Source organism: Microbacterium sp. SLBN-146 (genome assembly GCF_006715145.1).
Taxonomy (GTDB): Bacteria; Actinomycetota; Actinomycetes; order Actinomycetales; family Microbacteriaceae; genus Microbacterium.
Genome location: NZ_VFMR01000001.1, coordinates 2236652 through 2290524 on the forward strand (window position 1 = coordinate 2236652; position 53873 = coordinate 2290524).

The following is a 53873-nucleotide window of genomic DNA, read 5'->3' on the forward strand; positions in this document are numbered from 1 at the left end:
CGACTGGAAGGAAGAGACATGAACAAGACACGGCTCGCGGTCGCCATCCCGGCGGTCGCCCTCATCACGGCGCTCGCCGGCTGCGCAGGCGGCGGCACGTCCGGCGAGTCCGAAGGCGGGCTCACGAAGCTCACCGTCGGCATCTCGCCGTTCCAAGACACGTATCTCCCGATCATCGGACAGGAAGAGGGCTGGTTCGAAGAAGCGGGTCTCGACGTCGAACTTCGCTCGCTCGCATGGAACGCCGCGATGCCGACGCTGATCTCGGGTGACGTCGACATCGTCGTGAACAACACGACGGGCGTCGTCTCGGTCGCCAACGCCGACCCCGAGGTCGTCTACGCGTACGGCTGGAACCCCTTCACGGAAGGCTCCGCCCTCATGGTGCGGCCCGACGGCGACATCGCGACGATCGACGAGCTCGAGGCCACGGCATCCGACCGTGACGAAGCCCGCACAGAGGTCATCGAGTCGCTGGCAGGCAAGACGATCGTGACGACCCTGTCGACCGACATGGGCAAGCAGATCAACGACGCCCTCGCCTCCGTCGGGATGAGCGAAGACGACGTGACGTTCGTCGACATGGATCCGGATGCCGGTCTCGCGGCCTTCCTCACGGGCACCGGCGACGCCTACCTCGGCGGCGTGCCGCAGCGCGCCAAAGCTCTCGAGGAGGGCATGGTCATCGGGCTCTCCGGCCCCGACCTGGCCGCGCCGCCCATCAACGGCGCCGTCACGACCCGCACCTTCGTCGACGAGAACGAAGAGGCGCTCCTGTCGTTCATCGACGTCATGCATCGCATCATCCGCTACTGCGACGCCGAGACCGAAGCCTGCGGCCAGACGATCACCGATCGCCTGAACGAGGAGACGGCGGCGGGACTCACGGTCGACGGCTTCATGGACTACTGGCAGAACATCGAACTCTACGCGCCCAACGCACAGGCTGCGAGCGACATGATCCTCGCCGATGACGGCGTCGCCTACTGGAAGACCACGTGGGACAGCGACAACGCCTACCTCTTCGGCTCGGGAGACATCCCCGCCGAAGTGCCTGCCGACGAGCACTTCCTCATGCAGCAGGTGTGGGACGCGTATGTCGCCGAGTACGGCGCCGACCAGACCGGCTATTGAACCACGGCCGGCTGCTGAACCACAGACCGGCTCCCGAACCACAGGAAGGAGAGTGTGATGGGCGTCAAGATCCACCACATCGTCACAGGCGAGCTGGAGAGCTCGCTCCCCGTCTCGCTGCTCAACTCGGGTGCGCACCCCGACGTTCCTCACGAGGACCGGTTGCCGTTCGGCTTCCGCGACGACATCGTGCGGCGCGACGGATCCGTCCACGAGGGGGTGATGGTGCCGGTGCCCGTGTGGCTCATCGAAGGGGCGGGCAAGATCATCCTCATCGACACGGGACTCGGAGACATCGATGAGGTCTCGGAGATGCAGAGCCGGTACGGCGTCGACTTCGTCGCGTCGCGGTCTGACGATCAGGACCTCGTCGCGGGCCTCGCTCGCCACGGCGTGAAGCCGGAAGACGTCGACATCGTCGTGCTCACGCACCTGCACTTCGACCACGTGGGGAACAACGAACTCTTCCCCCACGCGACGTTCATCGTGCAGGCGGACGAACTGCCGCAGGCGACCCATCCACCTCACTTCTGCATGTTCTATTACCCGGAGTACTCCTACAAGGTCGAGGCGGTCCGCGACCGCCTCCAAGTGATCGACGGAGACCTGCAGATCGACCCGGCCGTGCGACTCGTGAAGATCGGGGGCCACACCCCCGGCTGCATGGTCGTCATGGTCACGACCGACGTCGGCACCGTCTGCCTGACGAGCGACGTCATGTACAACTACAAGAATCTCGAGCTCAACTGGCCCATGGGCTCGTTCTGGGACCTGCCCGACCTCATGGCGGGATACGACCGCCTGCATCGCGAGGCGGACATCATCATCCCGGAACACGACTGGCAGTTCCTCGAGGAACACCCCAGCGGCACGATCGGCTGAAAGGCACCACATGAAGAAGGCACTCCTGCTCGGCGAGTCGTGGACGACCCACATGATCCACCAGAAGGGATTCGACAGCTTCACCACGACGGAGTACGTCGAGGGTGGACGAGAGTTCGGTGAGGCGCTCGCCGGCGACGGTTGGTCCGTCACGCACATTCCCGCGCACGCCATCGAGACGCAGTTCCCGCAGAGCGATGATGAACTCGCCGCGTTCGACCTCGTCGTCATCAGCGACGTGGGAGCGAACACGTTCCTCCTGAGTCGCGCCGTGTTCACTCGCAGCGCCTCCGAGCCGAACAAGCTCGCACGGATCCGCGCCTACGTCGAGAACGGGGGAGGTCTGCTGATGGTCGGCGGATACCTCTCGTTCTCGGGCATCGACGCGAAAGCGGCGTATGCGCGCAGCGAGATCGGCGACATCCTTCCGGTCGACGTGCTCGAGGTCGACGACCGGTCCGAGCATCCGGAGGGGACCACCATCTCGGTCCTCGCGCCGGATCACGAGGCTCTCGGGGGAGTGGGCTCGGAATGGCCCGCTCTCCTGGGATACAACCGCACCCGCCCGCGCGCGGATGCGGAACTGCTGGCCGAAGTGAACGGCGATCCGCTCGTCGCCGTTCGCCAGGTCGGTGCGGGGCGTACGGGCGTCTTCACGTCCGACATGTCGCCCCACTGGGCTCCACCCCCGTTCATGGAGTGGGCGGGATACGCGCCGCTCTGGCGCGCACTGGCATCCTGGGTCGCCGGTGAATGATGGAGAACGCGCCGTGGCCGGGAGCCCGAATCCCGGCCACGGCCGTGCCCCCAGGGTCGCGGTCGTCGGGTCGCTCAATCTCGATCTGATCGCGCGCGTCGCCCGCGAGCCGAAGCCGGGGGAGACGGTACTCGCCGAGGCGTTCGGAGAAGACCCGGGCGGCAAGGGCCTCAATCAGGCGGTCGCTGCGGCGCGCATCGCATCGACCGCGCTCATTGGTGCCGTCGGACGAGATGATGCCGGGCGCACGCTCCTCGACTTCGCGCGCCGGCACGACGTCGATGTCGATTCCGTCGTGGCATCCGATCAGGCGACGGGGCGCGCGCTCATCACTCTTCTTCCCGACGGCGAGAACACGATCGTCGTCGCCGCGCTCGCCAACGCGGGCGTCACCGCGGCCGACGTGCGCGCGAAGCTCGACGAGACATCGCCGACTGTCGTGCTGGTGCAGTTCGAGATCCCCGCGGATGCCGTCGCGGCAGCTGCGGACTGGGTGGCATCCGCCGATGCGCGGCTCGTCGTCAACCCGAGTCCGATGCGCGACATCGAGCCCGCCGTCCTCGCGGCCGCCGATCCGCTCATCGTCAATGTCGGCGAAGCGAGCGAGATCGCCGGAACGGATGCAGCGCCCACCGGTCTCGCGCAGATACTGGCATCGCGATGCCGCTCGGTCGTCGTGACCGCGGGGGCTGACGGTGCGGTCGTAGGGGTCCGCGAGCAGATCGTCGAGATTCCCGCGCCGGTCGTCGACGAGGTGGCGGACAGCTCGGGCGCGGGTGACGCGTTCGCCGGGACGCTCGGGGCTCGCCTCGCGCTCGGCGATGAGCTCGTACAGGCGGCTCGCGCTGCCGTCGAGGAGGCATCGCGGATCGTCAGCACTCCGCGCGCACGGCGCTGACGCCCTCGGAAGGAGTCAGATCGCGACGAGGTTCACATCGCGGATCTCGCCGCCGTCGACGACGCGGTTGGTCGATTCCCGGGCAAACTCAGAGCCGCTCTCAACGATAATCTGTGCGGATGGTAGCGAATGAGACGCACGCGACTACGTGGACGGTGCTCATCGTCGAACTGCTCGTTGCCGCGCTGATCAGCCCGTTCATTACGAACAGCGTAAGCGCCGCAGTGACTGAGTATGACCTGCCCTGGTGGTGGCATCTCGTCGTCGGCGCTTCGATTCTGGTTCTTCTTCTCGTGATCACCACGTTTGTGCGCCGGACATGGCGAAGGGCCGTTTGGGGCTGGTTTCCTCGCTTGCTCCGCAAGATCCCGTGGTCTCACATCCCCGTGCCGGTGCTCACGACTCGACGCGGACTTCGAGCCAAGATCGAGGGTGCGATCTCGCGCACAAACCCAGCCAGTTCCACCGACCGCAGCCGTCTCGGCCCGGCTCCGCAGAACCCTACGGAGCGCGACGATGTCGGCTCGGCAGTATCGAAACCGGGCCGCACCGCCCCGCCGTCGATCGCGATTGAACTGACCAATGAGCAGAGGATCGCGGCCACGCGCGCAGAGGTCGCACTCCTCGATGCTCATCTCGCGGAACTGGACTACCGCGCACTTGATACTCCCTGGCGGCGCGAGGAGGGACAATACTGGCACGCCGTCAAGCGACTCGAGCAATTCAGAGGCGAGGTTGACTTTCTTCGACGACAGGGGATTGCGCTCAATGCGCGCATGGCAGAGCCTGGCTTTGACGAGGATGAAGAAGCTCAGGAAGAGGTCGCAGGTGCCAGTGTCAACTTCAACGATCGCTATGTGACGGCCGCCGAGCGAGTCGCAGATGCAGAGGAGGAGCTGGCCAAGATCGAAGATCGTGAGGCGCAGGCCTACGTCGCTCCGCTCGCGTCCGAGCGTGCAGAGGTCTCGGAAGCTCGCGATCGTGCCATACAGCTCCTTGATCGCCTGGAACGGGTGAAAGCGACCTGAGCCGTCGAGTCGCGATGAGCTTCTCGTGCCCCGCCCTCGGAAGGAGTCAGATCGCGACGAGGTTCACATCGCGGATCTCGTCGCCATCGACGACGGCCGTCATGAAGGTGCAGTGCGGCTGCCGTCGGCGATCGGTCGGCGATCCGGGGTTGAGAAGCCGCAGTCCTCGGGGAGTCGTCGTGTCCCACGGGATGTGGCTGTGCCCGAAGACGAGAACGTCGACGTCGGTGAATTCGACATCCATCCGCCGTTCGCGCGTCTTGGCATCCCCGGTCTCGTGGATGACCGCGAGGTCGAGACCCTCGATGTGCCGCCGCGCGATCTCGGGAAGTCGCGCCCGCAGGTCGGATCCGTCGTTGTTCCCCCAGACTCCGAGCACGTCACCGTGCTCCAGGAGCAGATCGAGCACGTCGGCCTCGACCCAGTCGCCCGCGTGGACGATGAGATCCGCGTCATCCGCGGCCTTCAGCACGGCATCGGGCAGCACCTTCGCGCGCTTCGGCAGATGCGTGTCGGCGAGGAGCAGCATCCGCGTCGTCATCCTTCGACCGTATCCGGGCGTTCGCTCGACAGGGCCGGCAGCTTGCGCTCGCGCATCGCGAGGAAGAGCGGGAAGGTGAACGCGAAGGCGGTCACGAGCGACAGCACGATGTAGAGCCACGCGCGCTTCATTCCGAGCCGCCGTGCCTCGACGATGATGAAGACGGCCCCGGCGATCGCGACGATCAGGAGGTCCACGCTGAGCGACGACACGACAGGTCCGCTGCCGACGAGATCGCCGAAGAAGTTCCGCCCTGCGACGACCGTCCACGCGTTGAACACGAATGTGCCGACGAGCCCGACGATCGCCAGGACGAGGTAGGTGATCGCGCGGGCGTTCCAGCCGGTCTGCTTCGCATCCATCGTCATAGTTCGGATGCTACCCCTGGGTCGCGATTTCGTTCGTTTGTCGTGAATGGTGGGGTGGTATGCCGCGAAGTCGCCGTTTGTGACAGGTGAGGTGGCTGGCCGGTGCGCGTGGCGGTTCCGTTCACTTGTCTTGAATGGTGGGGTGGGATGCGGCGGGGGCGCCTTTTGCGACAAGTGAGCCGCCAGGGGTGTGCGGGGGGCGACTCTGCTCCGTCGCCGGGGTCGCGGGCTCGTTCATTCGTCGTGAATGGTGGGGTGGGATGCCGCGGTGTCGCCGTTTGTGACAGGTGAAGTTGGGGTGTGGATAGTTTCGGGTGGGTGTCGGTGGGGGTCACTAACCTTGGAACATGCATTCGAAGCGGCTGGTGGTCTTCACCGACGGTGACGCGGCGATCCTCGCCGACGTTGTTGCCGAGGTGCAGAAGACGCAGGCGGTCATCGCCGCCGCGCAGGCCGCGCAAATCCGGGCGCTCGCCCGGGCCGGGGACCTCGCTCGCACCCAGGCGGTACGCAGCCGCCGGAACGTGCGTGATCACGACATGGCGTTACGGGGCATCGCCGCTGAAGTCGCCGGGGTGATGAGACTCGCCGACCGGTCGGTGCAACGGCAGATCGGGGATGCGCTGAACCTCGTCGAAGAGTACCCGCAGACAGTGGACGCATGGGAGGCCGGGGAGATCACCCGCGGGCACGTGCGAGCGATCGTCGACGCGGGAGCACCGTTGCCGCCGGAGGCACGTGCCGGGTTCGAACACGAGGCGCTGCGGCGATGCGAGGGACAGACCCCCGGCCGGGTGCAGGGCGAGCTGCGGTTGCTGGCTGAACGGCTGCACCCTCGCACGCTGGCCGAGCGGCACGTCGAGGCGTGCGAGACGCGTTCGGTGCGTGTGATCCCGGTCGGGGATGGGATGTCCGACCTGTGCGCGACGGTCCCGTCACTGTTGGCGGATGCGATCTACGACCGGCTCACCCAACAAGCGCGGAGCATTGTGGATGTGCGGGGACAGGCTGCCGCCGACGCGCGCGCTGCGAATCAGGCGCCCGGTGGCGGCGGAACGGACGGTGGGGAGGACTCCGAAGCAGTGTCGCGGCTTGAGGTGATCGGATCGGACACGCGCACGATGGACCAGTTGCGGGCGGATCTGCTCACCGACATGCTCCTCACCACCCAACCCGGCGCCGACCCCACCCGCACCGACGACGGACCCGGAGCCCTCGGCGCCATCCGTGCGAAAGTGCAGGTCGTCGTGCCGGTCCTCACCCTCCTCGGCCGTGATGACGCGCCGGCGGATCTCGTCGGGCACGCCCCCATCGACCCCGCCACCGCCCGGCAACTCGCCGGGTCCACCCGGTCCCCCCTGGAGCGGATCCTCACCCACCCCGTCACGGGGGCGGTGCTGCACGTCGACACGTACCAGCGGACCGCGGCGATCGACCGGTACCTCCGCGCCCGGGATCAGCACTGCCGGTTCCCCGGATGCCGACTCCCCGCCATCCGCTGCGAAGTGGACCACACCATCGACGCCGCCCACGGAGGGCCCACACGGGTCGAGAACCTCGCGCACCTGTGTCAACGACACCACAGCATGAAACAGTTCACCGCCTGGAAAGTCACACAACTCCCCGGCGGGGTACTCCAGTGGACCTCCCCCCTCGGACACCACACCCTCGACCACCCACCCTCACTCGGGGTGCACTTCCGACCCACCGACGACCCAGCCACCGACGACCCACCCACCGGCGACCCGGTCGACACCGGCGACCCATCCGGCACCGACGATCCGCCACCGGACACGTCACCCCCTATCCGCGCACCGTTCTGACACTCCGCCCTCCGGAAGTGCCTCTTCGAGGTGTCGCCGTGTCAGCGGGCACGGCCTCAACACTGAAGAACTCGACATCGCCGCTCCAGGTCTCCCTCGCGAAGTCGCACACCTGCTGCCGACCAAAGCTCCACGAATCGAATCGAAAAGCTCACGAGTCGAATCGGAGGGTGTCGCCGCGACACGCGAGGTGGATCAGCGTCCCGGCGTTCGCGCAACCCCCCGGGCGCCGCGGACGGCCGTGCATAGTGTCGAGCCATGGCTGACATGTACACGATTCAAGACCCCACGACTCAGTACCCGCGCCCCCCGTTCCCCCCGCAGCAGCAGAAGGGGCCTGGAGACATCCACAAGATGGATCCCGCCCCCGACCACGGCGAGACCACGTACGTCGGCAAGGGCCGTCTCCCCGGCCGCAAGGCGCTCGTCACCGGTGCAGACTCCGGCATCGGACGCGCTGTCGCGATCGCGTACGCCCGGGAGGGCGCCGATGTCGCGCTGAGCTACCTCCCCGAGGAGCAGGAGCAGGCTGAAGAGGTCGCTGAACTCATCCGCGCCGAAGGGCGCACGGCGGTGCTTCTGCCCGGCGACCTGCAGCAGGAGGAGAACAACAACAAGATCGTCGCCGACGCCGTCTCCGAGATGGGTGGTCTCGACATCCTCGTGATCAACGCGGGAACGATGCCGACCGTCGACAGCATCGACGACTTCGAGACCAAGACGCTCGATCACGTGCTCGAGGCGAACATCTACCCGCTGTTCTGGCTGACGAAGGCGGCATCCCCGCACCTGAAGCCGGGTGCCGCGATCATCACGACGTCGAGCGTGCAGGGCTTCCAGCCATCGCCGTCGCTCGCGGAGTACGCCGTCTCGAAGGCGGGGATCGCCAACTGGACGCGCGCCATGTCGCAGCAGCTCATCGAGCGCGGCATCCGCGTCAATGGAGTCGCCCCCGGTCCTATCTGGACGCCGCTCCAGCCCGCGTTCGTCCCGAACGAGAAGATCGAGGAGTTCGGCTCGCAGACCCCGATGGGTCGCGCAGGGCAGCCCGTCGAGCTGGCTCCCGCGTTCGTCTTCCTCGCGTCGCAGGAATCGAGCTACATCGTCGGTGAGACGATCGCCGTCACCGGTGGCATGCCGGTGCACTGAGCACCTGGAAAGGGGCGAGCCCCGGCTGCGCAGTTCAGCGGCCGGGGCTCGTTCACCTGGTCGGTCGATGCCGACGGGGAGCGTGCAGGCGGAAAAGCCCACGAGGGGCTGCCCGCGCGCGTCGCTGGATCCGACGCGCTCTCCCTCATCAGGTGGATGCCACTATCTTCCGCCCACCGTGTCGCATCGCCGCGGGGGTTGACAAACGCGCGACGTTCCCTCTCAGGCGCGACCCTGCACGATGAGATGCCAGTACACCCAGGGCAGGATGTGCCGGTCGAACACATACGAGATCCGGCTTTCGCGATAGAGCGATGCAAAGCCGGGGATCGACGGCGCGAGGCGCCCGTGGCCGTCGAACTCTGCGAAGACGACGGTGCGGCGGCTGACCGTGATGGGGCATACCGTGTATCCGTCGTAGTGCCGTCTCGGTTCCTGGCCGTCGAGGACAGCGCGGAGGTTCCGGGCGAGTGCCTTCGCCTGCATCCGGATCGCGCCGCCCGAACGGAGCGTGTCGACGGATGCCGCATCGCCGAGCGCCCAGACGCCGTCGAACGTCCGCGAACGAAGCGTCCGCGGGTCGACGTCGACGAACCCGTCGTCGTCAGCGAGGCCGGAGTCCGCGATCCACGCGGGTGGAGCCTGCGGGGGAGCGGCGTGCAGCAGGTCGTACTCGATCGTCTCGGAACGATCCCCGCGGCCGATCGTGATGCTCCCGTCACGCACCTCCCTCACATCGCTGCTGAAGTGCGTCTCGATCCCGTACTCGTCGAGCTTGCGCTGGAGCTCATCGCTGATGGCCGGGACGCTGAAGGCGCTCGGCTCCGGTGAAACGAAGACGACACGGATGCCGTCGAGTCGGCCTTGCGACCGCCACCAGTCGCACGCGAGATACATCGGCTTCTGCGCGACCCCCGCTGCCGACGCAGGCTCCGGCTGCTGTACGAACACGACCGTTCCGCCTCGTACGTCGCGCAACGCCGGCGATGCCTTCTGCGCGAGCTCGAAGGTGTAGCTGGACACACCGGAAGGTCGATTCATCGCCGCGTCGAGACCGGGAACGCCGTCGTATCGCGTCTCGAGTCCTGCCGTGATGATGAGGTGCTCGTACGTGACGACGTCGCCGGACGACAGCGTCACCGCGTGCGCGTGCGGATCGACGTGCGTCGCCCGATCCCGAATCCACCGCACGCCCTTCGGCGTGACATCGCCCTGCGGCCGCACCGCTTCAGACGCGCGGGCGATACCGCCGGCGATGTGCGATTGGAGCGGTGCGAAGACGTGCTGGTCGCGAGGCTCGATCACCGCGACGTCGGAGATGCCTCCGCGGCGCAGTCGGCCGGCGATCGACAGGCCGCCGTTGCCGCCGCCGATGACGAGGATGCGGTGTCGAGTCGTCGCGGTGTTGTCCATGATCTCCACTGCACACCACGTCGCCGGGATCTTCCCGGGGGTTGACAGCAGCGGGAGCGCGTGACGCGTGTCTGTCAAGGGTGGGCGCCGCGACGGCAGCAGTCCGTAGCGTTGACCGCCCACGGCCCTCTCGGCGGCCGGTACACGGACGAAGGGCATGACATGGATCTCGGGATCGCGGGGCGTAGCGCCCTCATCACGGGCGGCGACTCCGGCATCGGATGGCACACCGCTCAACTCCTGCTCGAAGAGGGCGCGACGGTCGTCATCACCGATCGTGACCCCGATGCGCTCGCCGACGCCGCGGCTCGGCTCGACGCGCCCGACGGCACGCTGTTCTCGTTCGCCGCCGACATCACGAGCCTCGACGACGTCGCCCGGCTGCACGATCAGGTGCAGGAGGCCGTCGGCGACATCGACATCCTCGTGCAGTCGGCGGGCATCACCGGAGCGCAGGGTCTGTTTCACGAGATCTCCGACGACGGTTGGACGCAGACGATCGAAACCGACCTGCTCGGGCCCGTGCGGCTCGTCCGTCAGTTCCTCCCGTCGCTGCGAAAGGGCGGGTGGGGGCGACTCGTGTTCCTAGCATCCGAAGATGCCGTGCAGCCCTACGACGACGAGCTCCCGTACTGCGCCGCGAAGGCCGGCATCTTGGCTCTCGCGAAGGGACTCTCACGCTCGTACGCGTCGGAGGGTCTGCTCGTCAATGCGGTGTCGCCTGCCTTCATCCACACGCCCATGACCGACGCGATGATGACGAAGCGGGCGGACGAGCGCGGAACCGACGTGGACGAGGCGATCTCGTCCTTCCTCGACGAGGAGCGGCCGTACATGGAACTCGGGCGACGCGGCGAACCCGAAGAGGTCGCCGCCGTCATCGCGTTCCTCTGCTCGGATCGTGCGTCGTTCGTGAACGGCTCCAACTACCGGGTCGACTCCGGTTCGGTCGCCACGATATGACGCGTGACGATCACGTGCGGCGGAGCGGTCCGCCCATCCCTGGTGAGGACCTGCGTTCGTATGCGCCGATCGGCGACGGGCGGACGGTGGCACTCATCGGGCTGCGAGGACAGGTCGATTGGCTCCCCATCCCCAACCTCGGCTCGCTCCCGGTGTTCGCGCGCCTCCTCGACGACGACACCGGCGGATGCATCGAACTCGAGCCCGTCGGAGAGTACGAGGTCTCTCGGCGCTACGTCTCCGGTACGAATGTCCTCCGCACGACCTTCACGACCGAGAACGGCAGGGCGACCGTGACAGACGCCCTCGTGACGGGTGTCGCCGGTCGACTTCCGTGGGCCGAGCTCGCCCGCCGCATCGACGGGGTGACGGGCGAGGTTGCCTTCACGTGGCGCGTGCGTCCCGGCACGGCGCTCGGCACGGCATCCCCGTGGGTTCAGGAGAGTCGCGAGGGGCCGATCATCCGTTCCGGGGCGACCTCCATCGCCGTGGTGGGAAGCGATCACGGACCACGGTCGACGAAGCGGGAGAGCGAACCGCAGATCACCGGCCGGTTCACCGCGACAGAAGGTTCACGACACCTCCTCGTCGTCGTTGCGACGCACGACGAGCCGATCCATCTCCCGGATCCCGCGATCGTCGATGAGGGAATCGACCGGACGATCGCCAACTGGCGCACGTGGTCGAGGGAATTCTCGTGGGAGGGCAGATGGGGACCGCACGTGCAGCGGAGCGCGCTGGCGTTGAAGCTCCTCATCTTCAGCCCGACCGGGGCGATCGCCGCCGCCGCGACGTCGTCGCTGCCGGAGAACCCGCGGGGCGGCAAGAACTGGGACTACCGGTTCGCGTGGGTGCGTGACCTCGCGTACACCGCGCACGCCCTCGTGCAATTCGGCCTGAGGGAGGAGACGCACGCGGCGATCTCGTGGCTTCTTCGCACCATCCGCCGCAACGGCCCGGATCTGCACATCTTCTATGGACTCGACGGTGACGTTCCGAACGAGGTCCGCGAGTACGACGTCGCTGGATGGCGGGGGATCGGACCGGTTGTCACGGGCAACCCCGCGCAGGGGCAGCTCCAACTCGGCGTGTTCGGCGACCTCTTCGCGATCTGCCGCCTGTATGTCGACGCGGGCAACGTGCTCGACGTGGCGACAGGGCGCATGCTCGCCGAGATCGCCGATCGCACGTGCGATCTCTGGCGCAACCGGGACGCCGGTATGTGGGAGCTGCCGGAGTTGCAGCACTACACCTCGTCGAAGATGGGATGCTGGCAGGCCCTCGGCGACGCCGTCCACCTCGCCGAGGCTGGTCAGGTCGCCGGCAGCGCCGACCGGTGGAGGGCGGAGCAGGAGAACATCCGCGCCTGGGTCGAAGAGAACTGCTGGTCGGAGGATCGCCAGGCGTACGTCATGCACCCCGACACGGAGGACCTCGATGCCTCCGTGCTGCTGCACGCCCCCAGCGGGTTCGATCGGGGCGAGCGCATGTCGCTGACGATCGACGCGCTCGCGGCGGAACTCGGCTCCGGGCCCCACCTCTACCGGTATTCGGGGATGCAGCACGAGGAGTTCGCCTTCGTCGCGTGCGGTTTCTGGCATGCGACGGCTCTCGCGTGCGTCGGCCGCGGCCACGAGGCCATTGCGGCGATGGACGAACTCGTCGCCGCGGGAAACGACGTGTCGATCTACTCGGAGATGATCGACTCCGAGACGGGTGCCTTCTGGGGGAATCTTCCCCAGGCGCTCAGTCATCTGGCGCTTATCACCGCAGCCATGACCATTGACGAACTGACCTGATACACCATTCCCGCGGCATCCGGAATAGTTCGTGGGACGCAGAGATTTCTGCCACTCTGGGCTCACAGCTTTTCCACAGAAGGGGAATTACATGACTCAGGACGCACCCGCCGGGATGGACTATCCGGGCAAGACTCTCGGAATCGTCGGACTCATCGTCGCGATCTTTTTCAACCTGATCGGATTGATCATCTCGGCGATCGCCCTCAATCAGTCCAAGAAGGCGGGATACAAGAACACGCCGGCGCTCGTCGGCGTCATCATCGGCGCCGTGCTGTTCGCCATCGGCATCATCCTTTCCATCGTCTGGGGCGCGGCGATCTTCGCCGCGATCAGCTCCGGCAGTATGAGCTGATCCCGGCGGATCATTTCCGGCTCCCCGGGTCGACCATCCGATTCGGGAAGTTCGTCGAGATGCGCACACCGTGACAAGTCAGGGCCGCGAGTCAGAGTTCCGAACGCACCGAACTCCGACTCGCGGCCCTGACCTGTCCGTCAGAGCGCCGGGCTACGAAGCGGCGTAGGGTCGCTCCGCCCCCTCGCGGGTGTTGTAGAGGCTCCAGTAGTGCTGGGCGATGGCGTCGGGCTGCGTCTCCGGTCCGCCGACGCCGATCCATGCGAAGATCGGCACGTGGGCGACGTAGACGCCGGTCCCCGCAGTGGCCTGGTGCAGCTTGAGAGCGTACGTGCGCAGCGCACCGGAGCCGATGGCTGTCGTCGTGAACTCCGGAGACCCAGCCATCGGGTCCATCGACGACCCGCCGGTGGTGTAGATGATGGTGCCCGAGCCGCGCTCCAGCATGCGGGGGAGGACCTGCTCGCTCGCGGCGATGCCACCGTAGAGGTAGTAGTCGACCTGCGGCTGGATGCTGGAGCGGTCAGCCTGCAGTGCGGTGGGGTTGCTCAGGCCGGGGACGGGGTTGTGCGGAGCGGGCGAGTACTCGAGGACGTCGACGTCTCCGAAGCGTTCCTTGATGCGGTCGAACGCGGCGGCGATGGAGGCAGGATCCATGACGTCAGCGGCAAAGCCCGCGGCCTCGATCCCGGCATCGGAGAGTTCGGACGCGAGGGCGTCGAGCTTTTCCTGCGTGCGGGAGACGAGCGCAACGGTGAAGCCGTTGCTTCCGAAGGCTTTGGCGATGGCAAGTCCGAGTCCTGGGCCGGCTCCGACGATGGCGATTGTGGGCATTTCTGGTTCCTTTCGATCTGATACATACTTCTCGTGCGGCAGCAGGCTTCATGGTCTGCAGAACCGTGGTTCACGGATACGGAGGGCGACGAGATGGCAGCACCGAGGACGGTCGTCGGGCCATGCCGCGCATGGCCGAAGGAGAGCGCGTTCATCCGCGAGGTTCTCGACCGGATCGGCGACAAATGGACCGTCCTCGTCATCAGCACCCTCGGTTCGAAGCCGTTGCGCTACTCCGACCTGCAGGCCAGCGTTCCTGGCATCTCGCAGCGGATGCTCACGGTGACACTGAAGGCACTCGAACGGGACGGACTGCTCACCCGGACGGCCTACGCCGAGGTGCCACCCCGAGTCGAGTACGACCTGACGCCGTTGGGCCGGTCACTGCTCGATGCCGTGATGACGCTGGCGGGCTGGGCTGCCAGTCATCATGAGGACGTTGCCGCCAGCCGACGCGATCATGAACTGACCGGCGTCGGGCGCGAGAAGTCTGCTCGGGCCTGACCGCGTGGATGCTTCGCGGCGTTGCCGTGCTCATTGGTTCCTCGGCGCGGGATTCGCAGACCTCACATGCCATGTCCTCCTCCTCACCTCACGATGTGTTCGTAACCTCATTCTGTGTCCGTAGAGGACGGCGTACAAAAGGCACATTGACGTGCGTCGTGGGCGTCGATGTCGACGACTCCCGCGCGACGACTGCCGGGTGCGCAGCATCTGAGGAGATCCCCTCAGCCCTCGACGTGCGAGCCGTCGTGATGGATCCTCGACTCATGAGCATTCACCTCATCGGGGGAGGCCGCGATGCCGCGCGGTGCGGAGCGGTCCTCTCGCGATTCGTCGACGAAGCGAGGGATGCCGCCGGCTCGAGCGATCCCGTCATCGCTCTGCTCCTCGTGCTCGAGCCCGACGATGACGAGAGCGTCGACCGGTTCCACTCGGTCCTCCTCGCTGCTGGGGCGCCGGCAGGCGGCATCCGGGTCTCGGTGATCGCTGAGGGCGGCCGTTTCGAACCCGGTGTCGTCGACGGAGCGCACGGCATCTTCGTCGGCGGCGGCCTCACACCCGCCTACCACGACGCCATCATGGGGATCGCGAGCGCGATCAGGGCCTTGGTCTCGTCGGGGACTCCGTACGCGGGCTTCTCGGCAGGCGCGGCGATCGCGGCATCCCGTGCCGTCGTCGGGGGATACCTGCGGCGAGGCACGGCCGTGGCCCCCGAAGACGTCGGCGAAGAGCTCGACGAGATCGAGGTGCGTGACGGGCTCGGCCTCGTGCCCGTGAGCGTCGACGTGCACGCCGCCCAGTGGGGAACGCTGACACGGCTGATCGCCGCGGTCACGGACGACCTCACACCGCGCGGCGTCGCGATCGACGAGTACACGGCCGTCATCTTCGACGAAGGCGGGTCGGAAAGCGCAGCGGTTCTCGGCGACGGTCACGTGTGGAGCGTCGAGCGCGCACCGTCGGGCGCCGTGGTGTCGCTTCTCGCGGCGACGACAGCGCGCTGACCGCGGGTGCGCGCTGCCCGGTCGGGTCAGCCGACGGCATCCGTTTCTGACATGGCCACGACCTCCGCGATCACGCGAGGGTCGGCGAGGATCCGGAAGTGCCCGCCCGTCTCGAGGCGCACGTTCTTCGCCCCCGCGAGCTCGCTGCCTTCGGGGATGTGCGGGTCGAATGCGGCGAAGATCGACGTGATCCGCTCGTTGACGTCGAGCTCACGAGCGAGGGCCACGATCGTCGCATCGCGGGGCGAGAAGACTCGCAACGTCGGCGCCACCATGAGCCGTGCGTAGCGGGAACCGCCGAAGGGCGTCGCGACGGCGACCATGCCGCGCACACGTCGGGCGGAGGGCCCGACCATGACTCGCTTGCCCACGAGACCGCCCTTGCTGTGAGCGAGGAGGACGACATCCGCGAGTTCTTCCGCCTCGAGATACGCCTCGACCGCGGATGCCAGCTCGGCCACGGGACGGTCATTGCGGTGGAGGAGCGCGATGACGTGGACGGGATGACCGCGATCGTACATCGCCGTCACGAGAGGCTGCAGGAACTTCCATGTCTCGTAGACGCCCGGCAGGACGACGACCGGTGTGCGCCCGCCGGAGCGGAACGACTCCGCATCCGTACGGTCGAAGAAGGCGCGGACCTGCCACACGGCCGCGTAGGCGTAGTCGCGCGCCCACCATCCGAGCCTGCGCAGGAGCCCGATCATGACATCAGTCTGGCCTGCGCCGGACTAGTCGTCTTGCACGGCATCCTCCGCGGCGGCCTCTGCTGCCGCGCCCTCCTCGGGCGACTCCGACCCGGACTGCGCGGCCGAGTTGTCGTCGTCGTTCTGGATCGGGTCGTTCGCGGCGTCCCGGCCCGATGATTCCGTGTCGTGGTGATCAGCGCTCATGGTTCTCCTCGATGTCGTGGCGGATGGTCGTCGATAGGCTTCAGCCCGACGGGTTGTCGACCGGCATCCCGTCGTCGTCCGTCGTCGCCGAGGTGTCGGGATTGCTCTCGACCGTCTCGTTGCCGCCCGCCGTGTCGTCAGTCTCCCCGTCGCCGGGTGCCCGTGTCTCGTCGCTCATCGCATCTCCTCTCGCATCGTGTGGTGTTGGTGGTCCCCCCAGACTGGCCCCCCGCACGCTCAGCGCGTCAGGGGGTTGTGAACAGCCCGCCGTCGTGTATCGCGTCTCCCGCACCCCACGCCGAGACTCCGGGTTGTCGTCGAGACACCCCGTCGTTTGCGCGTATTGACGGGGTGCCTCGGCGAGAACCCGGAGTCTCGACGAGGAGGTGGGTGCGAGTGAGGAGGTGGGTGCGAGGGAGGAGGTGACAGGATCGAAGGCGTGGTCAGTTCGTTCAGCGTTGTGACGCGGGCGGGTGTGCCCGTGGAGGAGCTGTTCGATGTGTCGCTGAGCATCGGTGAGCACGTGTCGTCGATGGCCCATACGGGTGAAGCGGCCGTCGGGGGAGTCACGAGCGGGACGATCGGGCTCGGCGAGACGGTCACGTGGCGCGCCCGGCACTTCGGCATCCGCTTCACGATGTCGTCGCGGATCACGAGCCTCGACCGACCCCATCGATTCGTGGACGAGCAGGTGCGCGGACCCTTCCGATCGTTCCACCACGAGCACGCCTTCGCGCGTGACGGCGACGCGAGTGTCATGACCGACACGCTGACGATCGGGTCGCCGATCCTCGGTCGCGTTGCAGAGCGTGCCATCCTCGTGCCGTACCTGCGGCGCCTGATCCGTCGCCGCAATCAGCACCTCCTCGCGTCGCTCGGCTTCCTCCCCCGCACGGATCCGCGGCTCGAGGTCTGGCCCGCGGCGGAGAGCGCCCCATTCCGTCGGACCGAGGTGACAACGCGCCTCGGTCGCGGCCAGGACCTCTGGGAGCGGGCGTCGCGGGACGTCGTGCGCTGGAAGGTGAAGACCGAGAGCGGGTTCACCGTCGACGACCCCCGGCGGGTGACTCCCGGGGTCCATGTCACTGTCACGGCACGTGTGGCGGGGATCATGGTTCGCGAACCGGTCGAGGTGGCGGAGGTCGTCGACACCGGCTCGCGCGTCGGCTTCTCGTACCGCACGCTCCCCGGGCATCCTGTCTCGGGCGAAGAGGCGTTCATCGTGCACCGCGACGGGGACGACGTGTTCCTCACGATCCGGTCGCTCACAGCGCCGGCGAGCAGCGGCCCGTGGCGCGTGCTCCATCCCGCGTTGCGAGTCGCACAGGTCGTCGCGCGTCGGCGTTACCTTCGCGCGTTGCGCTGAGCGGCGTACCTAGGCGTCGCGGTGCCGGCCGAAGACGTGCAGATCGAGGTCTTCGCTCAGGATGCCGCTGACTCTGCTCCCTCGGACACTGGTGCCCTGCTCGTCGAGCGGGGGACTGACGACAGCGGCTCCGAGGCGGTGGGGCACGCAGAGGACGATCGCCCCGGACACGCTGGACTTCGCGGGGACGCCGACGCTGCGCATCCAACGCCCCGAACCGTCGTACACACCGCACGTCGCCATGACCGACACGACGTCGCGCGCGACGACGTCGGACACGACGCGCTCGCCCGTCACGGGATTGATCCCGCCGCACGCGAGCGTCGCGCCCATGATGGCGAGAGCTTCGACATCGACGAGCACCGCGCACGCTCGCGCGTACACCTCGACGGCATCGTCAGCGCTGATCTGCAGCGTGTCCTCGGCGCGCATGAGGTGCGCGAGCGCGTGATTGCGGTCGCCGAGGAGGTGCTCGTTACGGGCGATGTCCTCGTCCACTTCGAGGCGTCGGCCCGCGAACGCGGAGAGCCCCCGCAGGATCCGCTCGCTCCGCGCTTCGGGGTCGTCGCCATCGACGAGTGCGGCGGTGAGAAGCGCGCCCGCGTTGACCATGGGGTTCGGCGGGCGTCCGGTGCCGCTCTCGAGCTTGATCGCGTCGAACGCTTCGCCGGTCGGCTCGATGCCGATGCGCCCGAGGGCTTCGCCATCCGTGTCCATGAGCGCAAGCGCGAACAGGAACGGCTTCACGGCGGACTGGATGCTGAACGCGACGTCGGCGCTCGCGCTGGAGCGGATGTCGCCCTCAGGCGTCACGATCGCGATGCCGCACAGGTCGGGGTCGGCGGAGGCGAGTTGCGGGATGCTGTCGTCCACCGTCCCGCCGCCCTCCTCGGCGAGGACGCGGCGCCGCAGCTCATCGAGATCGTAGGAGCGAGGATCGGGGGAGCGGCTCATCCGTCCACGATGTCATGCCAGCGCCACACGGTGGCGTGCTCAGCGCTCGTTCTGGCGCGGGATGAGCACCTGGCGGTAGATGATCAGGATGCTGGCGGCGATGGGGATCGCGACGAGGGCGCCGAGGATGCCGAGGAGCGAGCCTCCCGCGAGCGCCGCGATCACGACGATCGCCCCCGGAACCGAGACGGCGCGGTTCATGATGCGCGGCGAGATGACGTACGCCTCGACCTGCATGTAGACGAGGTAGTAGATCGCGGCGATGATGCCCGTCGTCGGCGATCCGAGTCCCGGCAGGAAGCACGTCAGCACGATGAGCGTCGATCCTGTCAGCGTGCCGACGAGAGGGATGATCGAGAAGAGGAACGCCACGACGGCGAGCACGGCGGGGAAAGGTGCCCCGATGATCGAGAGGAAGATGGCGCTCAGGATGCCGTTGATGACGCCGAGGCTCACCTGACCCATGACGAAGTAGCCGACGGAGTCGGTGATCTGCTCGCTGAGTTCGATGAAGCGGGTTCGCTTGGATGCGGCGACCATCTGGTAGACGGCCTTCTTCAAGGCCGGCACCGCCGCGGTGAAGTAGATCGTGAGGATGATGACGATGAATGTTCCCGCCAATCCGCCGAGGACGGTCGCTCCTACCGCGATCAGCCCACCGCCGATGGAGGCGTAGTCGAGACTCTCGAGCCAGTCCTGCACGAATCCCGTGACCGCGGCGATGTCGAGGCCGGGGAAGACCGATGTCACCCAGTCCTCGACGTCCTGCAGGAAGGTCCCTGACTCGGCCACCTTCGTGATCGCGGCCACGAGCTGCGTGATCTGCTGGACGATGATCGGCACGATGAGGAGCATCACGCCTGCGAGCAGGACGAGCAGGCCGAGGAGGACGATGAGCACCGCCGCCCAGCGCGGAAGCCGCCGCCGCTGGAGCCACGAGATCACGGGATCGAGGCCGAGGGAGAGGAAGAGCGCCGTGCCGACGTAGAGGAGGATCGTCGACAGCGTCTGGACGCCTCCGATCAGCAACAGACCCACACCCACGCCCAGCGTGGCGATCAGCGCGGTGCGAAACGGGTGCTGAAGCTTCATGTCGATCTCCTCTGCGGCCGCCGCACGCGCGCGTCGGACAGACGGACACTACGCCTGTTCGGGGATCGGGCGGAAGGATGGTGTCGGGAGCCCGAGCGGACTATAAGCACCCTCCCGTGAGTTAATCGGTGGGTGGAACCGTGGGAGCTGCGCGAGTGGTACGTCGAATTTCTCGACGCGTGCAATCGACACGACCTCGATGCGATCCGAGCCTTCCTCGATCCGGATGTGCGCCGCGCGCATCTGCCGCGTGGCGCGGATGCCTGGATCGACGACCTCGCCGACCTCTTCGCGGCATTTCCCGATTGGCGGTGGCGCCGTATCCAGCTCGTCGTGGAGGACGATCGTGTCGCCGCGCACGCCCGGGGGAGTGGTGCCCAGTCGGGCGCTTATCGCGGCATCCCACCGACACGGCGTCACGTGAACGTCGCGGAATTCGCGATGTATCGCATCGTGGAGGGGCGGATCGTCGAGGTGTCGGGATCCGATCCGAGCTTCGAGGTGCGGGCGCAGCTCGGGACCACACTCGGCTAGCGCAGACCCCTCGCTGTCGCACTCGTGCTGGGCTAGGCTCCCCCCAACCGCAACGGAGGCACAGCATGGGACTCAGGCGCTTCATGACACGCATCCGGCACGCTGTGTTCGGACGTCCGCTCACGCACGACGAAGCGAAGGCCCGCACTGAGGCCGAGATCGCGAGGGCACGCGCGACCGGCGGGGCTGCGAACGACTCGCGCGCTCGATCCGTGCAGGGGCAGACGTTCGGCGGCCTCTGACGGGACCAACGGCCCCCTCGCGGCTGCTCTGGCGCGTGACGATGATCGTGCACGCATCCGAGCGAAAGGAATGCCGTGAACGACACGCAGAACTCCCGCCCCATCGTCGTCGGAGTCGACGGCTCGTCGTCGTCGATCGCCGCTCTCAAGAAGGCCGCTGAACTCGCGAACTCCACCGACGCCCCCATCGTCGCGGTGACGGCGTGGCAATTCCCGATCACCTACGACGCGACTCTTCCGCCGAGCGTCTGGTCGCCCGAGAACGACGCGCACGAGACCCTCCGCACCGCCGTCGACATCGCGTTCGACGGAGCACCGCCGGCCGGGCTGACCACGCGAGCCATCGCGGGGCCCGCCGCAGCCGTGCTGGTGAAGGCGAGCGAGGATGCCTCCATGCTCGTCGTCGGGAGCCGCGGACGCGGCGGGTTCGTCGGACTGCTCCTCGGCTCCGTCAGCACCGCGTGCGCGCAGCACGCGCACTGCCCCGTCCTCATCATGCATCCCCCACGTCGTGAAGCGGATGCCGCGGACCGGCGCGACACGCAGAGTCACGCCACCGTGTGACCGGCGCTCTCCGTCGAGCCGTCCGCGTGCGGCGTCACCCGCACACCCGCGATGCGGCGGCGGTCGAGTGAGGCGACCTGGATCGTCGCGCCCGGGACGTCGATGATGTCACCGATGACGGCGAGGCGTCCGAGCTGCTCGGTGACGAAGCCCGCGATCGTGTCGGATGATCCGCGCGGCAGCGCGATCCCCGTCGCCTCCTCGAAGTCCTGCAGATTGAGTCGTCCGTCGACGATGCCACCCGTCGAGGTCGGATCCGTCGCCGTATCGTACTCGTCGAAGATCTCGCCGACGACTTCCTCCACGAGGTCCTCGAGTGTCACGATGCCGTCCGTCCCGCCATACTCGTCGACGACGACGGCGATCTGGTGTCCGTCGGCCCGCATCCGCGTCAGCGTCGGCAGCACCCGCGCCGTCGACGGGAAATACGAGATGGGGCGGGACAGGCCCGCGAGCGGTTTCGTCCGGTCCTCGGCAGCGACCTCGAACACATCGCGAACGTGCACGAAGCCCGTGATGTCGTCGATGGACTTGTCTGCAACGGGATAGCGCGAGAACGGCAGTTCGCGCACCTGGACGAGCGCCTCGTCGATCGTGGCGGTCTCATCGAGAGCGATCACCTCGGGGCGGGGGCGCATGACCTCGCTGATCTGCCGGCCGCGCAGGGACAGGACGTCGTCGAGGATGCGGCGCTCGTCTTCGGGGAGGCCCTGGTGAGTCGCCACGATGTCGCGGATCTCCTCCTCCGTCATCTCGTCGGCGGTCTTGTGCGGATCGCCGCCCAAGAGGCGGACGAGCGCGTTCGTCGAGATCGACAGGAGCCAGATGACGGGACGCATGATCGTCGCGAACCCGTCGAGGACGGGCGCCACGGCATACGCGAACTGGGCGTTGCGCTGGATCGCGAGGCGCTTGGGCACGAGTTCGCCGAGCACGAGCGACAGGTACGCGATCACGAGGGTGAGGATGAGCGTCGCGATCGTCATGGCGAGCGGATCCGACGCGCCCCACATGACGAACAGCGGGGCGACGGACGGCGCGATCGAGGTCGCTCCGTAGGCGGCCGAGGCGAATCCGGCGACAGTGACGCCGATCTGGACGGCCGAGAGGAACGTGTTCGGGTTGCGGGCGAGGCCCGCCACCTTCTCGCCGCGCTTGCCGCGCGCCGAGATCGCGTTGATCTGGCTCTCACGGAGCGTGACGAGGGCCATCTCCGTCGCGGCGAAGACGCCGCCGACGAGGACGAAGACGAAGACGAGGGCGATGTTGAGGAGCAGACCGTCCATCAGCGGGCCTGCACCTCGCACGTACTGTCGGGGTCGGCGGACGGTTCACAACCGTGCGCGGTCGTCACGAGTGCTCCTTGGAGTCGGGGGTCGTCGGGGTGGCGTGGGTGGCGGGGGTTCCCTGGGCCGGCGCTGCTGCCTCGGTGTCGGGAGTGGCGTGCCCTGTGAGGGGGCGACTGCGGTCGCCGCGGGTCTTGATGAGGCTCGCGACGGTGGCGACCGCGATGGTCGCGGCGATGAACAGCAGCGAGAACCAGATGGGGATCTCCGGTGCCCAGAGCATGGGTTCACCGCCGTTGATGAACGGCAGCTCGTTGACGTGCATCGCGTGCAGCACGAGCTTCACGCCGATGAACGCGAGGATGACGGCGAGACCCTGCGCGAGGTAGACGAGACGCTCGAGGAGTCCGCCGATGAGGAAGTAGAGCTGACGCAGACCCATCAACGCGAAAGCGTTGGCCGTGAAGACGATGTACGCCTCTTCCGTCAGACCGTAGATCGCGGGGATGGAGTCCAGGGCGAAGACGAGGTCGACGAACCCGATCGCGATGATCGTGAGGAACATCGGCGTCACCCAGCGGCGGCCGTTCTTGCGGACGGTGAGGCGGTCGCCGTGGTACTCGTCCGTGACGGGGAAGATGCGCCGGACGAACTTCATGAAGCGTCCGTTCGCGGGGTTGCTCTCGTGCGTTCCGCGCGCCTGCTGATACGCGAGCAGGAGCAGGAACGCGCCGAAGATGTAGAACACCCACGAGAAATTCTCGATCAGCGCGGCACCGATGGCGATGAAGATCCCGCGGAGGATCAGGGCGATCACGATCCCGATCATCAGCACCTTCTGCTGGTAGATCTTGGGGACCGCGAAGCCCGTCATGATGATGAGGAAGACGAAGAGGTTGTCGATCGACAGTGCCTTCTCGGTGAGGTAGCCCGCGAAGTACTCGCCGCCGTACGTCCAGCCGGAGACGACGCCGATCCCGACGCCGAACAGCAGCGCGAGGCCGATGTAGAAGGCCGACCACCGGGCGGATTCACCGATGGTGGGTTCGTGCGGCTTGCGCACATGCGCGTAGAACTCGTAGACGAAGAAGGCGATCGTCACGGCGATCGTGATGAGCCACACGAGGGGGGTGATGTTCACAGGGGTCTCCAGAAATGGCGTGAGCGGATCAGCGCCAAGGTCTTCCCCATCTCTCTGACGAGAGACCGATGGCCCGGGATGCATCGCGCATCCGTATTGACGAGCCGACCGTGTCGGAGTACTCCCCTTGAGCTTGGAATCATATGCGGCGTGCCCCCTCGGCTTTCTGAGAGACCGCTGAGAGCGCAGGGCGCAGGCCGACGGGCGGCCGCGATCCGAAGATCACGACCGCCCGCCGCGGTGTTCACTTGTCGCCGGTGAACGTGTCCTTGATGTTCTGCCCGGCCTTCTTGGCCGTCGCAGCGGCCTGGTCGGCCTTGCCCTCGGCGACGAGCTTGTCGTTGTCCGTGGCCTTGCCAGCAGCTTCCTTCGCCTTGCCGGCGAGGTCCTGTGCCGTGTTCTTGATGTCGTCGGAGAGTCCCATTTCTCTGTCCTTTCGTTGTGTGAATGGGGTCAGTGGGTCGTCCGCGCGGGGGCGAACGACGTTCGGATGCCCGTCGTGATGTGCACGACGAGGGGAAGCGGGGTGCCGATGGCGGCGTCGAGCGTCTCGATGGCGGATGCCACGGACTGACGCACGGCGGCGAGGTCGGGGTGGCGGCGCGTCCGCACGGCGATGCGCACGAGGTCGGCTCCGCGGCGCCGGTACGAGCCGGCGTCGACGCTCAGGATGTCGGGGCTCGACGTCAGGGCGTCGGAGACGATCGACTCGACGACGCGCGTGTCGATCTGGAGGTGAGCGGTCTTCAGCGCGCTCGTCGTCCGTCCGCGCCCACGGCTCGCGATCCAGGCGATGGCGAACACGAGGAACAGTGCGCAGCCGCCCGCGAGGATCCACAGCACCATGGGGTCTGCCAGATCCGGACGCCACGGCGTGAGGTCTCGCACCGCCGGAACGGCGAGAACAGCGCCGCCCGCGAGGAGCCCGAGGCCGATGAGGACGAGGAACACGCGGTTGAGCGTGCGGGAACTGCGGGTCATGCGAGCACTCCCTCTCGATCGATCACGACGGACGTGCGGGGAGCGGGCGACGGCGACACGGCGGCGACGACACCGGCGGCCGCAGCGTTCGTCGCCTCCAGGTCGGGCCGGAAGCCGGTCGAGGGGCGCACGCGCGTGACGGCGCGGCGACGGCCGACGACCGTGCGCACCTGGTCGGTTCCGACTCCGGCTGCACGTGCCGTGGCGCGGCTGAGACCCGCGGCCAGCACGTCGTCGTCGATCACCCACGTCGTCCGCTCATCCGTGATCTCACGGCGGCGCAGGCGCCCCGGTGTCACGGCGATCGCGAGGCAGGCGAGTCCGAGGAGCCCGACTGCACCGCCGGCTGCGACGGTGAGGTAGCCTCCGCCGGCCGCCAGCGCGACGAGATCGGCGGGCGAGAGCCAGAGCGGCGGCAGCCCGAGGGCGGCGAGCACCGACTCAGTGCCGACCCACGCCGCTGCGATGCCGGAGGCGCCGAGCGCGACGGATACCGCGACGCTCCTCGAGCGGTGGCGGAGGCGTCGGGACGCGGAGCGCAGTGCGCGTTGCCGGTTCATTGCACCCTCCCTGGGATGGTTGTGACATTCGTGATGCGGACGGAGACCTTCGAGATCTCCGCGCCGGTGATCCGTGCGCCGTCGTCGAGAAGGCTACGGCGGGTGGACTCGATGAGCGAGAGGAGCGGCGCCGTGCGCGGTCCCGTCACTGCGGGGGACGTGACGTCCGCCGCAATGCGGCCCGCGTCATCGGCGACTCGCACCTTCGCGGACTTCACCGGGACTCCGAGTTCATCGGCGGCGAGGGCCCGGAAGACACGCTCCTGAGCCCGCGCCGTGATGACGACCCGGCCGGGGACCGGCGCCTCGGCACTCATGCCGCGCGCCGGCCCCGTGCCGCGTCGACGGCAGCTCGCACGTCGATGCGACCCGATGCGATCGCTCCGATACCGGCGCCGGCGGTCGCCAGCACGGCCACGAGGAGGAATCCCCAGAAGCCGAACGCGAGGGCGGCGAACGCCAGGGCGATGCCGGCTGCTGCGCCGAAGATCATGGCGTTCACAGGACTCGCGACTCCTCGGTCTCGTCGTCGTCGCCGGGCACGTAGACGTCCACGACGGTGACGTTGATCTCGGCGACCTTCATGCCGATGAGCTCCGTGATCGCCTGGGCCACGGCGAGGCGAACCTCACCGGCGACGCGCTGCAGAGCCTCGGGGTACTCCACGACGATCGAGATGTCGGCGGCCACTTCGGTCTCGCCGACCTCGACGCGGACGCCCTGTGCGAGGTCCTTCGCGCCGACGGCTTCGCGGATGTTGCCGAGCATGCGCGCCGCGCCCGCTCCGAGCGCGTGGACGCCGGGCACCTCGCGAGCCGCCATGCCGGCGACCTTTGCGACGACCGAGTCCACGATGACGGTCTTTCCGACCGAGGTGTCGCTCGTGACGACGTTGGTGTTGGTGGGCTGTGCCATCTCATTCTCCTTCTGGTCTGGCAGCGTCTGTGGGCTGCCGTAGGGTGGTTCGACAAGTAGACGGACGCCGCAGGGAATTCGTCACGCGTTCTGGCTGGTAAAAGGCTGAGAGGTCGGCGATGGGGCTGAGCGAGGCATCCGACGGGATCCTCGCGCAGCGTGCGGCCGACGGGGATGCGACGGCGTTCGGCGTCCTGGTGCGGCGCCACGCCCCGTTCCTCATCGCGTTCGCGACGCGCCTCACGGGGTCTCGTGCCGATGCCGACGATTGCGTTCAAGAGGCCCTCATCACGGCGTGGGATCGCCTGGACGATCTGTCCGACCCCGATAGCGTGCGGGCGTGGATGACGCGTATCGTGTCGCGAAAAGCCACCGATCGCCTCCGCGCGCGAAGGCCCGCGGTGGACATCGACGATCTCGAGCTCCCGTCGACATCGAGCGGTCCCGACGACGAAGCAGTGGTGTCGTCGCAGATGGAAGCGCTCAAGTCGGCGCTCGCCGAACTGACCGAGGAGCTTCGCACGGTGTGGCTGCTGAAAGAGGTCGGAGGCTACAGCTACGACGAGATCGCTGAGCAGGTCGGCGCGTCGTCGGCGACTGTCCGAGGACGACTTGCCCGAGCGCGTCACGCGCTCCTGGAGCGGATGAAGGAGTGGAGGTGATGACGGTGGACGATGACGGCATCGGCGGTTCCGGCTATTCGATGGAGGATCTCTCGGACTACCTCGATCGAGGCCGGGAGCCGTTCGTCGAGGAGATCGAGACGAACCCCGAGTGCCAGGCGGTCCTCTCTTCGCTCGAGCGGATGGGCCAGTTGTCGCGCGAGATGGTCGACGAGGAGTCGGAGTCGACGCTCGATGAGGGCTGGTTCGACGGGATCATGCGCGAGGTGGCACGCGAGGTGCGGGCGGGCCGCGACATCCCACTCGTGCAACTCGACGACCGCACGACGCTCGTCGTGACGGAAGGTGCTGTGCGCGGGATGCTCCGCGAGCTCGGCGACGCCCTTCCGGGCGTCATCGTGGAACGCACGCGCATTGCGGGAGACATCACGGAGCCCGGCGGTCGGGTGAACCTCGACGTCGCGATCAGCGTGGCGTTCGGGCGTCCCCTGCAGCAAGCGGCAGACGACGTGCGGCGGATCGCGACGGCGGCGCTGACGCGCCACACCGCGCTCAGCGTCGACGAGGTGAATGTCACGGTCGATTCCATTCACGGTCATGACCCGAAGGGCGCACGGTGACGAACGACAAGCAAGAAGTCGCCCGCCGACTCGACACCGTCGTCGCCGAGACCGACGGTGTCGTCGAGCTGTATGCGGCCCGGCCGATGGTGGCGCACCTGCTGCGTCAGGCGCTGGATGCGAACGCTCCGCGCATCGCGGTCGACGGATTCGGCGACGCGGCATCGGTCGCCGTCAGCATCGGAGTGGTCGGTGAGGCGCCTGCGCTCGAGACGGCGCGCCGCGTCGCCGACGAAGTGAGGCGGGAACTGGGCGAACCTGACGTGAGGCTCACGGTGCGAGTGAGTCGTATCGTCGCGACGCGTCCGGATGAGGCCGAAGGAGCGTAGCGCAGGTTCGCGACGGGCGGGAAGGGTGTCGCGGCGTTGGCCGACACCCGGCTAGCGTGACGTGCATGGGTCTCTTCCGCAATGACGAACCGCGCACCATCCGCATCGAGGAACCCTCGATCGAGTTGCGCGGCTCACGAGCACCGTGGAGCCTCTGGGCTGACGGCTTCGGCAAGCTGGCGATCCGCGCCATCCAGATCATCGTCGTGGTCGCCGTCCTCGCCGGGATCATCTACGTCATCCAGACGCTGACCCTCGTGACGATCCCGCTCGTCATCGGTCTCATCCTCGCGAGCGCCTTCTTCCCCGTCATGAACTGGATGCGGCGAAGGGGAGTGCCCGATCTCCTCGCCACCGTCCTGGCGCTCCTCGCCATCGTGGTGATCCTCACGGGGCTCGGATGGGTCATCGTGTGGGCCGTCCGCGACCAGTGGGACGACCTCTACTCGCAGGCCGAGGAAGGCTTCCAGAGCCTGTTGTCGTGGGTCCAGACGCTGCCGTTCGACTTCGTCCAGCCCGAGCAGATCGACGAGTGGGTGCAGACCCTCACCGACTTCGTCACGAGCGCGCAGTTCGGCTCGGGTGCCATCGCGGGCGTGAGCGCTGTTGCGAGTTTCGTGACGGGGTTCGTCCTCCTGGTCGTGATCCTCTTCTTCTTCCTCAAGGACGGACCGCGCCTGTGGGAGTTCCTCCTGCGCCCGTTCCGCGGTGAGAACTACGAGCGCGCACGCCGCATCGGCGACAAGACGGTGGGTGTGCTCGGGGCGTACGTCCGCGGAACAGCCGCCGTCGCCCTCGTCGACGCGATCGGCATTCTGATCGGTCTCCTCATCCTCCAGGTGCCGCTGGCGATCCCGCTGGCCGTGCTGGTCTTCCTCCTCGCGTTCATCCCCATCGTGGGGGCGACGCTCGCCGGCATCCTGGCAGCCCTCGTCGCGCTCGTCGCGAACGGGTGGGTCAACGCCCTTCTCGTGGTCGGAGTCGTCGTACTCGTCAATCAGCTCGAGGGCAACTTCCTCCAGCCGGTCTTGATGGGACGATCGATGAAGCTGCACGCGTTCGTCATCTTGATCGCCCTGACCGTCGGCACTGCCCTCGGAGGCATCGTCGGTGCGATCCTCGCCGTCCCGATCACGGCGGCGGTGTGGGGAGTCGTGCAGGTGTGGGACGGCGAGAACCGACCCGCACGGTGGGCGCGACCGAAGCCGACGCGGACCGAGTAGACCGGGCCGTGTCAGCCGAAGAGGGGACAGACACGCCTTCGCCGGACGCTTATCGTTGACGTTACGGATGTTCCCCAGGCATCCAGCGACGTTCCCCAGACGTCGCACAACAAGCCCGTCAAGCTTTGGTCGTTTCGGGTGCGGCCAGTAGACGGAAGAGCGGTCCCCGGCCTCATAAGGCCGGGGACCGCTTCCGTTCCACGGGACGTCTTCGTGGGCACGCGCCCGCCCCACTCCCGCGAGACTGCACCTCGCGGCCCAGACGGCGGTCGGTGCGTGCACGCTCGGCCGGGAGATGCAGTCTCGCGGAGCCGGAGGCCGACGCACCGGTGTGGTTCCGCGGGGTGCTCGCGTCGCCTAGCGTGGGGGTAGCGGCATGACGGATGCCGCGCGGAAGGACACCACCCCATGAAGGTTGTATCGAGCGCCGATTGGCGCAGATCGATCCCTTTCGAAACACCGATGCTGGTCGCCGACCTCGTGCCGGGCGAACCGACGCGATGCTTCTCGTGCGGTCCGACCTCGGAGGCGCGTGAGCGCAGCGAATTGTGGGCGTTCAAGCACCGGCACCCCAATCACCACGACGGTTTCGTCCGCTTCTATTGCAGCGAGCACGTGCCCGCTGCGAAGGTCGTCGAAGTCGCGCCGCCGCCGCCGCGCGCGCGTGCTCGACGGAGCGCGGCGACGACGGAGGACCGTGTCGCCGCGCCACGTCGGCCCGCGGCGACCGATGCTCCCATTCGGGCGATGTGCCCGAATTGCTTCGTGGAGGTCTCGGCGACGGGGGAGTGCGGAATGTGCGGTGCGAAGGTCGCGTAGACCGCTTTAGTGCGCTGCTTCGTACGCTTCGATCACGGCCGAGGGAACGCGGCCGCGCTCGGAAACGGTGAATCCGTTGTCTTTCGCCCATTCGCGGACGCCGCTGTAATCCTGCTGACCGGCGCGTCGCCGCTTTCGGGCAGCGGATGCGGAGGAACTCGACGACGAGGGGCTTCCCACCCGGCGTGAGGCGGAGATATAGGGAGCGAGTGAATCACGAAGGACAGTGGCATTCTCGCTGCTGACGTCGATCTCATACGCGACGCCGTCCAGCGAGAAAAGCACGGTCTCCCCGGATCCCACATCCAGGACAGTGCCGTCGAGGTCGTCGACGATCTGGTGAACAATTCTTCGGGCCATAGAGGAACAATACGCTGTGCCCGCTGTGACAGGGGCCGCACGCAGGGCTCGAATTGTGTCAAGTATGCGTTGCTTCTGGGCGGTTTCGAAGGAGAAATCCAGTGTCAGGGCAGAATTCCCGCGCGACGCGCTTTTGCGACCGCCGCGTGCCGGGTGGATGCGTCGAGTTTCGCCATCGCGGACTGGAGGTACGACTTCACCGTGACTTCCTTGAGTGACAATGTCGCGGCGATCTCGGCATTGGTGGCACCGAGCGCGGCACATGCCAAGACGTCCACCTCACGTCGTGAGAGCCGCACATCGAGCGTGAGCGGCGTTTCGGTCGTGTCGGCCGACAGTGCCGCCAGTCTCTTCTCCACCGACTCGAGGCGCTCGCGCAGGTCGGGGTCGTCGACGGTGGCCGCGATGCTTCTCAGCTCCGCATAGCTCTCGCGGAGTTCCTCCCTCGTCGCGGAGGCCAGCGTCGCGGGAGCGGATGATGTGTGGGCCAGCGACAGCCGGCGCTGCACCTCGTCACGTACGCGAAGCTCGGTGCCCAGTTCCGACGCGACTTCGAATGCCCCTCCAGCGACGACATCGCCGACGGGTTTCTCGGACCACGACCCGCAGTAGAGAACGGCACGCGGGCGCCCCGTCACCATCACCGGGACGGCGAAGAGCGTGGCGATCCCCTCGCCCAGGATGACGCGATCGTAGTCGTGCGTGATGGAACGGGAAGAGCGATAGTCGAGGGCGAGTCGCGGCCTCTTCTCGACGAGAGCCCGTCCGCCGAGTCCTCGCCCCGGCTGGACGACGAGTCCCTCGAGCTGATGCGTGCGGGCACCCGAGATCGCGGTGACGTGAACAGCGCCATCGGCTTCGTACCCGCCGAACGCGACCGGAAACCTCGTCAGGCGCGTCAATCTGTCGACAGCGCGCGCGACCAGCTGGTCGTCCGTCTCACTGCCGATCGTGATGGATCCGGTCGGTGCTGCGCCCACGCATTACCTACTTCCGGGGGTACGGCGACGTCGCCGCTTTTCGTAGCGTCGACCATACCACCGGCTCGGGCGCAGAAGGCTCGAACCGGATTCGCACGTCGGCGCGATGGTGCGCCGGTCCATGTAGGCAAGGAGGCCACATGTCCGAATCCCAGACGGATACCGCCCCGTCCGGCGGAATCGACTACGTCGCGGTCGAGGAATCCCCTCGTTTCGTCGAACTCAAGCGTCGTCAGCGCAGCTTCGTCTTCCCCCTCTCGATCGCATTTCTTGTCTGGTATTTCACTTTCGTCCTGCTGTCGTCATTCGCGTCGGAGTTCATGTCGCAGCCGGTGTGGGGGAACATCAACGTCGGACTGCTTCTCGGGCTCGGTCAGTTCGTGACGACGTTCGCGATCACGATGGGCTACGTCGCCTATGCCAACCGAAAGCTCGACCCGATCGCGGAAGAACTTCGCTCTGAGTTGGAGAAGAAGGAGGCATCCGCATGAATGACGTCTTCGGTGCCGTTCATGCGGCCGTCCAGACGGTGGAGAACAACCCCGTCCTCAACATCTCGATCTCGGTGCCTTCGTCGCTGTCACTTTGTTCATCGTCATTCGCGCTAGTCGCAACAGCAAGACCGCCGCAGACTATTACGCGGCAGGGCGATCGTTCACGGGGTCGCAGAACGGCTTCGCGATCTCTGGCGACTACCTCTCCGCGGCGTCCTTCCTCGGGATCTGCGGAGCGATCGCGGTCAACGGCTTCGATGGCTTCCTCTACTCGATCGGGTTCCTGGTCGCGTGGCTCGTAGCGCTCCTTCTCGTGGCGGAGCTCATGCGGAACACGGGCAAGTTCACGATGGCCGACGTGCTGTCGTTCCGTCTCACGCAGGGCCCCGTGCGAATGGCGGCGGCGATCACGACCCTCGCCGTCTGCTTCTTCTACCTGCTCGCGCAGATGGCGGGCGCCGGCGGACTCGTCTCTCTGCTCCTCGGCATCGGCGATCAGCTCGGCCAGTCGATCGTCGTCGCAGTCGTCGGCGTGCTCATGATCGTCTACGTGCTCATCGGTGGCATGAAGGGCACGACGTGGGTCCAGATCGTGAAGGCGTTCCTCCTGATCGGCGGCGCGCTCGTCATGACGATCTGGGTGCTCGCGATCAACGGATTCAGCTTCGACGCCCTGCTCGGAAGCGCCGTCGCCGCGTCGGTGACGGACCCGCCGAGCGCCATCCTCGATCCGGGACTGCAGTACGGAAAGAACCCCTGGGACTTCATCTCCCTCGCCATCGCTCTCGTCCTCGGAACGGCCGGACTCCCGCACGTGCTGATGCGCTTCTATACGGTGCCGACCGCGAAGGAAGCACGCCGGTCTGTCGTGTGGGCGATCTGGCTCATCGGGCTGTTCTACCTGCTGACCCTCGTCCTCGGATACGGCGCGGCCGCTCTCGTCGGACCCGCAACGATCCTCGAGGCCCCGGGCGGCGTCAATGCCGCAGCTCCGCTGCTCGCGCTCGAACTCGGCGGTCCCATCCTTCTCGGGTTCATCTCCGCGGTCGCCTTCGCAACGATCCTCGCGGTCGTCGCGGGCCTCACGATCACGGCGGCGGCATCGTTCGCGCACGACATCTACGCGAACGTCGTGAAGAAGGGGAACGTCCCGCCCGACGGCGAGGTCAAGGTGGCACGACGCACGGTGGTCGTCATCGGCGTGCTCGCGATCCTCGGGGGCATCGGCGTGCAGGGTCAGAACGTCGCCTTCCTCGTCGCTCTGGCGTTCGCCGTCGCGGCGTCGGCGAACCTTCCGACGATCCTCTACTCGCTCTTCTGGAGGAAGTTCACGACGCGCGGCGCGGTGTGGAGCATGTACGGCGGGCTCGCTTCGGCGATCATCCTGATCCTGCTGTCGCCCGTCTTCTGGGGAACCGAGACGAGCGTCTTCCAGAACGTCGGAACGGCGATCTGGCCGCTGAACAACCCCGGAATCGTGTCGATCCCCATCGGTTTCCTCCTCGGGTGGCTCGGTTCGGTCACGTCGAGCAAGAAAGAGGACCGCCGCCTCGCGGCCGAGATGGACGTGCGGTCGCTCACCGGCTTCGGTGCCGAGAAGGCGAGCGACCACTAGTCGGCTGATCGAAGGGGAGGCCCCGGGGTGCTGATGCCCCGGGGCCTCTTCGCGGGCGGCCTACTCGCTCGCGGCTGGCTCGGTCAGGTCGTCCGCGACGACGGACTGCTCGAGGTCGATGAGGAATCGCTTGACGTCGGGTCGGCCCCCGTACTCGCCCAGCGACCCGTCGGCGCGGACGACCCGGTGCACGGGCACGACGATCGAGAAGGGCGTCGTCGCGCAGGCGGTCCCCACAGCACGCGCCGCGCGCGGACTCGAGGTCGAGCGGGCGACTTCTCCGTAGCCCGCCACCTCGCCGTAGGGGATGTCCGATACGGCGTGAAGCGCTTCGGTCGTGTATCCGCGGGTGAGTCGCCAGTCGAGTGGCAGATCGAAGATGCGCCGGGAGCCGTCGAAGTACTCGTCGAGTTGCGTCGACGCGAGAGCGGCGGCTACGGGGTCGCCGGGTTCTATCGCCATGCCGAGCGCTCGGCCGATCCGTTCGACCTCGACACCGACGGGGGCGTCGAACGGGTGCAGTGACACGATCCCGTCGTCGACGACGACGATCAGGATGTCACCGATGGGGGAGGGGTGGACGACGAAGCGAGCGGTCATGCGACCATCCTCACGTGCCCGGCCCGGAGGCCGCGCGGACCGAGCAAATCTGTGCGAAGTGCGACCATCTCGGGGGCTGGGGAGGAAACGCTGGTCACGCGGCGTGTCCCAATACCGTGAAACCCGGCGCGGATGCAAGAGTCCCACCGCACGGGCGCTTAGGGTGGCTGTCGTGTGGCGAGCAGATGGCAGCGCCGTGATCGGCGACGAGGAAACCGATCCTTCGGCGACCGTGAATCCCGGCGACCTCGGACTCTCCGAGCCGGGTATCGCGGTGGCGCACATCGCCGACCCCGAGCGCGAACGCCTGCGCCGTGAAGGCGCTGCTCTCGGGGGTCGCTCGACCCTCCTGCACTTCTCGGACCAGGACGACGCGGTCATCGAGATCACGCAGGCGCATCCCGGCAGTCTCCCGCAGTTCCTGACGGGACGCTCGACGCTCCTGTCCAACCTCTTCCGCGACGAAGTCGCCCTCCGCAACGCGAGGCTCGGTGCCGAACGCATCACGGCCAAGAGCGTCGAACTGCGGACGACCCGCGGGCTGGATACCGTCCACCTCGCCGTGGGACTGGCCTCCTGGCGGATCGGGGGGATGGCGTGCACGGCCCCCGTCCTCCTGCGCCCTCTCGCGATTCGTCGGCACCAGTCCGACTTCGAAGTGAAGCTCCACGGGTCGTTCCTGCTCAATCCGGCGCTCGCCTCGGCCCTTCGAACGCACTTCGGCATCCGGCTCGACGCGGCGGGACTCGCGGCTCTCGCGTATGACGACGGCGTCTTCAAGCCGCAGCCCGTCATCGATCACCTGCGCGCCCTGACGGCGCAGGTCCCCTCTTTCACCGTCAAGCCTCGCCTCGTCGTGTCGAGCTTCGGTGACGTCGGCGCAGCGATGTCCGCGGATGCCGCCGACCTCCAGCATCCCGTCCTCAACGCCCTCGCGGGTCACCCGGGCGACCGCGAGCGGCTCGCGCTCCGTCGCGACGTCGTGACGCCCGCTCATCCTGACGAACGCCACCCCGCCGCCGACACGCTGCTCCTCGACGCCGATGCGGAGCAGGAGCGTGTCCTCGCCCGCATCGCGGCGGGCCAGCCGCTCGCCGTGCACACACTCCCCGGTACAGGGGGAACCCAGACCGTCATCAACGCGATCGGGCAGCTCGTGCGCGACGGCAAGCGCGTACTCGTCGTGAGCGCCCGCCGCTCGAGTCTCGAAGGGGTCCGCCACCGTCTCGCAGGGGTGGGGCTTCCCGGGCTCGCCGTGTCGCCCCGCCACGTGCGGCGCGACCTCATCCGCGCCATCGGACGCAACGAGAAAGCCGAGCAGCCCAAAGTCGGCGACATCGACGACGCCCTCGTTCGGCTGCGTGGAGTGCTTCGCGACTACCGTGGCGCGGTCACGGCACCGCATCCCACCCTCAAGGTGTCAGTCCTCGACATCCTCCGCTCGCTGGCGGAATTGTCCCGACGGACGGATGCGCCGTCGACCTCGGCCCGCTTCGACTTCCCGACACTCCAGCGCCTCGCTTCCGCGCGCGCTGAGGCGGCATCCAAGCTCGCCACCGCGGCGCGTCTGGGCGAATTCCGCTTCGGACCGGACGACTCACCCTGGTACGGCGTGACGTTCGCGACGACCCAGGACGCGCGGTCGACGCACGGTCTGGCGGGCAAGCTCCATCGCTACGAAGTGCCTGCTCTCCTCGAGCGCGGATACGAGCTGATCGCGCAGACCCGCATGCGGCCCTTCCGCACGATCTCCGAGCTCGGCATGTATCTGCGCCTGCTCGGGGGTATCCGCGACTCTCTCGACAAGTTCAGCCTCACGGTCTTCGAGCGACCCCTCGGCGAACTCATCCAGGCGCACGCTCCGCGCCGCGATGCCCCCGACCTGTCCGGCCCCAACAGGCGGCGGCTGCGGCGGCTGTCGAAGGAGTACATCCGGCCGGGCGTGCACATCGTCGACATGCACGAAGCGCTCGTGAAGATCCAGCAGCAGCGCACCGAATGGCAGCGTCTCGTCGACGCGGGCGTGGCGCCGGAGGTGCCGCTCGGTCTCAGCGATGTCCACGTCGCGTGGCAGCGGATCGACGCCGAGCTCGGCGAACTCGATCGCGTCCTCGGACGAACGGGCACCGAGCGGCTCGCCTCGCTTCCCGTCGCCGAGCTCGTCAGGACCCTCGCGGGACTCGCCGCCGAGTCGGCGGTCTTCGACAACCTGATCGAGCGCGCGACGATCCGCTCCGAACTCGACTCTCTCGGACTCGAACCGCTCATGACCGAACTGTCGATCCGTCATGTGCCTGAGCCCCTCGTCGGGTCGGAGCTCGAGTACGCGTGGTGGCAGTCGGCGCTCGAGCACATGCTCAGCAGCGATCGCGCGCTCCTCGGTGCCAACACGGCAGTCGTCGATCGACTCGAGCGCGACTTCCGCCTCGTCGACGAAGCTCATGCCGCGGCATCCGGTCCGCTCTTGGCTGCCCAGCTCGCGACCCAGTGGCGGATCGGGATCGTCGACCAGCCGCGTGAGGCCGACGCCCTCAAGCGTGCGCTCAAGGACCCCGCCGTCGCCCCGCGCGCCCTGTTCGACGCCGCCCCCACGCTCCTGCGAACGCTCGCGCCGGTGTGGCTCGCGTCGCCGTACGACGTGCCGGCGATTCCCGACTCGTTCGACTTCGACGTCGTCATCGTGGCGGATGCCGCGGCCATCTGCCTCGCCGAGGCCGCGCCCGCACTCCGCCGCGCCCGACAGGTGGTCGTGTTCGGAGATCCCGTCACGCAGCGTCCGACACCGTTCCACGTCGCGGCAACCTTCGGTCCGCCCACGACCGACGACTCCGACGACGTACCGTTCGACGGCGTGAGCCTCTTCGAGCGGCTGGCCGACATCGTGCCCGTCGAAACGCTGACCCGCAGCTACCGCGCGGGCGGCGAAGACCTCGCGGAACTCGTCAACGGCGCCTTCTACGGCGGCGAGATCGTGTCCTACCCGTGGGCGGGCTCGTACCTCGGGCGCGGGAGCCTCAGTGTCGACTACGTCGAGGGCGGCACGGGCGTTCCCGACCCCGTCAGCGGCGCCGTCGAGAGTCCCGATGCCGAAGTGGCCCGCGTCGTGACGCTCGTCGTCGAGCACGCCGTCAACCGCGGCACCGAGTCGCTCATGGTCGTCACGGCGAGCGCCAAGCATGCCGAGCGGATCCGCGCCGCCGTCGAGCGGGCGTTCGCGGGACGGTCCGACATCGGGGAGTTCGTCACGCGCGACACCGCCGAGCCGTTCGCCGTCCTGACCCTCGAGGAGTCCGTCGCCGAGAGCCGCGATCGCGTCGTCTTCTCCCTGGGATTCGGCCTCACTCGCCACGGCCGCGTCCTCAGCGACTTCGGTGATCTCTCGACCCCCGACGGGGAGCGACTGCTGACGGTCGGAATGACGCGTGCGCGCCGCTCCATGGTGATCGTTTCGTCGATCCGGCCTTCGGCGTTCGATGACGGTCGTCTCGAACACGGAGCGGCGACGCTCATGAGCATCCTCGGCGGGATCGCCGCGCGCGCCCGCGAAGCGCGCCTCGAAGACCTCGCCGATCCGCTCACACTCGCTCTCGCGCGGGAGCTCCGAAGCCTCGGCGTGGCCGTCGACGTGCACTACCGCGGACTGCTCCCGCTTGTCGCGCAGTACGGCGGCAAAGCGGTCGTCGCCGAGAGCGACCCCGAGACGATCGGGGAGTCGCTGCGCGAGTCGCTCCGTCTCCGGCCGCAGATCCTGCGTCGGCTCGGGTGGCACTACGTGCGTGTGCACTCGTTCGACCTCTACAGTGACCCTGCCGCCGTGGCATCCCGGATCGCGTCGCTCCTGGGTGTCGGGCCGGACGTTCCACGCGCCCACGCCCAGACCCAGCCGATCGATGTCGACTGACGACCGCCAGCGCATCGTCCGTGTCGCCGGTTCACGTCGCGTGAAGCTCACTCCCGCCCCGGGAACGGAGCCCGAGCCGACGCTCGATACCGAGGAACGGGATGCCGCGGGTCCGGGCGGGACCGTGAAGGGCCCGAACGATGACCAGCTGCGCGCCGACGTCCCCCCGCACTATTGATGCCGGATCAAGATCGAGTAGCCCCCAAGGGGCGTATCGAGATCTCCCGGCCGCGCGTAGCGGCGTTGACGCGGGCCGTATCGAAATCTCCCCGCTGATACTCCCAGCGGATGCTACCTCTCGCCGGCGGCGGGAGTCGTGGAGACGCTGACTCCGGTCTGCTTCTCGAGGAGGTCGCGGATCTGCACCAGGAGCTCCTGCTCGGTGGGAAGCGCCGGCGACTCGGGCTCGGAGGCGACGCCTGCCTTGGCTGCGGCGCGCTCCTTCCACTTGTTCATGGGGAAGACGAACACGAAGTAGACGACGATCGCGACCGCGAGGAAGCTGATGATCGCGTTGATGAGCCCGCCGATGGGGAACGTCACGTCGCCGTGCAGGCCGGGGATCGTGGGACCGACGGCGCCGGTCGTCTCGTCCGCTGCCCACACGAGCTTGATGAGCGGGTCGATGATGCTCGCGACGACGGCGTTCACGAGCGCCGTGAAGGCTGCTCCGATGACGACCGCGACCGCGAGGTCGATGACATTCCCGCGGAGGATGAACTCCTTGAAGCCCTTGATCATGCTCTGCTCCCTCCGTCGCCGACGAGAGTCGGCTTATGAACCCGATGGTGCGGGCGAAGACTTCGCTTCCGACTTCGATGATGTCGAAGATGTCGAGCCACTTCCACCCGACGTGCTCTTCTCGCCGCCGGAAGACTTCTTCTCTCCGCCCGACTTCTCTCCGCCGGACGCGGCGCGCGAGTCGGTGCGGTAGAAGCCCGAGCCGTTGAACGTCACGCCGATCGAGCCGTATTGCTTGCGTAGCGCGCCGCCGCACTCGGGGCATTCGGTGAGCGACGGGTCGGCGAAGGACTGGACGGCGTCGAAGCGGTGGCCGCACTGCGTGCAGGCATAGGCGTACGTGGGCATCGAGTGGCTTTCGGGATCAGTGCCGCGAGTGCGACAGGGTCAGGGTACGGGTGGGAGTCACGACGCCGGTCACCGGCTGGTCGAGCGCGTCGAAAGGCACCTCGTCGAGCACTTCGGAGTCGAAGACGACCGCGAAGACGGGCGGGCAGCGCTCCATCGACCCGATCGTCTTGTCGAAGTAGCCGCGACCCCACCCCAAGCGCATACCGTCGGCGGCGACCGCCGCGGCGGGGATGACGAGCAGGTCGACATCATTGACGGCGATGGGCCCCAGCACTTCGCCGATCGGCTCCGGCAGACCGAACATCCCCTCGCCGATGTCGGTGTCGGTGCTCGCGACCGCCCAGTCGAGCAGTCCGTCGGCGCGCGTGATGGGAAGAAGGACACGGATGCCGCGCGCCACTGCGCGCTCGACGAAGCCACGCGTTCCGGGCTCGGTCGGCGTGGACAGGAAGCACGAGATGGATGTCGCTTCGGTGTCGAGGAGGAGTCGATCCAGCTGTTGCTCGATTCCGGCCGCCGCTTCTTCGCGGGCGGATTCGGACATCATCTGGCGTCGTTCCCGCAGGTCGGCGCGCAATGCACGCTTTGCACTCTGGACGGGATCGGACATGGCTCGATTGTAGGCGCGTGCCCGCACGCCACTGCCCACCAGACGGGGGACAGCGAGGTGTTATCGAGCGACGATAGAGTTCTGACCATGTCGCTTAAGCCGTTCAAGGCCGTTATCCCTGCCGCCGGACTCGGAACCCGCTTCCTCCCCGCCACGAAGGCCATGCCCAAGGAGATGCTCCCCGTCGTCGACAAGCCCGCGATCCAGTACGTCGTCGAAGAGGCGACGCAGGCCGGGATCCACGACATCCTCATCATCATCGGGCGCAACAAGAACAACCTGTCGAACCACTTCGACTCCGTCCCCGAGCTCGAGTCGACCCTGCGGAAAAAGGGCGACGAGGCGAAGCTTGCGAAGGTGCAGCAGTCGAGCGACCTCGCCGACATTCACTTCGTTCGCCAGGGTGAGCCCAAGGGGCTCGGTCACGCGGTCCTCCGTGCTCGCGCGCACGTCGGCGACCATCCGTTCGCCGTCCTCCTCGGCGATGACCTGATCGATGAGCGCGACCCGCTCTTGACGACGATGCTCGAGGAGCACGAGCGCACGGGGGCAGCGATCGTCGCGCTCCTCGAGGTCGAGCCGTCGCAGATCCACCTCTACGGCGCGGCGGCGGTCGAGACCACCGACAACCCGGACGTCGTCCGCGTCACAGGTCTCGTGGAGAAGCCGTCCGCCGAGGACGCCCCCTCCAACTACGCCGTCATCGGCCGTTACGTGCTCGCGCCGTCGGTGTTCGACATCCTCGAGCGGACCGAGCCGGGCAAGGGTGGCGAGATCCAGCTGACCGACGCGCTCCAGGAACTTGCGGCCGACGCCGACGGACCGGGCGTCCGCGGTGTTGTTTTCCGTGGTCGTCGATACGACACCGGCGATAGAGTGGACTACATCAAGGCCATCGTGCAGCTCGCGGCCGATCGTGAAGATCTCGGCCCCGAACTGCGACCCTGGTTCAAGGACTTCGCGGCGACACTCTGATCGCCGCCAGGCGCAAGGGGGTCGGAGTGGACCTGACGACTCCGCGGAGACACGGCCCGACCTCGATCAGGCTCGTTCGCGCCCGCGATGCGCGTGTTCTCCAGCAGGAGTTGCTGTCGAATCGTTCCTGGCTTCGGCCGTGGGAGGCGACGAACCCCGACGGCGCCGTGTCGTTCGACATGCGCGTCGGAATCAGGCGTCTGCTGCAGCAGTACCGAGACGGCGCCGGCGTCCCGTTCGTCATGGAGTACGACGGCGAGGTCGCAGGGCAGCTCAACGTGTGGGGGATCGCGCGGGGATCCCTCGCCTCGGCGACGATCGGGTACTGGGTGAGCGAGCGATTCGCGGGGCGCGGGATCACACCGGCATCCGTCGCCCTCGCCACCGACGTGTGCTTCACCGAGCTGCGGATCCACCGCATGGAGATCTGCATCCGTCCCGAGAATCAGGCGAGCCTGCGCGTCGTCGAGAAGCTCGGCTTCCGCTACGAGGGACTGCGGCGGCGCTACATCCACATCAACGGTGACTGGCGCGACCACTACGCCTTCGCCCTCGTGCGCGAGGACGTGCCGGAGGGCGTGCTGCAGCGCTGGGTGTCCGGCCGTGCACCGCTTGACGCGGCCACGGTTCCCCCGGCGGATCGGCTGCACGCCTAAGCGGCACGCAGGCTTGCGTGACACGCGAGCGGATGCCGAGTGCTGTGGCATCCGTCGCTTACCGTTGACGCCATGGGTGGGCAGGTATTGGGCGGCGGGGTCATCGTGCTGGTGGCCGCGCTCCTGTGGCTTGTGTATCTGTTGCCGAGCTGGCACAGCCGTCGCCAGTACGACGCGGCAGAGCGTAATGCCGTGCGGCTCAATCAGGCGATCCGCGTGCTCGCCGAGACGAGCGAAACCCCCGACGAGGTCCGGCTCGAACTCAACGCGCGTACGGCGCTTGCGCAGCAGAAGCTCGCGCGCCAGGCGCTCGCCGAGCAGGAGACGCTCGCCCGCCGCGCATCAGCAGAACGGCATCAGGCCGCTCTCGAGCAGGCCCGGCTCGATCTCGAACAAGCCCGTGCGGAGCGCGCCGCCGCCCGTCGTGCGCCCGAGGTGAGGCGCGCTCGCGCCCGCCGCCGCGTGCGGCTTGCCGCGACACTCCTCGGACTCGCGGGTCTCGCGATCGCCGGTGTGGGCGTGTGGCAGGTCATTGCAACGGGCACGCAACTTCTCGTGTGGGTCGGCGCCGGTGTCACGGTGGTGTCGCTTCTCGTCATCGGACGGATGTCGCGCGTCGCCGCTCGCGCCGTGGGCGTCGTGACCGCACAGCCCGTCGAGCACTCGATCACGGCGGTTCAGGATGTCGCGCTCGAGGAGGCTCGTCGCGGGTGGTCGCCGAGGGAGCTTCCGCGGCCGCTCACCGCGTCGGCGGGCTCTCGCGCCGCTGCTCTCCTCGACGCGGAAGAAGCACGCGAGGCCCTTCGCCAGTCCGCGCGGGAAGAGTCGCTCCGTCAGCAGGTGGAGGCGCAGCGTCCGCCGTCGATCGACACGGCACGCGTCGCCAGAGCGAGGCTCACGGACGACGCCGAGATCGAGGCGCACGTGCGGGATCTGCTCGCGCGGCGAGCCGCCGGACAGTAGTCCGGGTTCGGGACGCCACGCTCTCGCGTGATAGTGTTTCTGAGGTTCACGGGCCTGTGGCGCAGTTGGTAGCGCGCCTCGTTCGCATCGAGGAGGTCAGGGGTTCGAATCCCCTCAGGTCCACCAATTTTTTCCCCGCGAGACTGCATTCTCCAGTCGAGACTGGCACGACGCGGTTGCTGTTTCGGCCGGATGCTGCAGTCTCGTTGCGCGTGGCGGGCGGGATGCTCTCGTCGGGTCGGTGCAGACTGGCGGGATGCCGCTGACACGCGTTGACGATCCGGTAGGCGTGACGCGGCGGTGGGTCGCGGCTGTCTGCGCGCTGTGTGTCGTCATCGTTGCGGGTCTGGGTACGCACCTTCTCTTGCCCGACACTGCGGGGTCTGACGTTGCGGGGGATGCGCTGTACGCGGTCGCGGTCTACGCGTTCGTCGTCGCTGTCGCTCCGCGTCTCGTGCCGGTGTGGGTGGGTGTGATCTCGGCGGCGTGGTGCGTCGCGGTCGAGGTCTTCCAGTTGACCGGCATCCCGGTCGCGCTCTCGTCGTCGTTCGGCCCGGTCGTTCTCGTGTTGGGTACGGTCTTCGATTCGCGTGACGTGGTGATCTACGTCAGCGCGATCGTCGTCGCCGCCGGTGTCGATGCTGTGACGGGCCTGATGCTCGCCTCGCGCCGTAGCCGGGGAGCGTCGTCGCGCTAGCCCGGCCGTGCGAGCCGTCCCTGCTCCGCGAGACTGCATCGTGCGGCCGAGAGTGCCCCGTGCGGCCGCTGTCTCGGCCGGAGGGTGCAGTCTCGCGGATCGGGGCGGGGTCCGGACAGCGCCGGACGGCGCGGGGTCCGGAGCGCGGATCGGGGCGGGGTCCGGACAGGGCGGGGTGCGAGGGAGGACGATGCCGGCGGGCCGCCGAGGGAGCAGGCCCGCCGACGCTCGGTCAGCGGTTCGCGGCGTCGTAGGCCTCGAGGATCGGTGCGGGGACGCGTCCTCGATCGCTCAGGGTGTAGCCGTTCGCGCGGGCCCATGTGCGCACCTCGGTGAGGTCGCGTGAGCCGTTGCTCCGTGTGCGCCTCTTCGGCGCGGCGGATTGTGTCTTCTCGGGGGCCCGGGCTGCCTTGACGAAGGGTTCGAGGGCTGCTTCGAGCTTTTGGATGTTCTTACTGGTGAGGTCGATCTCGTATGACTTCTGACGGAGCGCGAAGGTGATGGTTTCTCCATTACCTTCTGCGATCGGGGTTCCGTCCAGATCGTCAATGAGGGTGACAGTTACCTCTCTTGCCATGGGGCAGATCCTCATTCTTTTCGGCTTCACGAGGGATTCCCTCGCACATGCGCAACAGTACGCTCACTTCTGGAGGGCGGCAGAGAGGCCCGCGGAGCGGATGCGCGAATCCACTCGGACGTAATGGCACCCATTGGGCGATCCTGAACTCACACACCACACCCGGGGGTCACTGCCGCGCTCATTGGGCCGCGCACGATGGAGCAGCTCGACGACCTGCTGGTCGCCGTCGACGTCGAGCTCTCCGACGAGCTCATGGACCGGATCGACGCGATCGTGCCGCCGGGGACAGGCGTCGGCCGGGGGCCCAGGAGTACAACACTCCCGCCATCCTCGACGCGGGACTAGGTCGCCGCACGCTCACCGACCGGTCGGCGGCGTAGTCAAAGAGCCTGATTCGGTCGCTGGCGCTGGCGCTGGCGCTGGCGCTGGCGCTGGCGCTGGCGCTGGCGCTGGCGCTGGCGCTGGCGCGGCGGCGCTGCCGCCCGCCGCGCCAGCTCCGCGACGGTCTTTCCTCAACCGGATCTGGCCCAAGTGCACGTCTTGTCGATCTCCACGTTAATCCGAGATGTGATGCCGTCGAACTTCACCCATGCCGCGGACTGACCACGTCGATCTACCCGGTTGATGGTCTTGCCTTTATGAAAATCGCCTTGAACGTATGTCCCACACCACCCCGCAGGCACCTCGAAAGTGTCCCAATCGGTGGATGAGGACGCGCTTCGCCCAGCCGACAGAGAGACCACGTTGCCATTGCTGGCAGGGATGTTGTCTGAAACTCGCACGGCTCGGGAAGATGTCGCGAGATTCGTGATCTGCCCGCAGTTCCAGGTGCTACAAGGTTCCGCCTGAGCAGGTGCGGCTCCGAGAACGAGCGAAGCGGTCAAGAGAGCGGATACCCAACAAATGTTGTCCCGCGACTGCGACGCAGTTTCGATAGTCCCCGTGCTGGCATGAAGTTCTCCAGATGTGGCGTGAGCGGTGGAAACGCCTGTGAGCCAGGCTCGCAATCAGATGCACACCCGGCATTGCAATTCATGGCGATGTCCCGGAGCATCGCGGCTGAGCTGAGACTTTCTTGATCCGTCGTATCACCCGTCGCGGGCGGAGTGGCATCCGAAAAATCACCCCTTAGCCAGGAATAATCTGCTTCCGTCACTGGTACGCTCCTGCCATGGCGATCGTCAGGCCAGTCGGCGCGGGACCATCTGCTCGGTGGCAGAAGACCGCCACTGTCGACATGCTTTTCGGGGCCATGCTCGTCGTGTGGGGTGCAGCAGCCGGGCTCGGTGCTCTCGCCTCTTGGACGCCGTGCCTCGGGGGCGATCCGGACAGGGCTGCCTGCCTAGAACTGATCTCCAGCAGCGAGCAGTTCAATCGCAGCGGCTTGGTCTGGACGATTGCAATCGTGATGCTCATTGTCGGTGTGTGCCTAAGCTCGAATCGACGATGGTTCGCTGTCGGTGCGGTCGTCATCGTGATCTTCAACCCGGTGTTCGATAGAGGCTTCACCTGGGCGTGGTCCACCGCAGACACAAACCCCGGTGTGGGGGTGTTTCCCGGGCTGGCCATCGCTGGGGTCGGGTTCTTCGTACTCACCATGAGTCGGCGCCGCCGCGTCGACGACCGGTCGGCCGCGTAGCCGCTCGCGGGTTGCAGGAGTTTGGCGGCACTCTCTCGCGCGCCGTCTCGCGCGAGAGAATGTCGGAGTGACCGACCACTCCCACACGCTCGCGGAGCTCACCCTCTTCGAGAAGGCAGCGCTCCTGAGCGGTGCGAACGTGTGGGAGACCCGCGGCATACCGCGCCTGGGGATCCCGCGGCTGTGGATGTCGGACGGCCCACACGGCCTGCGGAAGCAGCGCGGCGACGCCGACCATCTGGGACTCGGAGAGAGCGACCCGGCCGTGTGCTTTCCCACGGCCGCGACCGTCGCGAACAGCTGGGACGAAGAGCTCGCGGAAGAGATCGGCACGGCCCTCGGACAGGATGCCGCGTCGCGCGGCGTGCACATGCTTCTCGGCCCCGGACTCAACATCAAGCGGAGCCCCCTCGGCGGACGCAACTTCGAGTACTTCTCGGAAGATCCCGAGCTGTCGGGACGCCTCGCCGCTGCCTACGTTCGCGGCATCCAGTCGACGGGTGTCGCCGCGACGCCCAAGCACTTCGCTGCCAACAGTCAGGAACTCCGCCGTCTCGTCTCCGACTCGATCGTCGATGAGCGAACGCTCCGCGAGGTCTACCTGACGGCGTTCGAGATCGTCGTCCGCGACGCACGGCCGTGGGCGCTCATGACCGCGTACAACCTCGTCAACGGAACGTATTCGCACGAGAACCGTCACCTGCTCATCGACATTCTGCGAGACGAGTGGGGCTTCGACGGGCTGGTGGTGTCGGACTGGGGTGGCGCCGACGATCCCGTGGCATCCGTTGCGTCCGGCGGAACGATCGAGATGCCGTCGCCCGGGTTCGACTCGGCCCATGCCATCGTCGAGGCCGTCCGCGCGGGGCGCCTCGACCCTGCCGACCTCGACGCCCGCGTGGATGAGCTGCTCACCCTCGTCGATCGCGTGACGGCTCCCCGAGACCCCGACCCGTTCGACGAGCCGCGAGCGAACGCGCTCGCCCGACGCGCCGCCGCCGAGGGAGCCGTCCTGCTCCGGAACGAGAACGCGACGCTCCCGCTCGCGGCGGGGACGAGCGTCGCACTCATCGGAGCGTTCGCCGAGCGACCCCGGTACCAGGGCGCGGGCTCGTCGATCGTCAATCCCACGCGTCTTCCGACACTGCGGGATGCCATCGTCCAGACTCAACTGACACTCGCGGGCTTCGCGGAGGGCTTCCGCCTCGACGACCTGCCGGACGACGCGCTCATCACCGAGGCGGTCGCTCTTGCGCGCACGGCCGACGTCGTCGTCCTCGCGCTCGGCCTCCCCGCAGCCGACGAGTCGGAGGGGATCGATCGCCGCCACCTGGCGCTCCCGGCCGTCCAGGTGCAGCTCCTGCGCGCGCTCGCCGAGACGGGCATTCCGATCGTCGTCGTCCTCGCCGGTGGGGGCGCAATCGAGACGCCGTGGATCGAGCTGACGGCATCCGTCCTGCACACCTACCTCGGCGGCCAGGCCGGCGCCCTCGCGACGTGGGACGTCCTCACGGGGGTCGTCAATCCGGGTGGCCGGCTCGCCGAGACACTCCCCGTCGCCCTCGCCGATGACGCGACGGCCCGCCGCTTCCCGTCCGACCATCGCACGGCCGAGTATCGCGAGGGCCCCTTCGTGCGCTACCGCCACCACGCGTCGGCGGGCGTCACGCCGGCGTTCCCCTTCGGGTTCGGCCTCAGCTACACGAGCTTCGCCTACGAAGACCTGTCGGTCACCGAGGAGTTCGCGCGCTTCACCGTCACCAACACCGGCCCCGTCGAGGGTTCCGAGGTGGCCCAGCTCTACGTGCGGCGGTCGTCCCCGAGCGGATTCCTCCGTCCCGCGATCGAGCTCAAGGGGTTCGTGAAGCTGCAGCTCGCGCCGGGGGAGCAGACGACCGTCGAGATCCCCTTCGGTGAGCGGACGTTCCGCGTCTACGACGTCGAGACGTCGGCGTGGCAGGTCGAGACGGGGGAGTATGAGATCCTCGTCGGCCCGCACAGCGGCGACCTTCCGCTCGCGGCGAACCTCGATGTCGAGGGAACCATCGCGCCGCGGCAGATCGATCCCGCGCTCGAACCGTACGTGACGGCGGACGTGCGCGACGTCTCGGATGCCGCGTTCGAGGCGCTCCTCGGACACCCGATCCCCGCACCGGAGTGGCACGTGCCGCCGTACGGCTACAACTCCCCGCTCGACCTCGTCGGGCGGTCGCCCTCCCGTCTCGTTCGATTCGCCTTCGGCTTCCTCGAGCGTGCGAAGCGCGCCGCCGACGGTCTGCCGCATCCCGACATCACGACCCTCTTCATCTACTACGCACCCTTCCGGGCGTTCAACAAGATGACGGGCGGTGCCGTGACGCGAGAGGCGACGGATGCCGTCATCACGATCGCCAACGGTCGGGTCGGCGGCGGCTTCGTCGCGCTCGTCCGGGCGCTCGTCAGCGGACGTCAAAGGGAACGCGCGAGTCGCGAGCGATTCGCGCGCGCCGCCGCCGGGCAGAGGCCGCCCGCCCGATGAGTCCGTGGCGGGGGCTGAAGGCGTAGACGAGGGCGAAGACCGTCCCCTGGACGAGCACGACGAGACCCCCGGATGCCGCATCGAGCCAGTAGCTCAGATAGATGCCGACGACGGCGCTCGACGCCGACAGCACGGGGGCGATCACGAGCATCCGTCCGAAGCGATCCGTGAGAAGGTGAGCGGTCGCACCGGGGATCACGAGCATCGCGACGACGAGAACGACGCCGACGACCTGCAGCGACACGACGGCCGTCAGCGCGATGAGGCCCAGGAGGAGCGCGCTCAGGAGACGCGGACTGAGCCCGATCGCGAACGCCTGCGTCGCATCGAACGCGAAGAGGGTCAGGTCGCGGCGCTTGAGCAGGAGGATCGCGAGTGCCATCGCCGCGAGGATCGCGATCTGCACGAGATCGGCGGGGGAGACCCCCAAGACGTTCCCGAAGACGATGTGCCCGAGGTCGGTCTGGCTCGGAGTGACCGAGATGAGCACGAGTCCGAGGGCGAAGAGCGTCGTGAAGACGATGCCGATCGCGGCATCCTCTTTCACTCTGCTCGTGTTGCGGATGGCCCCGATGAGCGCGACGGCCAGGAACCCGAACACGAGCGCTCCGATCGCGAACGGCGCGCCGACGATGTAGGCGAGCACGACGCCCGGGAGAACGGCGTGCGAGACGGCGTCGCCCATGAGCGACCAGCCGATCAGGACGAGCCAGCACGACAGCAGGGCGCAGACGACCGCAGCGAGGATCGTCGCCGCGAGCGCGCGGAGCATGAAGTCGTACTGCAGCGGTTCGAGGAGCAGATCGATGACGTTCACGATGCACTCCCGTCGAATTCGGGTCCGGCCCCGGGTTCGGCTTCGGGGGCGCCGAAGGCGCGCGCGAGCGTCTCGGGAGCGAGCACATCGGCGACCGGTCCCTGCGCGATGACGCTTCGCTGCAGGAGCACGGCCTCGTCGGCGAGGCGAGGAAGCGCGACGAGGTCGTGCGTCGAGGCGAGGATCGTGCGCCCTTCGCCCGCGAGGTCCCGCAGGAGCCGCACGATCATCGCCTCGGAGGGGCGGTCGACCCCCGCGAACGGTTCGTCCAGCAAGAGGATGCGGGCATCCTGCGCGATGCCCCGCGCGACGAACGCCCGCTTGCGCTGACCGCCCGACAGAGCGCCGATCTGGCGGTCGGCGAGGTCGGTGAGCTCGACGCGTGAGAGCGCCTCGGCGACGGCCGCGTGGTCGGCGGCGTGCGGACGTCGCGTGATACCGAGCCGACCGTAGCGGCCCATCATGACGACATCGCGCACAGAGACGGGGAACGCCCCGTCGATCTCCTCGCTCTGCGGAACGTATCCGACGAGTCCGCGGCGCCGGGCGGAGGCAGGGGAGGCGCCGTCGAGGAGGACCGATCCCCGGTCGGGCCGCAGCATCCCCATGATGGTCTTGAAGAGCGTCGACTTGCCCGATCCGTTGGTACCGATGAGGGCCGTGATGCGTCCGGGGTCGATCCGCACGGTCACGTCGCGGAGTGCCGCGACATCGCCGTAGTGGACCGTGACGTCGCGCACGTCGATCGCGGCGGTCATCGGCTGCTCCCCGCGAGCGCGTCGGCGATGAGTTCGGCGTCGTAGCGCAGGAGATCGAGATAGCTCGGGACGGGGCCGTCGGCTTCGGAGAGGGAATCGACGTACAGGATGCCGCCGAGCTCGGCATCCGTCGCCTCGACGACCTGCTGCATCGGCCTGTCGGAGACGGTCGACTCGCAGAAGACGGCGGGGACGTCGTTGTCGCGGACGAATTCGATGGTCTCCGCGATCTGCTGCGGCGTCGCCTGCTGCTCGGCATTGACGGGCCAGATGTACTGCTCTGTGAGACCCGCGTCGCGGGCGAGATACGAGAACGCGCCCTCGCACGTGACGAGCGCGCGATGGTTGTCGGGAAGCTCCGACACGGCTGCGACGAGCTCGTCTTGAATCGTCCGCAGCTCGTCGATGTAGGCCGCTCCCCGGTCCGCGAATGCCGACGCATGCTCCGGCGCGAGGTCGCTGAGAGCCTCGACGATGTTCTCGACGTAGACGATCGCATTACGCGGACTCATCCACGCGTGCGGGTTCGGAAGACCCGCGTAGGCATCGGCAGCGATGTCGATGATCTCGACCCCGTCGGACACGACCACGTGGGGCACGTCGATCGACGAGACGAACCGCTCGAACCACGCCTCGAGCCCGAGTCCGTTGTCGAGGATGAGGTCGGCTTCGGATGCCCGGGCGATGTCGCGCGGCGTCGGTTCGTAGCCGTGGATCTCGGCGCCGACCTTCGTGATCGACTCGACGCGGACGTCGTCGCCCCCGACGACGCGTGCCATGTCGGCGAGGACCGTGAACGTCGTCAGGACGACAGGTGCGTCGCCCTTGGCGGCGTCATCCTCGCCTGTCTTCGCGCCGCACGCCGTCAGCAGCGTCCCCGCGACGACGAGCGCGGTGACTGCTGCGAGGAGATTTTTCGGCATACCGAAAAATCTACTCCTCTCGTGAGGGGATGCAACGGAGACGCACGGATGCCGCGGCTCGGGTGGGCCGCGGCATCCGTGAGCGGTCAGTGCGAGAGGGCGGGCTCGCGTCCGGCGGTGAGACGCTCGGCTGCGAGCCCCTCTGCCGCTGCGAGAGGCGTGACTCCGCGGGCATCGGCCTCGGCGAATATCCGGCGGAGTGTGTCGCCGATCGCCGCGACACGCTCCATCGTCTCGGCGCGCGTGCCGATGCCCTTCGCTTCGAGGTCGAGGTAGATGACGCCGCCCGCGTTGACGACGAAGTCGGGCGCGTAGAGGATGCCACGACCCGCCAGCCGGTCGGCGCCCTCGTGCGACGCGAGGGGATTGTTCGCGGGGCCGCAGACGGCGGCGGCGTCGAGGGCATCGATGACCTCGTCGGTCAGGATCCCGCCGATCCCGGCCGGCACGAAGACATCGGCGGGAACGAGATGCTCCTCGCCGGGCATCGTCCACCGCGCACCGAGGTCGAGTGCGAGATCGCGCTTGGCCGGATTGACATCGGTCACCGTCAGAACGGCGCCCTCCGCGGCGAGGCGGACGGCGAGTCTGCTGCCGACCTGCCCGAGGCCCGAGATCGTGATGCGACGGCCCGATACGTCGGCCGAGCCCGTGACCTTCTCGAGGGTCGCGCGCAGCGACTCGTAGACACCGTGACTTGTCGGACCGGCCGGTTCACCCGACCCTCCGACCGCGTCGGGGAGACCCACGACGTGCTCCGTGCGCTCGCGCACGACGAGCATGTCCTCCGTCGTCGATCCGACGTCCTCCGCCGTGCGGTACAGGCCGTGGAGCGACTCGACCGCGTCGCCGAGATCGAGGAAGGCCGCACGTCGGCGATCGGCGTCGAGCACCGTCCCCTCGGGGAGCGCGATGACGGCCTTGCCACCGCCCGCGTCGAGTCCCGCGGCGGCGTTCTTGAGGGTCATCGCGGCGGACAGGCGCAGGACGTCGCCGAGGGCGTCGCTCCAGTGCGGGTAGGTCCACAGGCGCGCACCGCCCAGGGCGGAGCCGAGCACGGAGGAGTGCAGGGCGACGGCGATGAAGAGTCCGCTCCGTCGTCCCGTGATCACCTCCACGCGCTCGTGGGTGACATCGGGCAGGGGCAGAGACGGAGTCATCACGGTCTTCCTTCAGCAGGCCTTGTGGGCTGAGCGCTACGGACGCCGCGGCTTTGCGGCATCCGCCACCATTGGATCACCCGGCGAGGCCCAGCGACAACCGTGCCACGCGGGGTTGCGCAGATCGCTCAGGCGGCGACCTCCGCGCGCGGCTGGGCGTGCGCAGTCTGAGGAAGCCTCCCGGTGAGCGCGCGAAGCGCATAGAGGATCGTGGCGAGGTCGACGAGCTCCTGCACGAGCGCGCCGGCGACGGCGGGGATGAGACCCGTCGTCGCGACGAGCATGAGACCGATGCTGAGCGCGATGCCGATCCAGATCGCGGTGTACGCGACGCGGAGGGTGTCGCGCCCGATCGCGACGGCTTCGACCACTTTCGACAGCGAGTCCGCCAGGATCACGGCCGACGCGGCATCCCCCGCGGCGGTCGAGCCCTTCGCGCCCATCGCGATGCCGATGTCCGCCGCCGCGAGGACGGGAGCGTCGTTGACGCCGTCTCCCACCATCAGGACGGGACGCGGACGCATCTCGGCGGCGAGGTGGACTTTGTCGCGGGGGAGGAGCTCTGCGTGGATGTCGGTGATCCCCACCTGCGCCGCGATCGCCTCGGCCGTCGGGCGCGTGTCACCCGTCAGCATCGCGATGCGCTCGATGCCGTTCTCGCGCAGCCACGACACGACGGCGGGTGCTTCGGGGCGCGGGTCGTCGGCGAGGACGAGGACGCCGGCGAAGCGACCGTCGACGGCGACGTAGGCCGCGGCATGCCCCGGTCCGAGGGTCGCACGCTCGGCGTCCGGCGCGATCGACGCCACGTACGCGGGCTTCCCGACCACGACGGTCCGCCCCTCGATGACGGCCGTGACTCCGTTGGTGGCCACTTCGCTCGCCTCGGTCGCGGCATGGCGCGGAAGGCTCCGCTCGTCGGCGGCCCGGCGGATCCCTTCGGCGAGAACGTGACTCGAATACTGCTCTGCGGATGCCGCGAGGGCGAGCACCTCGTCGGCGTCGAAGCCCGTCATGGCCCGGACGTCGATGAGCTCGGGGTGTCCACGCGTGAGGGTCCCGGTCTTGTCGAACGCCGCGGACCTCACGCGGGCCAGCTGCTCGATGACGGCCCCGCCCTTGACGATGACGCCGGCCTTCGCGGCGCGCGACAGACCTCCGAGGAAGGCGACGGGCGCCGCGATGAGAAGGGGACAGGGTGTTGCGAGAACGAGCACTTCGGCGAACCGCGTCGGGTCGCCGGAGAGTCCCCACGCGGCGCCCGCGATGACGAGCGAAACGGCGGTGAAGGGGACTGCGAACCGGTCGGCGAGCCGCACGACGGGAGCGCGGGACTCCTCGGCATCCCGAACGAGAGCGATGATCTGCTGGTACTGGCTGTCGGCACTGCGGCGCGTCGCGCGCATCCGGATGGCGCGCGACCCGTTCACCGCCCCGGAGAGCACCTCGTCGCCGCGCGATCGCGACACCGGGAGGCTCTCGCCCGTGAGCGAGGACTCGTCGAAGGAACCCGATGCGCTCTCGAGCACGCCGTCGACGGGGATCACCTCCGACGGGCGGACGAGGAGCACGTCGCCCACGACGACGTCGTCCGCCGCGGCATCCTGCGTCTCGTCGCTCTCCGGATCCGTCGGGTGCACGATGACATGCGCGATCTGGGGCGCATGATCGAGGAGCGCGGTGAGCTCCCGCCGCGCGCGACGGGCGGCGAAGTCCTCGAGCGCCTCGCCGCCCGAGAGCATGAGCACGATGATGAGGGATGCGACGTACTCACCGACCGCGAGCGTCGCGACCATCGCGACGACCGCCAGCACGTCGAGCCCGATGTGCCCGCGGATGACGTCGCGGATCATGCCGATGAGCGTCCAGACGACGATGGCGCTCACATAGAGGGTGGCCAACCACCGGCTCGCGCCCTCGAGTCCGGTCGCGTCGAGCACGAAGACCGCCACACCGACGGCGACCGTCGCCGTGATGACGGGGTACCGCACGAGACTGCGCAGCAATCGCATGTGCTCAGCATGGCCGCCGGACCGCCCTGTGCCAAGCGGTTCGCGGGCGTGGTGCGTCATAGGCTGGGGATGTGACAGTCCCCCTGCATCCACGGAGTCAGCTCGTTCAGGATTCGCTTCGCGCGGCCGGCATCACGGGAGAGATCGTCGTCCTTCCGGATGCCGCCTCGACTGCCGCGCTCGCGGCGGCGGCGCTCGGCATCGAGGTCGGTGCGATCGCGAACAGCCTCGTCTTCTGGTCCGACGACGAGCCGCTCCTCGTCATGACGAGCGGAGCCCACCGCGTCGACACCGCCGCGCTCGCCGACCGCCTGGGTCGTGGGAGCATCGTGAGGGCCACGGTCGATCAGGTGCGCTCAGCGACTGGTCAGGCGATCGGCGGCGTCGCCCCCACGGGGCATCCGTCACGTCTCACGACGATCGTCGACGAGGACCTCGCGAACTTCGACGAGATCTGGGCGGCGGGCGGCACGCCGCATACGGTGTTTCCGCTGACGTTCGACGAGCTCGTCGCCCTCACAGGTGGCACGGTCGCCAAGGTCGACTGAGGCTCCCACGCGGACGGACGGACGGGCGGATGCGGCGGTCAGCCCCGCCGGTCAGTCGCCGAGGATCGTCAGCGCCGTGACGGCAGCGGCCGCCGACCAGGCTTGCGGCCGGCATGCCGCAGGGTAGGGCGTCGGACGGCTCGTGGCCGACCGCGGATCGCCCGAGTGCAGCTCCGGTAGGCGGTAGGCGAATCCCTCGGCCGCGTCGAGCAGTCCGTCGACGACCCGGCGTGCGGCATCCGTGAGTCCCGCTCGGCGCATGCCGTGCGCGCAGATGGCCGTATCGTGCGTCCAGACGCTGCCGCCGTGATACGAAAGCGGCCAGTATCCTGCGGCATCCGTCGACATGGTCCGGATGCCGTATCCGCTCGACATCGATGA

At 67.9% G+C, this 53873-nt stretch carries 62 protein-coding genes, 1 tRNA gene and 1 pseudogene (1 of these 64 cut by a window edge); 34 read left to right on the forward strand and 30 right to left on the reverse strand.

Annotated elements, in window-relative coordinates:
* The first annotated feature begins 18 nt into the window (after window positions 1-18).
* From FBY39_RS09695 to FBY39_RS09715, 5 genes are all read left to right on the forward strand, one after another.
* The gene (locus FBY39_RS09695; RefSeq protein WP_141932110.1) at window positions 19-1134 is read left to right on the forward strand and encodes an ABC transporter substrate-binding protein; all 1116 of its coding nucleotides are present in this window, start codon (window positions 19-21) and stop codon (window positions 1132-1134) included.
* Window positions 1135-1191: 57 nt separating this feature from the next.
* Entirely contained in the window at window positions 1192-2016 is an 825-nt protein-coding gene (locus tag FBY39_RS09700; RefSeq protein ID WP_141932111.1) for an N-acyl homoserine lactonase family protein, read from the forward strand.
* Window positions 2017-2026: 10 nt separating this feature from the next.
* Window positions 2027-2773: a glutamine amidotransferase gene (locus tag FBY39_RS09705; RefSeq protein WP_141932112.1), complete on the forward strand. Its 747-nt coding sequence runs from the start codon at window positions 2027-2029 to the stop codon at window positions 2771-2773.
* A gap of 13 nt (window positions 2774-2786) precedes the next feature.
* Window positions 2787-3671: a ribokinase gene (locus FBY39_RS09710; RefSeq protein ID WP_160133083.1), complete on the forward strand. Its 885-nt coding sequence runs from the start codon at window positions 2787-2789 to the stop codon at window positions 3669-3671.
* Window positions 3672-3826: 155 nt separating this feature from the next.
* Window positions 3827-4699 carry a hypothetical protein gene (locus FBY39_RS09715; protein ID WP_222115684.1) on the forward strand — a complete coding sequence of 291 codons (873 nt, stop codon included), beginning with the start codon at window positions 3827-3829 and terminating at the stop codon, window positions 4697-4699.
* 46 nt (window positions 4700-4745) lie between these two features.
* Here FBY39_RS09715 and FBY39_RS09720 read toward each other — a convergent pair whose 3' ends face one another.
* Window positions 4746-5240 (reverse strand): metallophosphoesterase, encoded by a 495-nt coding sequence (locus FBY39_RS09720; RefSeq protein ID WP_141932115.1) that lies wholly within the window; start codon window positions 5238-5240, stop codon window positions 4746-4748.
* Entirely contained in the window at window positions 5237-5608 is a 372-nt protein-coding gene (locus FBY39_RS09725; RefSeq protein ID WP_260837591.1) for a DUF2834 domain-containing protein, read from the reverse strand. The genes FBY39_RS09720 and FBY39_RS09725 overlap by 4 nt, the downstream gene beginning before the upstream one ends.
* 347 nt (window positions 5609-5955) lie before the next feature.
* On the opposite strand from FBY39_RS09725, the gene FBY39_RS09730 reads away from it, so the two are divergent.
* Together FBY39_RS09730 and FBY39_RS09735 are read left to right on the forward strand one after the other, a co-directional pair.
* Window positions 5956-7431: an HNH endonuclease signature motif containing protein gene (locus FBY39_RS09730; RefSeq protein ID WP_141932116.1), complete on the forward strand. Its 1476-nt coding sequence runs from the start codon at window positions 5956-5958 to the stop codon at window positions 7429-7431.
* A 258-nt stretch (window positions 7432-7689) separates the two neighbouring features.
* On the forward strand, window positions 7690-8580 hold the full coding sequence (locus FBY39_RS09735; RefSeq protein ID WP_313901692.1) for an SDR family oxidoreductase: 891 nt from the start codon (window positions 7690-7692) through the stop codon (window positions 8578-8580).
* Between the two features lie 222 nt (window positions 8581-8802).
* On the opposite strand, the gene FBY39_RS09740 is transcribed toward FBY39_RS09735, so the two are convergent.
* Window positions 8803-9993: an NAD(P)/FAD-dependent oxidoreductase gene (locus tag FBY39_RS09740; RefSeq protein ID WP_141932117.1), complete on the reverse strand. Its 1191-nt coding sequence runs from the start codon at window positions 9991-9993 to the stop codon at window positions 8803-8805.
* Window positions 9994-10155: 162 nt separating this feature from the next.
* Between FBY39_RS09740 and FBY39_RS09745 the strand changes: the two genes are divergently transcribed.
* From FBY39_RS09745 to FBY39_RS09755, 3 genes are all read left to right on the forward strand, one after another.
* Window positions 10156-10956: an SDR family NAD(P)-dependent oxidoreductase gene (locus tag FBY39_RS09745; protein WP_141932118.1), complete on the forward strand. Its 801-nt coding sequence runs from the start codon at window positions 10156-10158 to the stop codon at window positions 10954-10956.
* On the forward strand, window positions 10953-12755 hold the full coding sequence (locus FBY39_RS09750) for a glycoside hydrolase family 15 protein (protein ID WP_141932119.1): 1803 nt from the start codon (window positions 10953-10955) through the stop codon (window positions 12753-12755). The genes FBY39_RS09745 and FBY39_RS09750 overlap by 4 nt, the downstream gene beginning before the upstream one ends.
* A 91-nt stretch (window positions 12756-12846) precedes the next feature.
* The gene (locus FBY39_RS09755; protein WP_141932120.1) at window positions 12847-13110 is read left to right on the forward strand and encodes a hypothetical protein; all 264 of its coding nucleotides are present in this window, start codon (window positions 12847-12849) and stop codon (window positions 13108-13110) included.
* A gap of 153 nt (window positions 13111-13263) precedes the next feature.
* Here FBY39_RS09755 and FBY39_RS09760 read toward each other — a convergent pair whose 3' ends face one another.
* Window positions 13264-13944 (reverse strand): SDR family NAD(P)-dependent oxidoreductase, encoded by a 681-nt coding sequence (locus tag FBY39_RS09760; RefSeq protein ID WP_141932121.1) that lies wholly within the window; start codon window positions 13942-13944, stop codon window positions 13264-13266.
* A gap of 93 nt (window positions 13945-14037) precedes the next feature.
* Between FBY39_RS09760 and FBY39_RS09765 the strand changes: the two genes are divergently transcribed.
* Together FBY39_RS09765 and FBY39_RS09770 are read left to right on the forward strand one after the other, a co-directional pair.
* Window positions 14038-14448, forward strand: a complete 411-nt coding sequence (locus FBY39_RS09765) for a helix-turn-helix domain-containing protein (protein ID WP_141932122.1) — start codon at window positions 14038-14040, stop codon at window positions 14446-14448.
* 266 nt (window positions 14449-14714) lie between these two features.
* Window positions 14715-15452: a Type 1 glutamine amidotransferase-like domain-containing protein gene (locus tag FBY39_RS09770; RefSeq protein WP_160133085.1), complete on the forward strand. Its 738-nt coding sequence runs from the start codon at window positions 14715-14717 to the stop codon at window positions 15450-15452.
* Window positions 15453-15478: 26 nt separating this feature from the next.
* Here FBY39_RS09770 and FBY39_RS09775 read toward each other — a convergent pair whose 3' ends face one another.
* From FBY39_RS09775 to FBY39_RS16440, 3 genes are read right to left on the reverse strand one after another with little or no spacing between them, the layout of a single operon-like run.
* A complete protein-coding gene (locus FBY39_RS09775) occupies window positions 15479-16159 on the reverse strand; it encodes a triacylglycerol lipase (protein WP_141932124.1) in 681 nt (226 codons plus the stop codon).
* A 24-nt stretch (window positions 16160-16183) separates the two neighbouring features.
* A complete protein-coding gene (locus tag FBY39_RS16710) occupies window positions 16184-16345 on the reverse strand; it encodes a hypothetical protein (RefSeq protein WP_260837596.1) in 162 nt (53 codons plus the stop codon).
* Window positions 16346-16385: 40 nt separating this feature from the next.
* Complete coding sequence (locus tag FBY39_RS16440; RefSeq protein WP_160133087.1) at window positions 16386-16523, reverse strand: hypothetical protein; 138 nt, start codon at window positions 16521-16523, stop codon at window positions 16386-16388.
* Window positions 16524-16784: 261 nt separating this feature from the next.
* Between FBY39_RS16440 and FBY39_RS16800 the strand changes: the two genes are divergently transcribed.
* The gene (locus FBY39_RS16800) at window positions 16785-17711 is read left to right on the forward strand and encodes a DUF1990 family protein (RefSeq protein WP_313901693.1); all 927 of its coding nucleotides are present in this window, start codon (window positions 16785-16787) and stop codon (window positions 17709-17711) included.
* A gap of 9 nt (window positions 17712-17720) precedes the next feature.
* Here FBY39_RS16800 and glsA read toward each other — a convergent pair whose 3' ends face one another.
* Together glsA and FBY39_RS09795 are read right to left on the reverse strand one after the other, a co-directional pair.
* On the reverse strand, window positions 17721-18665 hold the full coding sequence (gene glsA, locus FBY39_RS09790) for a glutaminase A (RefSeq protein WP_141932125.1): 945 nt from the start codon (window positions 18663-18665) through the stop codon (window positions 17721-17723).
* A 39-nt stretch (window positions 18666-18704) separates the two neighbouring features.
* The gene (locus FBY39_RS09795) at window positions 18705-19757 is read right to left on the reverse strand and encodes an AI-2E family transporter (RefSeq protein WP_141932126.1); all 1053 of its coding nucleotides are present in this window, start codon (window positions 19755-19757) and stop codon (window positions 18705-18707) included.
* Window positions 19758-19889: 132 nt separating this feature from the next.
* Between FBY39_RS09795 and FBY39_RS09800 the strand changes: the two genes are divergently transcribed.
* From FBY39_RS09800 to FBY39_RS09805, 3 genes are all read left to right on the forward strand, one after another.
* On the forward strand, window positions 19890-20291 hold the full coding sequence (locus tag FBY39_RS09800) for an ester cyclase (protein WP_141932127.1): 402 nt from the start codon (window positions 19890-19892) through the stop codon (window positions 20289-20291).
* A gap of 83 nt (window positions 20292-20374) precedes the next feature.
* A complete protein-coding gene (locus tag FBY39_RS16445) occupies window positions 20375-20533 on the forward strand; it encodes a hypothetical protein (RefSeq protein ID WP_222115685.1) in 159 nt (52 codons plus the stop codon).
* Between the two features lie 75 nt (window positions 20534-20608).
* Entirely contained in the window at window positions 20609-21097 is a 489-nt protein-coding gene (locus FBY39_RS09805; protein WP_141932128.1) for a universal stress protein, read from the forward strand.
* On the opposite strand, the gene FBY39_RS09810 is transcribed toward FBY39_RS09805, so the two are convergent.
* The 8 genes from FBY39_RS09810 to FBY39_RS09845 all read right to left on the reverse strand — a co-directional run bounded on the left by FBY39_RS09810 (window position 21082) and on the right by FBY39_RS09845 (window position 25980).
* Window positions 21082-22383: a hemolysin family protein gene (locus FBY39_RS09810; RefSeq protein ID WP_141932129.1), complete on the reverse strand. Its 1302-nt coding sequence runs from the start codon at window positions 22381-22383 to the stop codon at window positions 21082-21084. The two genes, FBY39_RS09805 and FBY39_RS09810, sit on opposite strands and share 16 nt — an antisense overlap.
* A 64-nt stretch (window positions 22384-22447) precedes the next feature.
* A complete protein-coding gene (locus FBY39_RS09815; protein ID WP_186336941.1) occupies window positions 22448-23524 on the reverse strand; it encodes a TerC family protein in 1077 nt (358 codons plus the stop codon).
* 244 nt (window positions 23525-23768) lie between these two features.
* Window positions 23769-23948 (reverse strand): CsbD family protein, encoded by a 180-nt coding sequence (locus FBY39_RS09820; RefSeq protein ID WP_141932131.1) that lies wholly within the window; start codon window positions 23946-23948, stop codon window positions 23769-23771.
* A 29-nt stretch (window positions 23949-23977) separates the two neighbouring features.
* A complete protein-coding gene (locus FBY39_RS09825) occupies window positions 23978-24505 on the reverse strand; it encodes a hypothetical protein (RefSeq protein WP_141932132.1) in 528 nt (175 codons plus the stop codon).
* Window positions 24502-25065: a hypothetical protein gene (locus tag FBY39_RS09830; RefSeq protein WP_141932133.1), complete on the reverse strand. Its 564-nt coding sequence runs from the start codon at window positions 25063-25065 to the stop codon at window positions 24502-24504. The genes FBY39_RS09825 and FBY39_RS09830 overlap by 4 nt, the downstream gene beginning before the upstream one ends.
* Entirely contained in the window at window positions 25062-25382 is a 321-nt protein-coding gene (locus tag FBY39_RS09835; RefSeq protein WP_141932134.1) for a hypothetical protein, read from the reverse strand. Before FBY39_RS09835 ends, FBY39_RS09830 begins: the two co-directional genes overlap by 4 nt.
* Complete coding sequence (locus FBY39_RS09840; protein WP_141934077.1) at window positions 25379-25558, reverse strand: DUF2273 domain-containing protein; 180 nt, start codon at window positions 25556-25558, stop codon at window positions 25379-25381. The genes FBY39_RS09835 and FBY39_RS09840 overlap by 4 nt, the downstream gene beginning before the upstream one ends.
* A 5-nt stretch (window positions 25559-25563) precedes the next feature.
* A complete protein-coding gene (locus FBY39_RS09845; RefSeq protein ID WP_141932135.1) occupies window positions 25564-25980 on the reverse strand; it encodes an Asp23/Gls24 family envelope stress response protein in 417 nt (138 codons plus the stop codon).
* A 119-nt stretch (window positions 25981-26099) separates the two neighbouring features.
* On the opposite strand from FBY39_RS09845, the gene FBY39_RS09850 reads away from it, so the two are divergent.
* The 5 genes from FBY39_RS09850 to FBY39_RS09870 all read left to right on the forward strand — a co-directional run bounded on the left by FBY39_RS09850 (window position 26100) and on the right by FBY39_RS09870 (window position 29594).
* Window positions 26100-26642: an RNA polymerase sigma factor gene (locus tag FBY39_RS09850; protein ID WP_141932136.1), complete on the forward strand. Its 543-nt coding sequence runs from the start codon at window positions 26100-26102 to the stop codon at window positions 26640-26642.
* A complete protein-coding gene (locus FBY39_RS09855) occupies window positions 26642-27223 on the forward strand; it encodes an Asp23/Gls24 family envelope stress response protein (RefSeq protein ID WP_141932137.1) in 582 nt (193 codons plus the stop codon). The genes FBY39_RS09850 and FBY39_RS09855 overlap by 1 nt, the downstream gene beginning before the upstream one ends.
* Window positions 27220-27552 (forward strand): hypothetical protein, encoded by a 333-nt coding sequence (locus tag FBY39_RS09860; protein WP_141932138.1) that lies wholly within the window; start codon window positions 27220-27222, stop codon window positions 27550-27552. Before FBY39_RS09855 ends, FBY39_RS09860 begins: the two co-directional genes overlap by 4 nt.
* A 65-nt stretch (window positions 27553-27617) precedes the next feature.
* Window positions 27618-28775: an AI-2E family transporter gene (locus FBY39_RS09865; protein WP_141932139.1), complete on the forward strand. Its 1158-nt coding sequence runs from the start codon at window positions 27618-27620 to the stop codon at window positions 28773-28775.
* A gap of 462 nt (window positions 28776-29237) precedes the next feature.
* On the forward strand, window positions 29238-29594 hold the full coding sequence (locus FBY39_RS09870) for a glucose-6-phosphate dehydrogenase (RefSeq protein WP_260837599.1): 357 nt from the start codon (window positions 29238-29240) through the stop codon (window positions 29592-29594).
* A gap of 6 nt (window positions 29595-29600) precedes the next feature.
* Here the strand turns inward: FBY39_RS09870 and FBY39_RS09875 are convergent, their stop codons facing one another.
* Window positions 29601-29954 (reverse strand): Lsr2 family protein, encoded by a 354-nt coding sequence (locus FBY39_RS09875; protein ID WP_141932141.1) that lies wholly within the window; start codon window positions 29952-29954, stop codon window positions 29601-29603.
* A 104-nt stretch (window positions 29955-30058) separates the two neighbouring features.
* Entirely contained in the window at window positions 30059-30934 is an 876-nt protein-coding gene (locus FBY39_RS09880) for a LuxR C-terminal-related transcriptional regulator (protein WP_141932142.1), read from the reverse strand.
* A 140-nt stretch (window positions 30935-31074) separates the two neighbouring features.
* Here FBY39_RS09880 and FBY39_RS09885 point away from each other — a divergent pair, with 140 nt between their 5' ends.
* Entirely contained in the window at window positions 31075-31425 is a 351-nt protein-coding gene (locus FBY39_RS09885; protein WP_141932143.1) for a DUF485 domain-containing protein, read from the forward strand.
* Window positions 31422-33043: pseudogene (locus FBY39_RS09890) on the forward strand (cation acetate symporter). The gene FBY39_RS09885 and the pseudogene FBY39_RS09890 overlap by 4 nt, the downstream one beginning before the upstream one ends.
* A 60-nt stretch (window positions 33044-33103) precedes the next feature.
* Here the strand turns inward: FBY39_RS09890 and FBY39_RS09895 are convergent.
* A complete protein-coding gene (locus tag FBY39_RS09895) occupies window positions 33104-33643 on the reverse strand; it encodes a methylated-DNA--[protein]-cysteine S-methyltransferase (RefSeq protein WP_141932144.1) in 540 nt (179 codons plus the stop codon).
* A gap of 172 nt (window positions 33644-33815) precedes the next feature.
* Here FBY39_RS09895 and FBY39_RS09900 point away from each other — a divergent pair, with 172 nt between their 5' ends.
* Both FBY39_RS09900 and FBY39_RS09905 read left to right on the forward strand, forming a co-directional pair.
* Window positions 33816-37544 carry an AAA family ATPase gene (locus FBY39_RS09900; protein WP_260837600.1) on the forward strand — a complete coding sequence of 1243 codons (3729 nt, stop codon included), beginning with the start codon at window positions 33816-33818 and terminating at the stop codon, window positions 37542-37544.
* Complete coding sequence (locus FBY39_RS09905; protein WP_141932145.1) at window positions 37534-37722, forward strand: hypothetical protein; 189 nt, start codon at window positions 37534-37536, stop codon at window positions 37720-37722. The genes FBY39_RS09900 and FBY39_RS09905 overlap by 11 nt, the downstream gene beginning before the upstream one ends.
* Before the next feature lie 113 nt (window positions 37723-37835).
* Here FBY39_RS09905 and mscL read toward each other — a convergent pair whose 3' ends face one another.
* The 3 genes from mscL to FBY39_RS09920 are packed head-to-tail and all read right to left on the reverse strand — an operon-like array spanning window position 37836 to window position 39246.
* The gene (mscL, locus tag FBY39_RS09910) at window positions 37836-38285 is read right to left on the reverse strand and encodes a large conductance mechanosensitive channel protein MscL (protein ID WP_141932146.1); all 450 of its coding nucleotides are present in this window, start codon (window positions 38283-38285) and stop codon (window positions 37836-37838) included.
* Window positions 38286-38318: 33 nt separating this feature from the next.
* A complete protein-coding gene (locus FBY39_RS09915) occupies window positions 38319-38633 on the reverse strand; it encodes an FmdB family zinc ribbon protein (RefSeq protein WP_141932147.1) in 315 nt (104 codons plus the stop codon).
* Between the two features lie 16 nt (window positions 38634-38649).
* The gene (locus FBY39_RS09920; protein WP_141932148.1) at window positions 38650-39246 is read right to left on the reverse strand and encodes a 5-formyltetrahydrofolate cyclo-ligase; all 597 of its coding nucleotides are present in this window, start codon (window positions 39244-39246) and stop codon (window positions 38650-38652) included.
* A gap of 87 nt (window positions 39247-39333) precedes the next feature.
* Here FBY39_RS09920 and galU point away from each other — a divergent pair, with 87 nt between their 5' ends.
* The 5 genes from galU (at window position 39334) to FBY39_RS09945 (ending at window position 42537) form a co-directional block, all read left to right on the forward strand.
* Entirely contained in the window at window positions 39334-40221 is an 888-nt protein-coding gene (galU, locus tag FBY39_RS09925) for a UTP--glucose-1-phosphate uridylyltransferase GalU (RefSeq protein WP_141932149.1), read from the forward strand.
* A gap of 26 nt (window positions 40222-40247) precedes the next feature.
* On the forward strand, window positions 40248-40877 hold the full coding sequence (locus tag FBY39_RS09930; protein ID WP_141932150.1) for a GNAT family N-acetyltransferase: 630 nt from the start codon (window positions 40248-40250) through the stop codon (window positions 40875-40877).
* Between the two features lie 72 nt (window positions 40878-40949).
* A complete protein-coding gene (locus tag FBY39_RS09935; protein ID WP_141932151.1) occupies window positions 40950-41840 on the forward strand; it encodes a large exoprotein in 891 nt (296 codons plus the stop codon).
* A gap of 50 nt (window positions 41841-41890) precedes the next feature.
* Window positions 41891-41966: transfer RNA gene (locus FBY39_RS09940), tRNA-Ala, on the forward strand.
* Window positions 41967-42096: 130 nt separating this feature from the next.
* A complete protein-coding gene (locus FBY39_RS09945; RefSeq protein ID WP_141932152.1) occupies window positions 42097-42537 on the forward strand; it encodes a DUF2809 domain-containing protein in 441 nt (146 codons plus the stop codon).
* Window positions 42538-42769: 232 nt separating this feature from the next.
* On the opposite strand, the gene FBY39_RS09950 is transcribed toward FBY39_RS09945, so the two are convergent.
* A complete protein-coding gene (locus tag FBY39_RS09950; protein ID WP_141932153.1) occupies window positions 42770-43114 on the reverse strand; it encodes an Lsr2 family protein in 345 nt (114 codons plus the stop codon).
* Window positions 43115-43312: 198 nt separating this feature from the next.
* Here FBY39_RS09950 and FBY39_RS09955 point away from each other — a divergent pair, with 198 nt between their 5' ends.
* From FBY39_RS09955 to FBY39_RS09970, 3 genes are all read left to right on the forward strand, one after another.
* Window positions 43313-43462: a hypothetical protein gene (locus FBY39_RS09955; RefSeq protein WP_141932154.1), complete on the forward strand. Its 150-nt coding sequence runs from the start codon at window positions 43313-43315 to the stop codon at window positions 43460-43462.
* Between the two features lie 826 nt (window positions 43463-44288).
* Window positions 44289-44756, forward strand: a complete 468-nt coding sequence (locus FBY39_RS09965; RefSeq protein ID WP_141932156.1) for a hypothetical protein — start codon at window positions 44289-44291, stop codon at window positions 44754-44756.
* A 67-nt stretch (window positions 44757-44823) separates the two neighbouring features.
* A complete protein-coding gene (locus FBY39_RS09970) occupies window positions 44824-47274 on the forward strand; it encodes a glycoside hydrolase family 3 C-terminal domain-containing protein (RefSeq protein ID WP_141932157.1) in 2451 nt (816 codons plus the stop codon).
* Here the strand turns inward: FBY39_RS09970 and FBY39_RS09975 are convergent.
* The 5 genes from FBY39_RS09975 to FBY39_RS09995 form a co-directional block, all read right to left on the reverse strand.
* The gene (locus tag FBY39_RS09975; RefSeq protein WP_141932158.1) at window positions 47195-48091 is read right to left on the reverse strand and encodes a metal ABC transporter permease; all 897 of its coding nucleotides are present in this window, start codon (window positions 48089-48091) and stop codon (window positions 47195-47197) included. The two genes, FBY39_RS09970 and FBY39_RS09975, sit on opposite strands and share 80 nt — an antisense overlap.
* Complete coding sequence (locus FBY39_RS09980) at window positions 48088-48849, reverse strand: metal ABC transporter ATP-binding protein (RefSeq protein WP_141932159.1); 762 nt, start codon at window positions 48847-48849, stop codon at window positions 48088-48090. The genes FBY39_RS09975 and FBY39_RS09980 overlap by 4 nt, the downstream gene beginning before the upstream one ends.
* A complete protein-coding gene (locus FBY39_RS09985) occupies window positions 48846-49772 on the reverse strand; it encodes a metal ABC transporter substrate-binding protein (protein WP_141932160.1) in 927 nt (308 codons plus the stop codon). Before FBY39_RS09985 ends, FBY39_RS09980 begins: the two co-directional genes overlap by 4 nt.
* A gap of 86 nt (window positions 49773-49858) precedes the next feature.
* A complete protein-coding gene (locus tag FBY39_RS09990) occupies window positions 49859-50932 on the reverse strand; it encodes a Glu/Leu/Phe/Val dehydrogenase family protein (RefSeq protein WP_141932161.1) in 1074 nt (357 codons plus the stop codon).
* Window positions 50933-51060: 128 nt separating this feature from the next.
* Window positions 51061-52944, reverse strand: a complete 1884-nt coding sequence (locus FBY39_RS09995) for a heavy metal translocating P-type ATPase (RefSeq protein WP_141932162.1) — start codon at window positions 52942-52944, stop codon at window positions 51061-51063.
* A 71-nt stretch (window positions 52945-53015) separates the two neighbouring features.
* On the opposite strand from FBY39_RS09995, the gene FBY39_RS10000 reads away from it, so the two are divergent.
* Window positions 53016-53492, forward strand: coding sequence for a YbaK/EbsC family protein (locus FBY39_RS10000; protein ID WP_141932163.1), 477 nt, complete (start codon window positions 53016-53018; stop codon window positions 53490-53492).
* Window positions 53493-53543: 51 nt separating this feature from the next.
* Here the strand turns inward: FBY39_RS10000 and FBY39_RS10005 are convergent, their stop codons facing one another.
* Window positions 53544-53873 carry the 3' end of a glycogen debranching N-terminal domain-containing protein gene (locus FBY39_RS10005; RefSeq protein ID WP_141932164.1) on the reverse strand. The gene runs 1599 nt beyond the window's last position, so 330 of the gene's 1929 nt are visible here — the last part of the coding sequence; its start codon lies beyond the right edge, outside the window — the gene reads right to left on this strand; its stop codon occupies window positions 53544-53546.

What these genes read in the sequence shown, in the direction of transcription:
- FBY39_RS09695 (WP_141932110.1), top strand. Translation starts at nt 19, where the DNA reads ATGAACAAGACACGGCTCGCGGTCGCCATCCCGGCGGTCGCCCTCATC.
- FBY39_RS09700 (WP_141932111.1), top strand. Translation starts at nt 1,192, where the DNA reads ATGGGCGTCAAGATCCACCACATCGTCACAGGCGAGCTGGAGAGCTCG.
- FBY39_RS09705 (WP_141932112.1), top strand. Translation starts at nt 2,027, where the DNA reads ATGAAGAAGGCACTCCTGCTCGGCGAGTCGTGGACGACCCACATGATC.
- FBY39_RS09720 (WP_141932115.1), bottom strand. Translation starts at nt 5,240, where the DNA reads ATGACGACGCGGATGCTGCTCCTCGCCGACACGCATCTGCCGAAGCGC.
- FBY39_RS09725 (WP_260837591.1), bottom strand. Translation starts at nt 5,608, where the DNA reads ATGACGATGGATGCGAAGCAGACCGGCTGGAACGCCCGCGCGATCACC.
- FBY39_RS09730 (WP_141932116.1), top strand. Translation starts at nt 5,956, where the DNA reads ATGCATTCGAAGCGGCTGGTGGTCTTCACCGACGGTGACGCGGCGATC.
- FBY39_RS09735 (WP_313901692.1), top strand. Translation starts at nt 7,690, where the DNA reads ATGGCTGACATGTACACGATTCAAGACCCCACGACTCAGTACCCGCGC.
- FBY39_RS09740 (WP_141932117.1), bottom strand. Translation starts at nt 9,993, where the DNA reads ATGGACAACACCGCGACGACTCGACACCGCATCCTCGTCATCGGCGGC.
- FBY39_RS09745 (WP_141932118.1), top strand. Translation starts at nt 10,156, where the DNA reads ATGGATCTCGGGATCGCGGGGCGTAGCGCCCTCATCACGGGCGGCGAC.
- FBY39_RS09750 (WP_141932119.1), top strand. Translation starts at nt 10,953, where the DNA reads ATGACGCGTGACGATCACGTGCGGCGGAGCGGTCCGCCCATCCCTGGT.
- FBY39_RS09755 (WP_141932120.1), top strand. Translation starts at nt 12,847, where the DNA reads ATGACTCAGGACGCACCCGCCGGGATGGACTATCCGGGCAAGACTCTC.
- FBY39_RS09760 (WP_141932121.1), bottom strand. Translation starts at nt 13,944, where the DNA reads ATGCCCACAATCGCCATCGTCGGAGCCGGCCCAGGACTCGGACTTGCC.
- FBY39_RS09765 (WP_141932122.1), top strand. Translation starts at nt 14,038, where the DNA reads ATGGCAGCACCGAGGACGGTCGTCGGGCCATGCCGCGCATGGCCGAAG.
- FBY39_RS09770 (WP_160133085.1), top strand. Translation starts at nt 14,715, where the DNA reads ATGAGCATTCACCTCATCGGGGGAGGCCGCGATGCCGCGCGGTGCGGA.
- FBY39_RS09775 (WP_141932124.1), bottom strand. Translation starts at nt 16,159, where the DNA reads ATGATCGGGCTCCTGCGCAGGCTCGGATGGTGGGCGCGCGACTACGCC.
- FBY39_RS16710 (WP_260837596.1), bottom strand. Translation starts at nt 16,345, where the DNA reads ATGAGCGCTGATCACCACGACACGGAATCATCGGGCCGGGACGCCGCG.
- FBY39_RS16440 (WP_160133087.1), bottom strand. Translation starts at nt 16,523, where the DNA reads ATGAGCGACGAGACACGGGCACCCGGCGACGGGGAGACTGACGACACG.
- glsA (WP_141932125.1), bottom strand. Translation starts at nt 18,665, where the DNA reads ATGAGCCGCTCCCCCGATCCTCGCTCCTACGATCTCGATGAGCTGCGG.
- FBY39_RS09795 (WP_141932126.1), bottom strand. Translation starts at nt 19,757, where the DNA reads ATGAAGCTTCAGCACCCGTTTCGCACCGCGCTGATCGCCACGCTGGGC.
- FBY39_RS16445 (WP_222115685.1), top strand. Translation starts at nt 20,375, where the DNA reads ATGACACGCATCCGGCACGCTGTGTTCGGACGTCCGCTCACGCACGAC.
- FBY39_RS09810 (WP_141932129.1), bottom strand. Translation starts at nt 22,383, where the DNA reads ATGGACGGTCTGCTCCTCAACATCGCCCTCGTCTTCGTCTTCGTCCTC.
- FBY39_RS09820 (WP_141932131.1), bottom strand. Translation starts at nt 23,948, where the DNA reads ATGGGACTCTCCGACGACATCAAGAACACGGCACAGGACCTCGCCGGC.
- FBY39_RS09825 (WP_141932132.1), bottom strand. Translation starts at nt 24,505, where the DNA reads ATGACCCGCAGTTCCCGCACGCTCAACCGCGTGTTCCTCGTCCTCATC.
- FBY39_RS09830 (WP_141932133.1), bottom strand. Translation starts at nt 25,065, where the DNA reads ATGAACCGGCAACGCGCACTGCGCTCCGCGTCCCGACGCCTCCGCCAC.
- FBY39_RS09835 (WP_141932134.1), bottom strand. Translation starts at nt 25,382, where the DNA reads ATGAGTGCCGAGGCGCCGGTCCCCGGCCGGGTCGTCATCACGGCGCGG.
- FBY39_RS09840 (WP_141934077.1), bottom strand. Translation starts at nt 25,558, where the DNA reads ATGATCTTCGGCGCAGCAGCCGGCATCGCCCTGGCGTTCGCCGCCCTC.
- FBY39_RS09845 (WP_141932135.1), bottom strand. Translation starts at nt 25,980, where the DNA reads ATGGCACAGCCCACCAACACCAACGTCGTCACGAGCGACACCTCGGTC.
- FBY39_RS09850 (WP_141932136.1), top strand. Translation starts at nt 26,100, where the DNA reads ATGGGGCTGAGCGAGGCATCCGACGGGATCCTCGCGCAGCGTGCGGCC.
- FBY39_RS09855 (WP_141932137.1), top strand. Translation starts at nt 26,642, where the DNA reads ATGACGGTGGACGATGACGGCATCGGCGGTTCCGGCTATTCGATGGAG.
- FBY39_RS09865 (WP_141932139.1), top strand. Translation starts at nt 27,618, where the DNA reads ATGGGTCTCTTCCGCAATGACGAACCGCGCACCATCCGCATCGAGGAA.
- FBY39_RS09870 (WP_260837599.1), top strand. Translation starts at nt 29,238, where the DNA reads ATGCTGGTCGCCGACCTCGTGCCGGGCGAACCGACGCGATGCTTCTCG.
- FBY39_RS09875 (WP_141932141.1), bottom strand. Translation starts at nt 29,954, where the DNA reads ATGGCCCGAAGAATTGTTCACCAGATCGTCGACGACCTCGACGGCACT.
- FBY39_RS09885 (WP_141932143.1), top strand. Translation starts at nt 31,075, where the DNA reads ATGTCCGAATCCCAGACGGATACCGCCCCGTCCGGCGGAATCGACTAC.
- FBY39_RS09895 (WP_141932144.1), bottom strand. Translation starts at nt 33,643, where the DNA reads ATGACCGCTCGCTTCGTCGTCCACCCCTCCCCCATCGGTGACATCCTG.
- FBY39_RS09905 (WP_141932145.1), top strand. Translation starts at nt 37,534, where the DNA reads ATGTCGACTGACGACCGCCAGCGCATCGTCCGTGTCGCCGGTTCACGT.
- mscL (WP_141932146.1), bottom strand. Translation starts at nt 38,285, where the DNA reads ATGATCAAGGGCTTCAAGGAGTTCATCCTCCGCGGGAATGTCATCGAC.
- FBY39_RS09915 (WP_141932147.1), bottom strand. Translation starts at nt 38,633, where the DNA reads ATGCCCACGTACGCCTATGCCTGCACGCAGTGCGGCCACCGCTTCGAC.
- FBY39_RS09920 (WP_141932148.1), bottom strand. Translation starts at nt 39,246, where the DNA reads ATGTCCGATCCCGTCCAGAGTGCAAAGCGTGCATTGCGCGCCGACCTG.
- galU (WP_141932149.1), top strand. Translation starts at nt 39,334, where the DNA reads ATGTCGCTTAAGCCGTTCAAGGCCGTTATCCCTGCCGCCGGACTCGGA.
- FBY39_RS09935 (WP_141932151.1), top strand. Translation starts at nt 40,950, where the DNA reads ATGGGTGGGCAGGTATTGGGCGGCGGGGTCATCGTGCTGGTGGCCGCG.
- FBY39_RS09945 (WP_141932152.1), top strand. Translation starts at nt 42,097, where the DNA reads ATGCCGCTGACACGCGTTGACGATCCGGTAGGCGTGACGCGGCGGTGG.
- FBY39_RS09950 (WP_141932153.1), bottom strand. Translation starts at nt 43,114, where the DNA reads ATGGCAAGAGAGGTAACTGTCACCCTCATTGACGATCTGGACGGAACC.
- FBY39_RS09955 (WP_141932154.1), top strand. Translation starts at nt 43,313, where the DNA reads ATGGAGCAGCTCGACGACCTGCTGGTCGCCGTCGACGTCGAGCTCTCC.
- FBY39_RS09965 (WP_141932156.1), top strand. Translation starts at nt 44,289, where the DNA reads ATGGCGATCGTCAGGCCAGTCGGCGCGGGACCATCTGCTCGGTGGCAG.
- FBY39_RS09980 (WP_141932159.1), bottom strand. Translation starts at nt 48,849, where the DNA reads ATGACCGCCGCGATCGACGTGCGCGACGTCACGGTCCACTACGGCGAT.
- FBY39_RS09985 (WP_141932160.1), bottom strand. Translation starts at nt 49,772, where the DNA reads ATGCCGAAAAATCTCCTCGCAGCAGTCACCGCGCTCGTCGTCGCGGGG.
- FBY39_RS09990 (WP_141932161.1), bottom strand. Translation starts at nt 50,932, where the DNA reads ATGACTCCGTCTCTGCCCCTGCCCGATGTCACCCACGAGCGCGTGGAG.
- FBY39_RS09995 (WP_141932162.1), bottom strand. Translation starts at nt 52,944, where the DNA reads ATGCGATTGCTGCGCAGTCTCGTGCGGTACCCCGTCATCACGGCGACG.